Origin of the sequence: Gordonia sp. (in: high G+C Gram-positive bacteria), assembly GCF_049647785.1 — a bacterium.
Taxonomy (GTDB): Bacteria; Actinomycetota; Actinomycetes; order Mycobacteriales; family Mycobacteriaceae; genus Gordonia.
Window position 1 is genome coordinate 1 of record NZ_JBARYI010000006.1, and the last position, 47,697, is coordinate 47,697.

The window sequence follows — 47,697 nt, forward strand, 5'->3', positions numbered from 1 at the left end:
AAGAAACAAGAACGCGCTCAAGCGCAGGATTGCTACTCTATCCGACACCCACCAGCCGGTGCAAACCCGCTAGCCTCGAAGGAATTTCGCTGGCCGGAACGACTCGCTCCGACCTGGAATAAGTTACACACCCTTTGAGCGGAGTACCAAATCGCCAGGTCAGAGCGAGATCGACCGGATATCCCTGCGGTTTAGGACCCGATCTTCGCGCCGGCGAAGGTCTTCTTGCCCCTTCGGAGTACCAGCCACTTGCCGAACAACAGGTCGGTGTCGGCCGGCTGCCACTCGGGATCGGTCACCTTCACGTTGTTGACGTAAGCACCACCCTCGTCGATCGATCGGCGTGCCGCCTTGTTGCCAGTCGCAAGACCGGACGCCACAAGCAGGTCGACGATCGTCGGTGTGGTGCCGGCCTCGAATTCGGCGACGCCGGTTTCCGACAGCGCCGCGGCCAACGTGCCCTCATCGAGTCCCGCCAGTTCCGCGCGACCGAACAATGCCTGTGCGGCCAGTTCGGCAGCCGCAGTCTGGTCAGCTCCGTGAATCAGCGTGGTGAGTTCGGCAGCCAACCGCTTCTGCGCGGTCCGAAGGTGAGGCTTCTCCTCGGTGAGCTGTTCGAGTTCGTCGATCTCTTCACGCGAGAGGAAGGTGAACCACTTCAGGAACTTCACGACATCGGCGTCGGCCGTGTTCACGAAGTACTGGTACCAGGCGTAGGGACTGGTGAGCTCGGGATCGAGCCAGACACTGCCACCACCGGTCGACTTACCGAACTTTTTGCCGTCGGCTGAGGTGACGAGCGGGACGGTGAGCGCATGCGCGCTCCCCGACTCGACCTTGCGGATGAGGTCAACGCCGCCGAGGATGTTGCCCCACTGATCAGACCCACCGATCTGCAGAACGCATCCGTACTTGCGGAACAACTGCAGGTAGTCATTGGACTGCAACAGGAGGTAGCTGAACTCGGTGTAACTGATGCCGTCGGACTCGAGGCGACGCTTCACCGTTTCGCGAGCGAGCATCACGTTGACCGAGAAGTGCTTGCCCACATCGCGCAAGAACTCGATTGCCGTCATCGGCCCGGTCCACTCGTTGTTGTTGACGAGGACGGCTCCATTGGCCGAATCGTCGATGGTGACGAAGCGTTCCAATTGCCCAACGATCTTGTCCGCCCACTCCGAGACGGTATCGGTGGAATTCATGGTGCGCTCACCGACATCGCGGGGGTCACCGATGAGCCCGGTCGCTCCACCCGACAAGACCACCGGACGGTGACCTGCCTGCTGGAAGCGACGCAGGGTCAACAACGGAACCAGATGACCGGCGTGCAGGCTCGACGCCGTCGGATCGAATCCGGCGTACAGCGAAATTGGCGATTCCAGCGCTTCCCGGAGCGAGGCTTCGTCAGTGGTCTGGCCGATGAGGCCGCGCCAAGCCAGTTCATCGATGATGTTGTTTTCCAACTCCGACTCACGCGTCCTTTGCCGTAAAGCGCGCGTGCTCGTCGTCGGAGACTGCACGCGCATCGTCGATCAGCATGTTTGGGATGCCATGCTCGTCGATGGCATAGGCGACTCGGAGCCGCGGGTTGTAGAGCTCATCGCCCGCATTGATCAATTCGCCCAGATCCTGGGGGCACACCAGTCGGTCTCGGACCACCGGATCGATGCCCTCGGCACGTGTTGCCATCAGCTCCCACTTCGTTGTCTCGGTCGGGCCGCGCTCGCCCGCAGGAGGAATTGCCTGGCGAGGGGACGCGGCGATTAACGGATCTAAGGCTACTCGGCGATCACATCAAGGTCGTCGCGAGCAACGTCCCCGTCGGCAACGTCCTCATCTGTGGTGCCCCCGCCGATGGCATTCGGGATCTGGTGAAGATCGACTGACGATGCTGCCGTCGCGGTGAACCGGCGGTACCGACCGTCGGGGTCGCGGTACCAGATTTTGGCACCCGGCTTCGGCATCCCCTTCGCCGCGAACGACCGCGTGAGCGGCCGGAACGATTCGGAAAGCGGGATCTCGTCAACAATTCGGACCAGGTGCGGACGCTGTTCGGCGGGAAGTTCGCCAAGGGCAACGCGAATCTGGGTCGGAGTCAGCGAGGTGAATCCATGCGACAGCTGCACTACTGCCACTGCGAGTTGCTGTCCCGACTCCCCCACCGAATAGACGCCGACAGCCTTGACGCCGTTGATCTGCGACAGTGCCTGCTGCATCGGGACGGTGAAGACCGGGCCGGCAGCGCTCTGTACAACGCCTTGCGCTGAACCGACATACCAAAGGTCCCCCTCGCTGTCGGCGTGGAACAGGCTCCCGGCAACTTCCCATCGGTCGCGCGGGCGGAAGACGTCTCGGAGGACCAGGCCCGAGGCTTCGAACCGCTGGCCAGCATGCGCGACCATCATGCCGATTTCGCCAGGACCGGTCTCCCTGATGTACCCGGTTTCGCGGTCGATCTCCAGTCGTTCGGTGACCGGGTCGTAAGCGGCGATCCGCACCGGATTGGTTTCCGGGAGAGCGACGCCCATCGATCCAATCTTGTTGTCTTCGACGTTGGCGAGAATCGCTGAACCATCGGCGGTGGCGAAGAATTCGAGAACGCGAGCCTTCGGGAGTTGTTCCCGAATGCGCTTCCACAACCCCGTGGTCAGGCCCGAACCCATGAAGAGCCGGACGGAACCGAGCTGGCTGGCGTCGAACTTCGGGTCGTCGAGGATGTCGCTCAACATATTCCAGGTGTACGAAACCACGGTGACGCCATAGCGTCGCACCTCACGGCTGAACCGTTCCGGATCGACTCCTGTCGAAAGGGCAATGCGTGAGCGGCCGGCGGCGGTGGCACCGAGGGTGGTCAGCAGGCCCGATGCGTGGTGGAGTGGCGGAAGGCAGTAGACCGTGTCGCGGCTGGACAGACCCGCTGCCGCAGCGGCACCGAAGGCCGACATGGCGAATCGGTGGTTCGTGATCGACCACCGGTTCACGCGACCCTGGGTTTCGGTGAAGAGAATGAAAGCGAGGTCGCCGGCGAGGCCTGGATCGGGCCGATACCACGACGGCATGCGGACGCGTTCGGGGTCGATCTTCTCCATATCGACGATGCGTTCGCCGTCGGCGCGTTCGATAGCGCGGGCATCACTGCTGCCACCGCCGAGGACCAAGACTCGATCGCACGCGGTTGCGGCACGATCCAAGTGCACCGGGTCGGTGACGATGACTTTTGTCTCGGCGAGCGCGAGGAGCTCGGGAAGTTCATCCCACGACGGCAGAAGCACTGCGACCGCACCGAGTCGTGACAGCGCCGCGACGGTCACGAGGGCCGACGGCCGGGGATCCATCATCATCCCGACATGGACGCCCGGACGAATACCGCATTCGATGAGGCCGGCCACCACATTGTTGATCCGAGTATTGACCTGGGCGTGGGTCAGGACTCGATCCTCAAAGAGAAAGGCTTCCTCGTTCGGTGTGCGCTTAGCGTTCTCGCTCATCAATTTGCCGAGAGAGACCCGCGTGGACGGTTCAATCTGCCCCAGGCGGAAAAGTCGTGGGACAGTACGGACCGATTCGGTCGCCACTGCCTTCGTTGTTCGCTGGAGCCCACTGACGGCACCGACAAGTTCCTTCGAGACGGTATTTCCCACCCCGGCCACCTGACCAACACCGTAGGTCAGACGATTGGCCCAGCTAATACCGGTTCCGCGCTCACTTGGTGCGGTGGGACGCATCCGATCGATGGCCGCAGGGCGGTCGCCGTTGCCTTCTTGCCATTGGATCCATTCGCCGACCGTCGGCCACGTGATCTGGCCGGCCTTCGAACCGACGACCAAGCCGAAGTGTCCGACGGGCAGATCTGACTCATAGACTTCGGCGTCGGGCGCCGCCCGCACGATGCCGCGCACGGCAAGCGGTTGACCGATGTCGTCAGTTTCGCCGACGAAGGCCAGGATCGGCGAGGTGATCTCCGTCATCGAGACAACGTCCCCGTCGATGACAAAACCGCCGGACATCATGCGGTTGTGGACGACGAACTGACGCAAGAGTTCAGCCACGGCCGGGCCCGACCAGGCCACCCAGCCTTCCTGCTCGATGAAGCGACGCTGGTCTTCTCTCGGGAGAAGAGCATCTCGGTCGTGAAGTTTGCGGAGAAAGTCGATGCGGCTTCGCACGGTCTTGACGGGGTCAACAAGCTGGAATCCCGCCCGCGCCAACCAGCTGGGAATCCAGAGACGGTTGAAAACATTGTCGGCGACAAATTCGGCTCCGGGAACGGCTAGTTGCGCCGGCAGGCCGAGTGGCAGTGCGGCGAGGATATCGACCGGACTGCCAAAGGTGATCACGCTGGCGATGCCCTTGGATCGCCGGTAGGCGGCCGTTTGGTAGGCGAACATGCCACCCTGCGAATATCCGCCGAGGTGGACGTCCTGTCCGGTGACGCGCCGGACGAGATCAATGACTCGACTGATGGCGACAACGTGGTCGGTGAGGGTGCGCTCCATGCCGCCCTCTTCGTGGTCCGGCGAGCCGAAGTCGACCACCCACGGAATCACCTTGTGCCGGTACAGCACGGATGCTGCGCCGTTCTCTGGCCCGACGTCGTAGACATTGGCCGACACCATCATCGGCGGGACCAGCACAACGTGGGCGTAACCCTCCCCGGTGTCGGCCGGGAAGTAGCGTCGCAGCCGGTACATTTTTTCGGTCTCGACAACCTGGTACGGCGTCGGTTCAGTCCCGGTATCCAGGCCACCCATCCGGATGACTTCCAGTCCGTTCTGTGCGGTCGCCACGATCCGACCAACGGTTCCACCCACATCTGGCAGAAGTCTCGCCACGGTTTTTCCCCTCACCACTTCCGGTTGCCCCGTTCGCCGAGATTCAGCGCTCGCGAGCACGCCGTGAGTTTACTAGTGACACAGTCGACATGTGCATGCGGACCGCATGTGCATCACCCGGCCAGCAGAGTTTGCTAGGTCAGTGCCGCACGCAGTTCGGCGATCTTGGCCGCAGCGACCGTAATCTGCCTTTCCACCTGTACTGATGCGGTGCCACCGAGGGCATTGCGGGATTCAATGGAACCGGTGACGGTCAGCACTTCCCGGACCGCTGGTGTCAGTGCTGGGTTGATCGCGGCCATGGTTTCGTCGTCGAGTTCATCGAGTCCGACCCCGCGCAGTTCGGCTTCGCGGACGCTGGCCCCGGCGACCTCGTGTGCCACTCGGAACGGAACCCCCTGTCGGACCAGCCACTCGGCAATATCGGTAGCCAGGGTGAAACCAGCGGGTGCGAGTTCGGCCATCCGTTCCGGGTGGAAGGTCAGGGTGGCGACGAGACCGGCCATGGCGGGGAGCAGCAGTTCCAGTTGGGCCACCGAATCGAAGACCGGTTCTTTGTCTTCCTGCAGATCGCGGTTGTACGCGAGCGGTTGCGCCTTCAGCGTGGCAAGCAGCCCGGTCAGGTTACCGATGATCCGCCCGGCTTTTCCGCGCGCCAGTTCCGCGACATCGGGGTTCTTTTTCTGCGGCATGATCGAACTCCCCGTCGACCATGCATCAGCGAGGGTGACGTATCCGAACTCCGGGGTGCTCCACAGAATGACGTCCTCCCCGAGTCGGGACATGTCGACGGCGGTCATCGCGAAGACGAACGCGGCTTCGGCGGCAAAGTCGCGCGAGGAGGTGGCGTCAATGGAGTTGTCCGCGGCACTGTCGAATCCGAGGTCGGCGGCGATGGCTGCGGGGTCGAGGCCCAACGACGAACCAGCGAGCGCGCCGGAACCGTACGGCGAGACGGCGACGCGACGATCTGCGTCGACGAGTCGAGCGACGTCGCGGAGCAATGGCTGTGCGTGGGCGAGCAGGGTGTGGCCCAGTAGCACTGGTTGCGCGGCTTGCAGGTGCGTCTTGCCCGGCATCACGACGCCGGGATTTGCCGCAGCCTGGTTCACGAGGGCCTCGGCGAGATCGAGCACTCCGAGACCAACCCGGCTCATCGCATCGCGCAGCCACATGCGGAATAGCGTTGCGACCTGGTCGTTGCGCGAGCGGCCCGCACGGAGGCGGCCTCCGAGTTCGGCACCGACTCGCTCAATCAGGCCGCGTTCGAGCGCACCGTGGACGTCCTCGTCCGACTCTGCGGGACCAAAGGTGCCGTCGGCAACGTCGGCGGCGAGTTGATCCAATCCCACCTGCATCGCCGCGGCATCGGATTCGGTGAGCAAACCGGCTTTGGCAAGAACTCGGGCATGTGCCTTGGATGCCTGAACGTCGTAGGGTGCCAGCGCCCAGTCGAAGTGCGTCGACTTGCTCAACGCGGCCATCGCCGCAGCGGGACCGTCAGCGAATCGTCCGCCCCACAGTGCGCCCTCATTGGTGCCCTCGTGATCGTTTCCGGTCGCTGGTGCGTTGTTGTTCTCGGCAGTCGCCATGTCGGCACGTGCTCCTCATGAGTTCGCGGGTGGGGTCGGTAAGTTAACGCAGGGCCTGGGTTAGACCAGTCCTTCAATTCTGGCAGCAAGGTCGGCACCGGACAGCGGTCGCCTCGCCAAGACGAAGATGGTGTCGTCGCCTGCGATTGTGCCAACGACCCCGGGCAGTCGTGCCCGATCCAGGGCGCTGGCGAGGTATCCGGCGGCCCCGGGCGGGGTGCGCAGAACGGCGACGTCGCCCGAAGAGTCCGTTGATACGAGCAGTTCGGACACGAGGCGTGCCACTCGGTCGGTGCCGCCTGACACGCCAAGCATGGGGCTGCCGTCTTCCGGCACCACGTACACGCCTACCCCACCGTCGGCGGCGCGTAACTTCACGGCACCGAGTTCTTCGAGGTCTCGCGAGATCGTGGCCTGGGTGGCGTCGATACCGATCTGCGCCAGCCGTTGCTGCAGTTCTACCTGGCTCCGAATGGTTTCGGCGGCCAGGATTTCGACGATGCGCGAATGCCTACCCGCACGCGTTGCCGCGAGGCGTTCGGGTTCGCGTTCCGAGTTGGGAGCGGTCACGGTCGGTCCATGAGCCACGCAAGCAGCGCCTTTTGCGCGTGCAACCGGTTTTCCGCTTCGTCAAAGACGACGCTTGCCGGACCATCGATCACCTCATCGGTAATTTCCTCACCCCGGTGGGCGGGGAGGCAGTGCAGCACAATCGCATCGTCGGCAGCGTGGGCGAGGAGTTCGGTGTTGATCTGGTACGGCCGGAACGGTCCGACCCGGTCGAGTCCGTCTTCCTCCTGGCCCATCGACACCCAGGTGTCGGTGACGAGGACGTCAGCGCCCGTCGCGGCAGCGATCGGGTCAGTGATGAGTTCGACGCTGCCACCGGTTTCTGCGGCGCGACGGTTACTTGCCTCGACCACGGCCGGATCCGGTTGGAAGTCGCTGGGACCGCTGACCCGAACGTGCATACCCGCGGTAACGCCACCGAGCATCAGCGAGTGCGCCATATTGTTAGCGGCATCGCCGAAGTACGTCATGGTGAGGCCTGCGGCACTCCCCTTGCGTTCGATGATGGTCTGCAGATCAGCCAGGATCTGGCAGGGGTGGAAGGTGTCCGACAACGCGTTGACCACGGGAACGGTCGCGTATTCGGCGACAGCTTCCAATCGGTCTTGGCCGAATGTGCGCCACACGATGGCATCGACAAACCGCGACAGCACGCGGCCAGTGTCGGCAAACGATTCGTCGCGACCCATCTGAGTGTTGGCACCGTCGACCACGACTGCGTGGCCACCGAGTTGGCTGATGCCGACCTCAAACGAGAAGCGAGTGCGCGTCGAGTTCTTGTCGAAGATGACGCCGACGGCGCGCGGGCCCTCCAGGGGACGGAACGCGAACCGATCACGCTTCATCTCGGCGGCGAGCGCGAGGACCTCGGCCTGCTCGGCGGGGGTCAGGTCATCGTCGCGCAGAAAGTGCCGAACGGTGCCAGCGGTAGGTGCAGTCATGATTCAGGCCTTTCCGGTCTGTTCGTCGGTGGCCGCATCCAGGATGGCGGGCAGGTCGGCGACAAATTGCGCGCCTTGTTCTTCGGTCAGGATCAGCGGCGGCGCAATCCGGAGCACGTTGGGTGCGGGTGCATTAATTAGGTAGCCGGCAGTGCGGGCGGCCTTCTCTGCAGCACCGGAGATATCGGAGTTCAGCACGATGCCCAGCAGCAGGCCCTCGCCTCGGACCCCTGCGACCTGCGGATGCCCGAGCGCTTCGATACCGTCGGCGATCGTTTTACCCACCTGATCGACGTGTGCCAGCAGATCCTGCTCGTCGATGTACTTCAGGACAGCGAGGGCGGCGGCCGCACACGCGGGGTTGCCGCCGAATGTGGTGCCGTGATCGCCGGGTCCAAACAGGTCTGCGGCCGGACCGGTGGCGATGCACGCCCCGATCGGCATGCCACCGCCGAGTCCCTTGGCGAGGGTCATGACATCAGGCACGATCCCAGCCCGCTGGTGCGCGAACATCCAACCGGTGCGGCCGATACCGGTCTGCACCTCGTCGAGGATCAGTAACGCACCGTGCTCCGCGGTAATTCGACGTGCCTCGGCCAGGTATTCCGGCGGTGGAACGACGACGCCCCGCTCCCCTTGAATGGGTTCGAGGATAACGGCGGCCGTCTGCCCGGTGACGGCGGCCTCGAGGGCAGCGATGTCGCCGAAGGGAACAAAGTCGACTCCGGCGGGCATCGGCTCAAATGGCGCACGCTTGCCCGGTTGCCCAGTCATCGCAAGCGATCCCATGGTGCGACCGTGGAATCCGCCTTCGGTCGCAATGATCTGTGGCCGACCGGTCCGGCGGGCGAGCTTGAACGCCGCCTCGTTGGCTTCGGTGCCCGAGTTGCACAAAAAGACGCGACCGTCGTGCCCGAAGGCGGCGAGAAGACGCTCGGCCAGTTCCACGACGGGCGGCGAAATGTACAGGTTCGAGACATGCCCGAGGGTCGACAACTGCGCCGTGACGGCCTCAACGATGGCCGGGTTGGCGTGGCCGAGAGCATTGACCGCGATCCCCCCGAGCAGGTCTAGGTATTCGCGCCCGTCAGCGTCGTAGACCATTGCGCCGTTACCGCGAACCAGCGCAATTCCGGGGGTTCCATAGTTGTTCATGAGTGCAGCGGACCACCGCTGCTGCAAGGGTGCAGTCATGACTGCCTTCCCGATGATTGGTGAACTGAGTGATGAACTTCTGCTTGCTGACCTTCTGCGCCGCCGGGTTCGTCATCGACGACGGTCGTACCGGACGTGGATGCGGTGAGCAGCGCGGCGAGCACCGAGTGCGGGACTCGACCGTCGATCACATGAGCGGCACCGACACCGTCGCGGACCGCACGCATGCACGCTTCCATCTTCGGCACCATCCCCGCGTCGAGGCTCGGGAGCAGTGCTTCGGTCTCGTTGGCGGTGATGGTTGAAACCAGTGAGCTTCGATCGGGCCAGTCGGTGTAGAGACCTTCGACATCGGTGAGCATCACCAGGTGTTCAGCACCGAGTGCTCCGGCGACAGCGCCGGCCGCAGTGTCGGCATTGATGTTGTGAACTTGGCCCGCCACGTCGGGTGCAATGGTCGAAACGACGGGGATTCGGCCAGCGGCGATGAGATCGTCGATGGCCGAGGTGTTGACCTCGGAAATGTCGCCAACCAGACCGATGTCGGTGGGCTGCCCATCGACGAGGACGGTCCGCCGGGTGGCGGTCAGCAAGTGGGCGTCTTCGCCGGTGATACCGACCGCGTAGGGCCCGTGCGCGTTAATCAGGCCGACGAGTTCTCGTCCCACCTGACCGAACAGCACCATGCGGACCACGTCCATAACTTCGGGCGTGGTCACGCGGAAACCGCCGCGGAACTCCCCCTCCAGGCCCAACTTGCCGAGCATCGCCGAAATCTGGGGTCCGCCCCCATGGACGACCACCGGATGGATGCCACAGGCACGCAGGAGTGCCATGTCGGCGGCGAAGGCCTTCTTGAGTTCGTCGTCGACCATGGCGTTGCCGCCGTACTTGATGACGACTCGTTTGCCGTGCAAAGCCTGCAGGGCGGGCAGCGATTCGGCGATGATTCCCGCTTTTTCCAGCGGATTCAGGTCGGTCATGACGAGTACGCCGAGTTCTCTTCGACGTAGGCGTGCGACAGGTCGGTGGTCCGGATGGTGGCCTGTGCTTCCCCGAGACCAAGGTCGGCAACGACCTCGATGCGATCGCCCGACAGGTCCACGTCGCGCGCCCCGGGGACACCGGTGCCGTTCTTGGCGATCGGCGATCCGTTGAACGACACGGTGATCAAGTCCGGATTGATCCGGACGCGCGAGGCACCGATAGCGGCGAGGACTCGGCCCCAGTTGGGGTCGGATCCGAACAGTGCCGTCTTGACCAGGGAGTCCCGGCCGACGCCCCGCGCGATCTCCAGCGCATCGTCTTCGGTCACCGCCCCGGTAATGGTGATCTCGATTCGCTTGGTGACGCCTTCGGCGTCGCTCTGCAATTGCCCAGCGAGATCGTCACAGACAGCAAACACCGCGGCGTCGAGCTCTTCCTGCGGTACCTCAATCTGGCTGGCACCTGACGACATGAGCAATACGGTGTCGTTAGTTGAGATGGACCCATCGATGTCGAGGCGGTCGAAGGTACGTGCGGTCGCACGACGCAGCGCGGTATCGAGCGCTTCCGCGCTCACTTTGGCGTCGGTGGTGAGCACCACCAGCATCGTCGCGAGCGACGGTGCCATCATGCCTGCACCCTTGGCCATCCCGCCGACGTTCCAGCCGCCCGTATGGTGCAACGCCACCTGCTTGGGGATGGTGTCGGTGGTCATGATCGCGTAGGCCGCGTCGGTGCCACCTTCAATTCCGCCAGCCATCTCGTGGACGATCTCAGTGACGCCGGCCCGCACCTTGTCCATCGGTAGGCGTTCACCAATCAGGCCGGTGGAGCAGACAGCAACCTCGACGGCGCCGGTTTCGGTACCCCAATTCGACAGGTCTGTCGCGACCGCCTCGGCGGTGGCGTGCGAATCCTGGAAGCCTTCCGGACCGGTGCACGCATTCGCGCCGCCCGAATTGAGGATCACCGCGCGCAGGGCCCGACTTTGGATGACCTGTTGCGTCCAAAGGACAGGCGCGGCTTTGACCTGATTGCGGGTGAATACCCCCGCGGCACCCAGGTCGGGGCCTTCGTTGAAGACCAAGGCGAGGTCGGGGTTGCCATTAGCTTTGATACCCGCAGCCAGTCCGGCCGCCCGGAAGCCGAGGGGCGCGGTTACTCCCTGCTTGCGTGTCATGCGCGAACCAATCAGCCGCTCGAGGTCGTCGCCCTGATGGTTGGTGGGAACAGATTCGGTCACGGTTGTCTGGTCCTTTGCGATGAGGTCCGAAGGCTTACTACTGGTTGGGTCGGTACTTGCTGGGTCACGTGTCACGGGGCCACGCCCACCATCGGCAGGCCTTCAAGTTCGCCCCAACCGAGGGCGAGGTTCATCGACTGAACGGCGGCGCCGCCGGTGCCCTTGGTGAGGTTGTCGACCACACCCACGGCCACAAAGGTGCCGGAGCGTTCGTCAACCGATATGCCGATGGACACCATGTTGGTGCCAATCACGGAACCGGTCTCTGGGAACTCTCCCAACGGGAGCAGGTTCACAAACGGTTCGTTCGCGTAGGCCTTTTCGTACACCGCCCGAATTTCGTCAATGGACGCGCTGGTCTTGGCCGAGCACGTTGCGAGGATGCCTCGAGTGGTCGGCACCAGGACCGGAGTAAAGGAGACGGTGACCGGCATAGCCGCCGCAGCGGAGAGCGCCTGGGTGATTTCCGGCGTATGCCGATGCATTCCGCCGACGCCGTAGGCCCGAACCGACCCAATCACTTCGGCGGCCAGCAGGTTGACCTTCGGGGAGCGGCCGGCACCGGAAGTGCCGGACATTGCGACCACGTTGACCGACGGTTCGACGAGGCCCGAAGCCAGTGCAGGCAGCAGGGTCAAGATCGAGACCGTTGGGTAGCAGCCGGGTACCGCGATTCGGCTGGCGCCTTCAAGCTTTTCCCGGTTCCCGGGGAGCTCGGGCATTCCGTAGGGCCAGGTACCGGCATGCGTACCTCCGTAGTACGCCGCCCATTCACTGGAGTCTTCGAGCCGGAAGTCAGCACCGCAGTCGACGATCAACGTGCTCGGCGACAGAGTATTCGCGATGGCGGCCGACTGCCCGTGCGGCAACCCGAGGAAGACCACGTCATGTCCGGCGAGGACTTCCGGTGTCGTCTCCTCAAGGATGCGATCGGCCAGCGGGAACAAATTCTTGTGATGCTCGATGAGTCGAGTGCCCGCGTTGCCGCCCGCGGTCAGTGCACCGATCTCCAGTTCACCGGACGTCAGGCGCGGATGACCGCACAGCAGTCGAAGGATCTCGCCGCCCGCGTAACCGCTCGCGCCGGCTACTGCCACCTTGATACTCATACGATTATTATGCACGATCGCGGAATTTAATGCAGCCAAATATTTACGGGGTTACGGCCGCAGGGTAAGGATCGTGATTTCCGGCGGCGCTAGAACGCGCACCGGTGGCCCCCAGGCCCCGGTCCCCCGGGTCACGTAGATCGGCACGCCATCAACATTGCCCCACCCGGCGGTTACCGGTTCTTCCAGCGCCACGATGTACGTGTTGGGCCACATCTGTCCATCATGGGTGTGCCCGGACAACTGCAGATCAGCACCGTACTTGGCGGCTTCGAATGCCTGGCTCGGCTGGTGCGCCACAAAGATCACCGGCCGGTCGGCGACGCGATCGCCCAAGGCCTTCCCGTAGTCCGGAGCCTGCGGTTCCGGAGCCGTCTTGTCGTACACGCCAGCCAGGTCGATAACCCCTCCGCCGCGGTGCAATTCCACCCGCTGGTTTCGGAGTGTCTTGATCCCGAGCGTCTCCCAGAAATCGAGCCACGACCCACCGTCGACGACGTAATACTCGTGATTGCCGCTCACGGCGTAGACACCCAACGGTGCCCGCAGCTCCTTGAGCGGCAACAAATCGGGCCCCACGTGCGCCACGGTGCCATCGGTGAGGTCGCCGCCAAGGATCACCAGGTCGGGGTTCTGCGCGTTCACCTTGTCGACAACCTGACGCACAAAGTCCGCGCCACGCGCCGGTCCCGCATGCACGTCGGTCACCAGGGCCACCTTCGCGCCGTCGAACCCGGCGGGCAGATTCTTGATTGTTGCCGTCTCCGTGACGATTCGCGGCGACGAGGCCTCGACAAGGCCGTATCCCACAGCGGCAAGAGATCCGACAACCACGACTGCCGTCGCGACCGCCGTCGTGCGGATGCCGACGTCGCGACCCGCGTTCTTCCCACGCAACCGAGCGATGCCCCGTGCGATCAATCGCGCCACGGCGATCAGCAGGGTGCCAAGCATCAGGTAATAGATGACGGCCGCCCAGGTGAAGCCAAGGAAGCCAAGCGGCCGAGCCCACGATGGGTCGAGCGGTCCGCCAACCGCGAATGCCGCCACGGTGGTCGCCGTCAGGGCCGCCAATATGACGTCGGCGGCGACCGCCCAACGACCCGTCAGTCCGGGCAGCCGGATTAATCGACGGTGCAGCCACGTAAAAACGAGGACGCCCGCGACCGCGGTAAAGAGAACGCGAATCAACGCAGTCGCGCCCCGACCGCCTCAGCAGCATGAGCCACGGCCGCCATCTTGGCCTCGGAGCCTTCGTCCTCGGTGAGCGTTCGATCGGCTGCGCGGAAGGTCAACGCGAAGGTCAACGATTTGTTTCCTTCGCCAACCTGTTCCCCGCTGAAAACGTCGAATAGCGCGATTGACTCGAGGAGGTCACCTGCGCCAGCCACCAGTGCGTCTTGCACGTCTTGCGCCGCAACAGTTTCCGCGACCACAACGTTCACGTCCTGAAGGACGGCCGGGAACGGCGAGACTCGCGGCGATGCCAGATTCTCTTGCAACGGCAACGCGTCGATGTTGATCTCGACCGCGCACAGTCGGGCAGGTAGTCCCATCCGTTCAAGCACTGCCGGATGCAGTTCGCCCGCGTAGCCAACCACGGTGCCGTCAACTTCGAGGCGTGCACAGCGGCCCGGATGCCACGGGAGGTGATCGTCGGACACCAGCGAAATCTCCACGTCGGCCGCACGCCCAATTTGGCGGGCCGCCTCGAACGCGTCGTAAGCGTCGGCCGGACGACCGGCACCTAGCGCACCAGCCGGTTCACGCAGGCCCGTCAACAGGACACCGACATGCAGCGGCTGATCCGGCAGCGAGGCATCGAGGGCCGCCAGTTCCTGCTGCGTAGGTCGACGCGTGACATCGAGTGCGGGCACCGTTGGCCCCTGGTTGCCGCCGAGTACCACCTGACCGATGGTGTACAACGCCAGGTCACGACGTCCGCGGGCAATGTTGCGCGCCGCCATCTCCATGATGCCGGGCAGAAGGGTCGTATTGAGCTGCGGGCGGTCGGACTCCAGCGGATTCAGCACCGACACAGCGTTGCGGCGCGGATCATTTGCCGGCAGCCCCCAGTCATCGAATACGCCAGCGGGCATAAACGGGTACGGGAGTACTTCCACGAATCCATCCGTCGCCAAGCCGATGCCAATTGCCCGGCGACGTCGCTGCGCGGCCGTGAGGCCGGTGCCGCCGGTCGCGCGCGGCACGATTGCCGGAATGTCCTCCAGGCCCTCCAAGCGGAGCACTTCTTCCACCAGATCAGCGCGCTGACGCAGGTCCGGTCGCCACGACGGCGGCGTCACCCGCAGAGGTGCGTCACCGACAACCGTGCAACCAACTTCCCGCAGTCGCGCGGCAGTGGTTCCCGCCGGGTATTCGACACCTGCGGTCTCGTCCGGAAGGTTGGGAGCGATCTCGATGACGGGCGCGGAATCACCCTCGACGCGCACGTCAGCCAACGGGCCTGCCACCGCTCCGCCCGCAATCTCGGCGATGAGCGCCGCGGCGCGGTCGGAGGCGACGGCGGTGATTTCGAGATCGACCATCCGCTCGAATCGCTTGGCGGCTTCCGACGACAACTTGTGCCGCTTGCCGGTGCGGAAAACCCGAACCTGGTCGAAATTGGCCGACTCCAGCAGCACGTTTGTGGTGGCGTCGGAAACCTCCGTCGATGCGCCACCCATCACGCCCGCCAGCGCGATCGGGCCCGAGTCATCGGCGATGACAATATCTTCGGGATCGAGCTTGCGGGTCACACCGTCGAGGGTCTCCAGAGTCTCCCCCGCCTGCGCCGCACGGACGCGGACGGTGCCCACAACCTTGTCGGCGTCGAAGGCGTGCAACGGTTGACCGAGCTCAATCATCACGTAGTTGGTGATGTCGACAATCGCTGAGATGGGACGGATCCCCGCGACCATGAGTCGTTTAGCCATCCACCACGGCGATGAGGCAGTCGCGTCGACCCCGGTCAGTAGGCGGGCGGTGTAGCGGGTTGCCTTGCTGTCGTCGTCGATGGCGACGGGCCAGGCGTCGCCCGGGGCGGTCGCGTCGAGCGGAGCGCTTGCCAGGCCGGTGTCGACGAACGGGGCCTCGAAGGCGCTGGCGAGCTCGCGGCCCAGGCCGCGCATCGAGAAGGCGTAACCGCGGTCGGGCGTCACATTGATGTCGATGGCGGTGTCGGCAAGGCCAAGGACCTCGTGGGCAGACGCGCCGGGCTCTGCGGTTCCCGGCGTCAGGACCAGGATCCCGGAGTGGTCGTTACCGACGCCCAGTTCGCTCACCGAGCAGATCATGCCGTCGGAAGTCCGCCCATAGGTCTTGCGCGTGGCGATTGCGAAGTCTCCCGGGAGCACCGCACCCGGCAGTGCCACCACCACAAGGTCGCCTTCACCGAAGTTGCGGGCGCCGCACACAATGTCGCGCGGCGCTTCTTCGCCGACGTCGACCTGGCAGAAACGAATGGGCTTCTTAAATTCGGTGAGTTCTTCGATTGTGGCCACGCGGCCAATCACCAGTGGCCCGGTGATCTCGGGGAATGGCTCGACATCTTCGATTTCGAACCCGACGCGGACGAATCCCGCGTCGATCTCTTCGGTCGACGCGGACCAGTCCGGAGTGCCTGCGCGCAGGACCTCGGTCAGCCAGGACTGTGGGAGACGCACTTGTTCACCAACTACTTTCGGAAGATTCTTGTGGGGCCGGGCTAGCGTTTAGAGCGCGGGCCCGAAGGGCAGGGTGAAGCGGATATCGCCTTCCACCATGTCGCGCATGTCAGGCAGGTCGTTGCGGAACTGCAGCGTCCGTTCCAATCCCATCCCGAAGGCAAATCCCGTGTAAACCTCGGGGTCAATGCCGCTGGATCGGAGCACATTCGGGTTGACCATGCCGCAGCCACCCCACTCCACCCAGCCCGCGCCACCCTTCTTACCGGGGAACCACACGTCGACCTCTGCCGACGGTTCGGTAAACGGGAAATAGCTGGCCCGCATACGGGTGGTCGTCTCGGGGCCAAACAAGGCCTTCGCGAGCACTTCGAGGGTGCCCCGGAGGTTGGCCATGGTGAGCCCCTTGTCGACAGCCAGGCCCTCGATCTGATGGAAAACCGGGGTGTGCGTGGCATCGAGTTCGTCGGTCCGGAAGGTCCGGCCGGGGCAAGCAACGTAAATCGGAACGTCCCGAGTGAGCATCGACCGCACCTGGACGGGCGAAGTATGGGTGCGGAGCACCTGGCGGGAGCCTTCGGGCGCAATGTAGAACGTGTCTTGCATCGACCGCGCGGGGTGGTCGGGCAAAAAGTTCAGGGCATCGAAGTTGTGGTGTTCGGTTTCGACCTCGGGGCCTTCGGCGATCTCCCAGCCCATCCCCACGAAGACATCGGCAACTTGGTCGCCGATCACCGTGATGGGATGGCGGGCACCGCGTCCACGGCGGCCAGACGGCAACGTGACATCGATGGACTCGGCGACCAGGACTGCGGCATCACGCTCGGCAGTGAGAATTTCGGTGCGTGCATCCAGCGCCGTCTGGACCTTGCCACGGACTTCATTGACGAGCTTGCCCGCGGCCGATCGTTCTTCCTTAGGCAAACTTCCGAGCGCGCGGCGGGCGAGGGCAATCGGCGAACGATCACCAAAGTAGGCGGTTTTCGCTGCGGCCAGCGACTCGAGGTCGGTGGCACCTTCGAAGGCGGCGATCGCGTCAGCGACAGCGGCATCCAATTCGGCGCTCGTCGGGAATTCGTTGGGAGCAGTGTCGTCAGCCACCGGGCTCGCATCTCCTATTTGCCGTGTTGGGCGGTGAAAAGAACTTGCTGTCAGATTAGTCGAATCGCATTGCTTCCCTGAAATTCTCCCCGGCCTCCACCCGGATCGCCGACGGCACACCACCCGGGCACGCGACCAGGTTTGCCGACCCGCGAGGCCGGTGATCGTCGCCTGAGAACACTGAGCCAACGTGTCGTTCGCATAAGTGACGAGCGTCAGAAAATACCTCGCCCAATGCGATAGCGTCATCGACAACATAATCCGACCGTCGTATTAGACGGCCACCCGGGAGGTCTAGGGATGTCTGCAACGCCAGGAAGCCAAATTGCTGGTTATCGAGTGGTAGAACTACTCGGTTCCGGTGGCATGGGCGATGTTTATGTCGTCGAGAACGAGCAGTTGCAAAGACGCGAAGCGATGAAAGTCATTTCGGTAAGCGGGGCGTCGAATCCGGATTTCCAGCAGCGCTTCAGCAATGAGGCCCGCACCGCGGCTTCGCTGGATCATCCGAGCATCATCACCGTGCACAGCTACGGCGTCGCCGACGGTTTGCCCTGGTTCACGATGAGTTACGTGCGCGGACCGGATTTGGCTTCTACCACTCTGTCGCCAGCCGATGCGGTGTTGGTGCTCGGGCAGGTTGCCGATGGCCTTGACTATGCGCACGCACGCACGGTGATTCATCGGGACATCAAACCGGCGAACATTGTCATCACCCGAAACGATGATGGGTCCATTGCGCGCGCCATCATGTTGGATTTTGGGATTGCGAAGTTGGCCGATTCTCCGCAGTTGACCGCCGTGAATTCCGTGGTCGGCACTGCCGCCTATACCGCACCCGAAATCATCAGCGGTCAACATGCGTCGGCGCTTTCGGATCAGTATTCCCTAGCCTGCACAGCGTACGAGTTGTTCGCTGGCGGTGCGCCCTTCAAAGCAGACACCACCACCGCGTTGATGATGGCGCACATCCAAACCCCACCGCCGATGTTGGGTCAGGCACGACCGGACCTTGCGCCTTTGGGGCCGGTTCTGGCCCGTGCGATGGCGAAGGATCCGGCGGCACGGTTCAGTAATTGTCAGGCATTCACCGACGAGTTGAAGCGCGCATTTGCCCAGACCCAACTCGGGACGGCCACTGCGGTGGCGGTACCGAAGCCGTCGTATCAGACTCCCGCCCCGCAGACTCCCGCCCCGCAGCCTTTTCACCCGCAGTCCGCGCCGACGCCGACACCGCCTCCGTATGGGCGGGGCACCATGACTCCGCCGCCTGTCTCGACACCGCCACCGAGCATGCAGCAACCGGCCATGCAGCAATCGAACCCGTCGCATCCGGGAATGGTTCAGCCGGGTTTCTCGCAACCAGGAATGTCCCAGCCGGGAATGGTCCCACCTGTCGGGGCGGGTATGTACGCGCCAGGCGGCGGGCATCCCCAACAGGGCCCGAGCAACTTCAGTGGCGCGGGTTCGCCTCCACCCGTCGCGGGTGTGGCAGGGCCAGCATGGGTCGGGGGCGCGGTGCCGCCGACTAAAAAGAGCAAGAAGGGTCTTTGGGTTGCCCTGTCTCTGGCCGCAATTGTGTTGCTCGCGGTCGCGGCGACAACTCCGCTCTGGTTGTTTAAGGGCGAATCGGCTCCCGCACCCCTCGCGTTTCCGGAATCCCTGCTCGCTGTGGAATCCGGAACCGCGTGTGCCGTGCAGAACGGGGATCTGTTCTGCTGGGGCGACAACGAGTTCAGCCAGATCGGCGACGGCGGTACCGGCACGCACAACACGCCGGTCAAAGTCCCGGGACTCACCAACGTGACTGCCGTTTCGATCGGCAACTACCGGTCCAAGAACGACGGCTATCCGACCACGGCGTGCGCAATTGCGGACGGCGATGTTTATTGCTGGGGGGCCAACCGCTACGGGCAGGTCGGCGATGGGTCCACGGAGGGGCGCCAGGCTCCGGTGAAAGTCCCGGGACTTGGTAAGTCGACGGCGATTCGTACCGCTGCCGGCACAACGTGCGCGGTCAGCGTCGACAAAGAGCTGTTCTGCTGGGGCAGTGGAGAAGCCGGCATGATCGGCACTGGCAATACGGCGGAGGTCGTGGCGACACCGCAAAAGGTAACGGCATTGAAGAACGTGTCGTACGTCGCTGGTGATGGATCGACCATGTGCGCCATCGCTGGCGACGACAACTCCGCATACTGCTGGGGAGGCAACGACGACGGCCAGATCGGCAATGGCACCACGACGCAAACGAGCACCCCGGTCAAAGTCCAGAACCTGAAGAACGTGACATCGATCTCGGTGGGTGGTTCGTACGACCGCGAGAAGGATCTTTACCACCGTTCCTCCTGCGCCGTCGCTGACGGCAAGGTGTACTGCTGGGGCAACGCTGTCGATGGCCCCGGGAATCGGACCGTCCCGGTGGAGGTTTCGGGGATCGAAGACCCCAAACAGGTTTCGGTGGATGTCCAGGGTGCGTGCGTCGTTGATGGTTCCGCAGCACAATGCTGGGGCAACAACACTTTCGGTCAGCTCGGCAACGGCAACACCGAGGACCAGATGAAGCCGACACCCGTTACCGGACTGACCAACGTCAAGGCCATCACAACCGGGCAAAGCTCCACGTGTGCGATGGACGAGAGCAACGAGGTGTACTGCTGGGGCGCATCGAGTCGCGGCAACATCGGCAATTCATCTGCCGACGCCGAGAAGCAGACAACGCCACTGAAAGTGACCTTCTGATAGCCGTAGTACCTCACGCTGCCGAAAAGTCGACACTGAGAAATCGAGGCGAATGCAGTACGCACCGGGAATGACAATCGGCGGGTATCGGATTATCGACTTGCTTGGATCCGGCGGCATGGGTGATGTCTACGTGGTCGAGAACGAGCACCTGCGCCGCCGCGAGGCGATGAAAGTCATCTCGTTTGCTGGCGCGTCGAATCCCGAGTTTCAGCAACGGTTCGCGATCGAGGCACGAACCTTGGCGGCGCTCGATCACCCGAGCATCATCACTATTCACAACAACGGGGTCGACAATGACCGGCCATGGTTCACCATGAACCTTATTGATGGGCCGAGCCTGGCCGCCGCAGTCCTGACTCCCGCCGAGGTGGTGAATGCGATTGGCCAGATCGCTGACGGTCTCGATTACGCCCACCAGCACGACGTTATCCACCGAGACGTTAAAGCGGCGAATATCACGTTGGCCGGGGAGGGATCCGATTTCCGGGCTGTCCTCCTCGACTTCGGACTAGCCAAACTCGCTGACTCTCCGCGCTTGACTGCCATGAACGCGGTTGTCGGCACCTCGGCATTTACCGCGCCCGAGGTCATCAGCGGGCTTCCCGCCACGGCGGCCTCCGACCAGTATTCACTGGCGTGCACCACGTACGAGGTCCTCACCGGGACAGTGCCATTCCCCGCCGACAACCCCGCGTCCATGATGTTGGCGCATGTGCACCAACCAGTGCCGAATCTCGGCTTCCTTCGTCCAGATTTGGCTGCCTTGGGTCCGGTCCTGGCACGGGCGATGGCGAAATACCCGGCGGACCGCTTCCCGAGTTGCCGGGCCTTCACCGACGAGTGTCAGCGCGCTCTCAACCTCGGTGCTGTCGCACCGGCGGCGCCGTCTCCCGGTATTGGTTGGGCACCACCCGGGCAACTTCCCCAGGTTCCAACACCTGCGCCGCCGACGTCGACGGCTACCACGCTGGGTTGGATCATGGTGTGGCTGGCGGTGTCAGTGATGGTGGTCGTCGCGGTGACGGCTCCGCTGTGGTGGCCCTAGCTTTTCAACCCCGGCTTCTCAACGCCAGCATTTTTTGACCGGCCTTGTCCCCCAACGATTTCTCGCGTGCTGCGCACCGGCCACGCCGCAACCAGTTGATTGACTGACTACAGGGCCCAGCCTTTCGCATCTGAAACCGCACGACCGTATTGTGTGATCCGAACATGTGAGCGTGATTGCCAGCGCAGCTGGCCGCAGCATGGTGACTCTGCTGCAATCGACCGAGGAGAAGCGTGGGAATGGCCAAAGCGCCGGGAACGAAGATTGCCGGGTACCGCGTCGTCGAATTGCTCGGGGCTGGCGGCATGGGCGAGGTCTATGTCGTGGAAAACGAGCAACTGCAGCGTCGCGAAGCGGTCAAACTCATTTCCGTGGGTGCCTCTGCCGAGAACCAAGACTTTCAGCAGCGCTTCAACAATGAGGCGCGCACGATGGCCGCCCTCGATCATCCAAGCATTATCACGATTCACAACTACGGCATCGAGGACGGGCAGCCGTGGTTCTCGATGAGCTACCTCGATGGACCTAACCTGGCCACCGCGCGCCTTACTCCATCCGAGGTTGTCACAGCGATCGGGCAGGTGGCCGACGCCCTCGACTACGCACACGCTTCTTCGGTGGTTCATCGCGACATCAAGCCAGCGAACATTGTGGTCACCCGCCATTCCGACGGTCGGCTCCGTCGAGCGGTGCTGCTCGATTTCGGAATCGCGAAGCTGGCTGATTCACCACAGCTGACCGCGGTCAATTCGATCATCAGCACCGTTACGTACACCGCACCCGAAGTGATCCAGGGGATCGCCGCTGGCCCTGCCTCGGACCAGTACTCCCTCGCGTGCACCGTGTTCGAATTGTTGGCCGGACAGACCCCCTTCAAGGCAGAGACGCCGACGTCTCTGATGATGGCGCACATCCAGGAGCAGCCGCCCGCGCTCGGCACGATTCGGCCCGACCTCAATATGTTGGGCCCGGTATTGACCAAGGCGATGGCCAAGGATCCGGCCGCCCGCTATCCCGATTGTCGGGCCTTTGCCGCCGCCCTCGATGTCGCCCTCAATCAACCGGCAGCGCACCAAACGGCGACGCAGCAGCCAGCGATACCGCCATCGGTCTATCCATCGGGTCCCCAGCCGACGCCGCCGCATACTCCGGGAACCGGCGCGCTCACCCAGTTCGGGGCCACGGTCGCCGCACCGTACCCGGCAACGCTCACTCCGGGGACCACGCCACAGCCTGCTCCCCAGATGCAGCTTCCAAATTCGCCCTTCGCGGGCCAGCAGTTTTCCGGTCAGCAGTACTCGGGTCAGCAGTTCGCCGGTCAGCAGTTCTCGGGTCAGCAGTTCGCTCCGGGGCCGCCGTCGTTCCCCGGCCAGCCGTTCGGTTTCACCGGTGGCCAGTTGACCGCCCGGAAGAAGAGCAAAACACCGTGGATCATTGCTGCCGTTGTCGCCGTGCTGGCGATTGCGGTGGCAGGTACCAGTCCCCTGTGGTGGCCGTCTAGTAGCGATACAGCCACCGTCGAAGCATTCTCAACGCCACAGACGGCCGGATCTTCCGGTAGCCAGTGCATGATCGACGAGGGTGAACTCTTTTGCTGGGGTGACAACTCCAACGGTCAACTCGGAATCGGTTCCACCGCCTCGACGAAGACACCGACCAAGGTTCCCGGTCTGACGAACGTCACCGCTGTCGCCATGGGTGCTTTCACCTCGAGTTCGTCGAACTCAGTGTCGGCCACAACCTGCGCGGTCGCCAATGAGGCGCTCTACTGCTGGGGCGAAAACCTGTTCAACCAGGCCGGCGACCCCAGTTCCACCAGCGACAAGACCAGCCCGTTCAAGGTACCCGGATTGGGAAAAGTCACCACGGTCGCAACGTCGTACTCATCGACGTGCGCCGTGTCTGACGGCGACTTGTACTGCTGGGGCTTCTACGCCGGCGCTCTCGGCCAGCCAAACGATTCAGAAAGCCTGTCCGCGCCTACCAAGGTGCCCGGTTTGTCGAACGTGACGGCCGTATCGTCTCGTTCCGGTTCAGTCTGTGCGATCGCTTCAGCTGAACTGTATTGCTGGGGCCGTAACTGGAACGGCCAACTCGGCGATGGCACCACCAACGAACACGCCACGCCGACCAAGGTCTCGTCGTTGAAGAACGTGACCTCGGTGTCGGTTGGTGGCGGAAACATTGACAAGTTGCAGTTCTGGAATACGTGCGCGGTCGCGGACCGTGAGGTCTACTGCTGGGGTAACAACCAGAACAAGCAGGTCAATAGCTCGTCGGACGAATCGATCAGCACACCACTCCGGATTCAGGGTCTCACCGGCGCGTCACAGGTGACGGTCGATATCGGCTCGTTCTGTGCGGTCGTCGACGGTAAGGCCAGTTGCTGGGGCAACAACACTTACGGTCAGCTTGGGCTCGGCAGCACTTCGCGTCAGTACACACCGACCGAGATCACGACGTTGAGCGACGTTCAGCAGATTGAGACGAACTCGAGCGTCACCTGCGCGCTCACCCTCGACGCCCGCTACTGCTGGGGGATCAACAAGCTCGGGCAGGGTGGAGATCCGGCCGTCACCTCAGACAAGTTGAGTGTTCCGCAGCAGATTAAGCTGGCCGATGCGTAAGCGGGTTGTGCTCAGGACCGGCGGCCGCGGCGCCCTATCGGCACCACCATCGGTGTGCCGCTGATCGGGTCCTGCACAATCTGCGACCCGAGCCCAAAGGCCTCCCGGAGCAACGTCGGATTCAGGACTTCCTCCGGGCTGCCCTCGGCGACGATCTGGCCGGACCGCATCACGATCAGCGAATCACTGTATCGCGCAGCCAAATTCAGATCGTGAAGAACCATGACCACGGTCTTGCCGTGCTCAGTCCGCAGTTCATCGACAAGGTCGAGAACGTCAACGGCATGAGCAAGATCCAAGTACGTGGTCGGTTCGTCAAGCAACAGCAGGTCGGTTTCTTGGGCAAGGGTCAACGCGATCCACACGCGCTGGCGCTGCCCTCCCGAAAGCGAGTCCACACGGCGGTTCGCGAGGGAGTCCGTCGCGGTCATCCTCATCGCCCGCACAACGGCAGCGTCGTCCCCCGACGACGCCTGCCGGTACCACGACTGGTGCGGGTGCCTGCCGCGAGAGATCAACTCGGCAACGGTCAAGCCCTCCGGTGCCGTCGGATTCTGCGGCAAAATGCCGAGCGTGCGCGCCACCTTTTTGGGCTTGAGCGTCGCGATGTCCTTACCGTCGAGGATCACCTGCCCAGCTTTCGGGTTCAGCAATCTCGACAGGGTGCGCAACAGGGTGGATTTGCCGCAGCCATTCGGTCCGACGATGGTCGTGACCTGCCCGGTGTGAATTTTGACGTTCAGTCCGTCAATCACGGTGACGCCGTCGTAGCCCACGGTGAGAGATTCGGCTCGGAGCCTCGCCGGTGTGGGCGCAGGGCTACTTGAGGCCACGCCAACCATAGATTCTGTCCGTCGCTGGAGTTGCGTCGAATTTGCCGCCATCACACTGCCCTTCACCGGGGCCTGCGACCCCACCGGACGATAGTAGCGTTACCTAACCTAACTTAGCGAGACTCGACGTCCGTGACGCCGATCGCATCGTCGGCCGCCAAATACACCCATGCGCGCAAGCCCGAAGCCAGGGTTACCTCCACGCGACGGTAGTCATCAACTTCGTAATCGTCGGCAGCTGCCAGTCCGGCATCGTCGAGTTGCAGCCGCGCACCCGGCACTGCCAAGGCGTCTGGATCCGGTCGAAGAATCAGGTGCGTTTTTATGCCGCTGAGAGCGATCACTTCCGGATCGGTGATCGTGAGCTTGTCGATGCGGAAACCCGGTAACGCGTCAGGCGTGGTCGGCATGGGCCTGCCGAAGACTCCGTCCTGCACGGCCGGATCCATCAGGGTGCCGTAACTGAAAAGCAGATGCGTCCGAGTGACCCGGTTAGCAGCGCTGGGGTTATCAGCGCTGGGGTTATGCGCTCTGGACACGGGCACTGGCATACAGGCAGACGGCGCTAGCTGCGGCGAGGTTCAGACTTTCGGCCCGACCCCGCAAGGGGATACGAATCCGTTCACTGGCATCAGCAATCACCTCGTCCGGTAGGCCATGCGCTTCGTTTCCAAACAGCCACGCATGCGGCGAAGCCAGGACAGCGTCGGCATCGTCGAGGCTGAGGTCACCATTCATCGTGGTAGCAAGCGTGGCGATGCCAGCATTGGCCACCGCGGCAAGTCCCCCGGCGACGTCAACGCTGCGGACCACGGGAACATGGAAGATGCTGCCTGCGCTTGCCCGGACACTCTTTCCGTTGTGCGGGTCCACGGAGTCCCCGAGCAACACCACCGCGTCAGCACCCATCGCGTCGGCACAGCGGACGAGGGTTCCAAGGTTGCCAGGTTCGCGCGGTTCCACCGCGATCACCAGCAGGGTCGGTTTCTTCGCCAACACCGGAGCCAATTCGACGGTTAACAGGTCGCAGACGGCGAAGATGCCGGGCGCAGTCTTGGTCTCCGAGAGCCTGTCGGCTGCGCGATCGGAGAGCCAGTACACCGGAATGTCGGCGTCGATCGCCCGGTCAATCAGATCGGCGTGCCGCTCGGAATCCTTGTCTCGGACCAGCAACTCCGTGGCGCGGCCAGTGTGCAGCGCCGCATCGACAGAATTGGCCCCCTCCGCCAGAAAACGACCTTCACTGCGGCGGACGGGCGCACGATGCAGTTTGGCCAAAGAGACGACCCGCGACGAACGTTCGCTCAGAACATCCGTCGCGGGTCGGGAAAAGCTCACCTGTGATCTCTGGGAGATTAGGCAGCCGGCGCGTTAACGTCGGCGGGCAGCGCCTTGCGCGCGACCTCAACCAGTGCGGTGAACGCAGCCGGGTCGGTGACGGCGATATCGGCGAGCACCTTGCGGTCAACCTCGATCTCCGCGAGCTTAAGGCCCTGGATAAAGCGGTTGTACGTGATGTCGTTCGCACGCGCTGCGGCGTTGATGCGGGTAATCCACAGCTTGCGGAAGTCACCCTTGCGCGCACGACGGTCACGGTACGCGTAGGTCATCGAGTGGAGCTGCTGCTCCTTGGCCTTGCGGTACAGGCGCGAGCGCTGTCCGCGGTAGCCCTTCGAGGCCTCAAGTACGGAGCGGCGCTTCTTCTGGGCGTTTACCGCCCTTTTTACACGTGCCATTAGTCTTTACGTCCTTCTAAAAGTCTTTAAGGGGAATCAGCGGTTCAGCAGGCGCTTGATACGCGGTGCGTCGTTGTCACTGACAACTGCGGTGCCGCTCAGGCGACGGGTGACGCGCGAGGACTTGTGCTCCAGGAGGTGGCGCTTGCCAGCCTTCTCGCGGACGATCTTGCCGCTGCCGGTCACCTTGAATCGCTTCGCGGTGCCCTTGTGCGTCTTGCTCTTCGGCATTGGTTTCCTTAATTCGGGCGAAGCCGTACTCCGCCCGGAAATATCCCGGCGGTGACTTCACGTCTACTTCAGTGTGTCTGGTCCTGCGGTTATTCGCAGACCGTGCGGTCTTAACTAGGAATCTTGCGAATCCTGCTGAGCCTTGGTGCGAGTCTTCGCGCCCTTGTGTGGGGCGAGAACCATCGTCATGTTGCGGCCGTCTTGCTTAGCGGAAGTCTCGACGAAGCCGTACTCGGCGACGTCGTTGCCCAACCGCTGCAACAGGCGGAATCCCAACTCTGGGCGGGACTGCTCGCGACCGCGGAACATAATCGTGACCTTGACCTTGGAGCCCGCTTCGAGGAAGCGAACAACGTGACCCTTTTTGGTCTCGTAGTCGTGGTCGTCGATCTTGGGACGGAGCTTCTGCTCCTTCACGACGGTCATCTGCTGATTACGGCGGGACTCGCGCTGCTTCTGCGCCGCCTCGTACTTGAACTTGCCGTAGTCCATGATCTTGCACACCGGTGGGCGCGCGTCGGGCGCGACCTCTACCAGGTCCAAGTCGGCTTCGTAAGCCAGGCGGAGCGCATCTTCAACACGCACAATGCCCACCTGCTCTCCACCGGGTCCGACAAGACGGACCTCCGGGACGCGGATGCGCTCGTTGATGCGGGTATCAGTGCTGATGTGGCCTCCTCGATCAATGTTTTCCTTGTGGCCGACCATAGGACTGGCAAGCGAGAGGAGGATTCGAGGCCGAAAACACCATTGTGCCCGCCGAGAACCAACTTTCGTTGTTTCATCGACTGGCGATGGTGTGACCGGAACCGTGAAACTACGCGTCTAAGACGGTGTCGCGCGGTGGGACTCGAAAGAATCCTCTTGCTACCCCGGCGTGAGCCAAGGCGGTCATGTTGTGACACTCTATCAGGCGTGAGCCCTAACTCCTATTCCCCAGACCAGTCCGATTCGGATGACAACGTTCACGTTGCCAACCAGCCGGTAGACGATGACAACGTCCGCGACCTCATCGACATTCCCGCGGTCGAGGTCATCACCCGCTCGGCGGTCATGCTGATGAGTTCGGCAGCCGAGAAATTGGCGCTCGCCGAAGGCGCCGATCCCGATTCGGTAGACCTGCCCGAAGCCCGTGCGTTGATCAGCGCCCTCGCCGGCCTGGTTGTCGCTGCACTCGGCGACTTGGGTATGCACCGCAAGCCGCTACAGGACGGTCTCCGCGCCCTGCAACTCGCCTTCCGCGAGGCGTCGGCCTACCCCGATGAGCCCGGCGAAGGGCCAGGCGAGCAGTTCACCGGACCTGTTAAGGGTTAGCTACCGCCGTGACGGAGTCGTACGGGGGTGGCGACAATCGGCTCGGCGACTACCGCCTAGATTCGATCCTTGGCCGCGGCGGGATGGGCGTGGTGTACCGGGCAACCGACACCCGCCGGGGGCGGGTCGTCGCGCTCAAGTTGCTGCCTGCACATCTAGCGAAAGACGCCTCGTATCGGTCCCGGTTCGAGCGCGAGTCACGGATCGCGGCGGCACTCGGCGATCCGCACATTGTTCCAATTCACGATTGGGGCGAGATCGACGGCACATTGTTCCTCGATATGCGACTCGTCGACGGTGAATCGTTGGGTGATCGCTTCCGTGAAGCGCTCAGAATTGGTAGCCCGCCGTCGTTGAACGAGACGGTGGCGGTCATCGAACAAATCGCGAGCGCTCTCGACCACGCGCACGCCGCGGGTCTGGTGCATCGAGATGTAAAGCCCGACAATATTTTGATCGACAGTTCAGGCTTTGCCTACCTGACCGACTTCGGAATCGCTCAGTCCCTGGGTGATCCGCGGCTGACCGCCACTGGCACCACAATTGGTTCTATCGCCTACATGGCACCGGAACGATTCAGCAATGTGCCCATCGACGGTGGCGTCGATGTCTATTCCCTGGCCTGCATCTTGTTCGAGGGAATCACAGGTCGACCACCATTCGGTACTGGCGACTACGCACTGACCATGCGGGGACACTTGTTCGACGCCATCCCAACGACCGCGACATCACTCGACGAAGTGATCTCGCGTGGCCTCGCAAAAGCACCGGGTGACCGCTACTCGACGGCTAGAGCGTTTGCGGCCGCAGCCCGCGCTGCGATTGATGGGCAGGCACCGGAATGGCAACCGACGCAGCAAGCTCCAGCCCACTATCGCGTATCGGAACGACCCCCGAAGTTCCCGCTCGCTCCTCCGCACCAACCGACCATCCCCGCGCCATCGCCGCCACCGCCGCCGATGATGATGAGTTCTGGATCATCTCGATCACGTCGCGGTGGCCGCTTCGGTGCCATCGTGGTCGCGGCGACCATTTTCGTTGTCGCTGCAGTCGCCGGGACGATACTTGCGCTTCGGTCGAGTTACGGCCCAACCGCGGAAGACGCGCCGCTGCCGATCGCGGACGAGTCAACGTCTCCTAATTCGCCAATGGCCTCGTGTAGGTTCACGCCGGCACCGCCGACGGGGAGGTCCGTGCCCGCACCGCAGCCTGATCAGCCGACAACCGATCTCGGATCGTTGACCTTTGTGACCTCTGGCGGCAACTTGCGCGTCCAATTGAACGAGGGCGCCCCGTGCAACGCTGCGGCGCTTACCACCCTCGCAAAATCCGGATTCTTCGATGGTTCAGCTTGCAGTCGCGTCAGTAGCTACATCTTGATGTGCGGGGCTGCCCCAGCAACCCCAGGCAGCACCGACATTCAGTCCAACGTTGGAAGTCCCGGATGGACGTCCCCGGATGAATTCCCAACCGCGTTGTCTCCGGTCCCCGGGAAAGTCGATGGGATCGGTAGGCAACAGGTTGTTTACCCCGTTGGGACGGTCGCCATGGCTAACCCCAACGCTGCCGATTCGTCATCCGGCGACGGCGGTTCGGCGGCGTTCTTTATCACCGTGAAACCAGTGATTAGCGCACCCGTCTACAGCGTCGTCGGCACGATAGACGCGGACGGCCTACGCCTCGCGGAGAGTGTGTCGGACGCAGGCTTCATTCCGACCGCACCGGGTTCGTACTTCGGTCTACCCAAGCGGCTCCTAACAATTTCACAGGTCAACGTCGGTTAGGGAGCCCAGACCCCCACTAGGCTGGAGCCATGACCTCCAACAACGTTCCCGATTCGCCCAGCGAAGAGCCGCTCGATGCCGAGATTGTGCCTGCACCGGACTTCACACCGACCGTGCAAGCGCCCTCGTTTGAGGATGTCACCGGGTACACCGAGTCGGGCGTCCCGACGTTCGACCACATCCGCGACAAGATCGAAAAGCGTGCCGCCACCGCGATTGGCAGTGAAGAGCTCGCTGCGGCCACGCCAGCGGCTACCCAGATCGATGAAGCGATGGCCAAGCGCGACGAAGCTGCGAAGAAAAAACTCGACGAGATCCGAAAATCAATGCGCAACAAGTAGTTCCGCGAGGAACTTGCCGGTGTGACTACTCGACTCGGACGCCACGTGCTCGGGTGTGCCCTGTGTGACAACAGTGCCGCCGCCGTTGCCACCCTCTGGCCCCATGTCGATAACCCAATCGGCCGTCTTGATGACATCGAGGTTGTGTTCGATCACGATCACGGTGTTGCCCTTGTCGACGAGACCGTTGATGACGAGCAACAGCTTGCGAATGTCCTCGAAATGCAGGCCGGTAGTCGGCTCATCGAGAATATAGACGGTCCGACCAGTCGACCGCTTCTGCAGTTCCGCGGCCAGTTTGACGCGCTGCGCCTCACCACCGGAGAGCGTCGGTGCGGGCTGCCCGAGACGCACGTAACCGAGACCCACGTCAACCAAGGTCTTCAGGTACCGGTGGATTGAAGTAACCGGTTCAAAGAATTCGGCAGCCTCGTCGATCGGCATGTCGAGGACTTCGGAGATCGTCTTGCCCTTGTAGTGCACCTCAAGTGTTTCGCGGTTGTATCGCGCACCGTGGCACACCTCGCAGGGCACGTACACGTCGGGCAAAAAGTTCATCTCGATCTTGATGGTGCCTTCGCCCATGCACGATTCGCAGCGACCACCCTTGACGTTGAACGAGAAACGCCCCGGCTGATAGCCGCGAACCTTGGCTTCGGTAGTCGCGGCAAACAAGGTGCGAATCTTGTCGAACACTCCGGTGTAGGTAGCCGGATTAGAGCGCGGCGTCCGCCCGATCGGCGACTGATCGACCTGCACCAATTTGTCGAGATGCTCGAGTCCTTTGACGCGCTTGTGGTGACCCGGAACCTGACGCGCACCGTTGAGTTTGTTCGCCAGGACCGTGGCGAGGATGTCGTTTACGAGCGTCGACTTGCCCGACCCTGACACACCGGTGACAGCAGTCAACACACCTAGCGGGAACGACACGTCGATGTTCTTCAGATTGTTCTCGGTGGCACCGACAACGCTCACCTGTCGCTTCTTGTCAACGGGACGGCGAATCTCCGGGACCGGCAATACCTCGCGACCCGACAGATAAGCGCCGGTAATAGATTCGGAGTTCTCCAGTAGCCCCTCGTAGCTTCCACTGTGCACCACACGACCACCGTGTTCACCGGCTCGAGGGCCAATGTCGACGATCCAGTCGGCCGCCCGAATGGTGTCTTCGTCATGTTCGACGACAATCAGGGTGTTCCCGAGGTCGCGGAGACGGACAAGGGTATCGATCAGGCGGCGATTATCGCGCTGATGCAGGCCGATGGATGGCTCGTCGAGGACGTACAGGACCCCCGCCAGTCCGGCACCGATCTGCGTCGCGAGGCGGATACGTTGAGCCTCACCACCCGACAGCGAACCCGCCGCCCTCGACAGGGACAGGTACTCCAGTCCGACGTCGAGCAGAAACGTGATCCGGGCCTGCACTTCTTTCAACACGCGGCCAGCGATCGCAGCCTCGCGCTCCCCCAGCACCAAGCCGTCGAGATACTCGGCGCATTCGGCAACCGACAGCGACGTGACGTCAGCAATCGACTTGGGTCCGTGGATCGGGTGGTCGAGGGTGACCGACAAAATCTCCGGCCGCAGGCGCGCACCGTTGCACGCCGGGCACGGAACGTCGCGCATGTAGCCCTCGTACCGGTCCTTCATCTGCTCGGATTCGGTCGCATCGGCGCGACGTGACAGGAAGGCCATCACGCCCTCAAACTCGGTGTAGTACGACCGTGTACGGCCGTATCGATTGCGGAACCGGACATGAACTTGGTGTTCGGAACCCGTCAACAATGCCTTGCGGGCTTCGCGGGGGAGGTCTTCCCACGGTGTGTCGACATCGAAGCCCATCTGCTCACCGAGGCCCTCGATCAGCCGCAGGAAGTAGTCGGCGTTGTGGCCGGTCGACCACGGTGCGATGGCACCGTCACGCAGGGTGCGGTCGGGATCCGGAACAACGAGCGTCTCGTCGACTTCCTTTCGCACGCCGAGGCCGTCGCACTCCGGGCAAGCACCAAAAGGCGAATTGAACGAGAACGACCGTGGTTCCAGATCATCGATGGCGATCGGATGATTATTGGGGCAAGACATTTTTTCGGAGAACCGCCGCTGGCGGCCGGGATCGGACTCGTTGACATCAACGAAGTCGAGCACGACGATCCCGTCGGCCAGTCGCAGCGCCGTTTCGATCGAGTCGGTCAGGCGTTGACGCGCCGAAGCCTTCACGACGAGACGGTCGACCACCACGTCGATGTCGTGCTTCTCTTGCTTCTTCAGCTTGGGCGGGTCGGCGAGTTGGTGCACTTCGCCATCGACGCGGGCGCGCGCGAAACCCTGTACTTGCAGGTCGGCGAACAGATCGACGAACTCCCCCTTTCGGCTGCGGACTACGGGTGCCAGCACTTGAAAGCGCACGCCTTCGTCCATCAGGAGGACTTGGTCGACGATCTGTTGCGGGGTCTGTCGTTCGATCTTCTCGCCGCACACCGGGCAGTGAGCGGTACCTGCGCGGGCATAGAGGAGGCGGAGGTAGTCGTAGACCTCGGTGATGGTGCCGACCGTCGACCGCGGGTTCCGATTGGTCGACTTTTGGTCGATCGACACGGCGGGCGACAGTCCCTCAATGAAATCGACGTCGGGCTTGTCCATCTGCCCGAGAAACTGACGCGCGTACGCCGACAGCGACTCCACGTAGCGGCGTTGCCCCTCGGCGAAGATGGTGTCGAACGCCAACGAGGACTTACCCGAACCTGACAGTCCGGTAAAGACAATCAGTGAATCGCGCGGTAGGTCCACATCGACGCCACGCAAATTATGCTCGCGCGCGCCCCGAACGATCAGGCGATCAACCACAGACAATTCCTCACGTTTTCATCACCGAACACATCGCCGAACCATCTCGGCAAACAAATACCCGGCGTATCACAGAAATACCCGGCCATCAGCGTACGCGGACCCTCTGACAAAACCGTCTCGGTGCTGACCCGACAGCTAATCTGGAAGCTATGAGCAACCAGGTAATCCTGACCGACGACTACACCGGTGTCCTCTCGTCCGACCCGGATCATCACGGCGCCAACGCGCAACGCCGCGTGCTCGACAACGCCACCATCATCAAGATGTCCGTCGGCCCGATGGACAACAACGTGTACGTCGTCACTGATTCGGCCACCGGTACGAGCCTACTGATTGACGCGGCCAACGATGCCGAGACAATTCTGGCACTCATCGACCAGCTTCCCGGGACCGTCACCCAGATCCTCACCACCCACGGGCACTTCGACCACTGGCAGGCACTAGAGGAAGTGCACCGCGTGTTGCAGGTACCGACGCTCGTCGGCGCCGCTGACGCCGACGAACTCCCCTTGGACCCCGACCACACCTTGACCGACGGCGACACCGTGGCGGTCGGGGATCTCACGCTCGACGTGATTGGCATCCGCGGACACACCGAAGGTTCGGTGATGCTTGCGCTGACTGAATCGTCCGGACGGGTCCACCTGTTTTCCGGCGACTCCCTCTTTCCCGGCGGAGTTGGCAAAACCTGGCAGCCCGGTGATTTCGAGATCCTTCTCGACGGCGTCACCGCGAAGGTTTTCGACCGCTTCGGCGACGACACCGTGGTCTACCCCGGTCACGGCAAGGACACCGAACTCGGCATCGAGCGACCACATCTGGGCGAATGGCGCGAGCGCGGCTGGTAGCTGGATTCCGCTGGCGGCACAACGTCTCATTCGCCGGTAACATGGAACGACTGTGACCGTGCCAGACCCCGTTTCTTCGTCAGCGACCCCCGATTCCGACGCTCGAATCGTCGAGGAGCAAACCCAACTCGACGCTATCTATGCCCGACTGGATCGCATGCGCGCCAATACCCGGCGCCGTCTCGGCGAGACCTTGCGCGACTACGTCGATACCCCGCAGGCACTATCCGAGCGGGAATCGTACGAGCGGATGTACACCGAGGACCTCGCAAAGTTCGACGCCGCCGAACACAATTTGTACTTCGGCCGACTCGACCTATCCGACGAAGCTTCTAAACAGTTGCCGGATGCCGCCGATGAGGCTCCCCCGACCGACAATGCGATGTGGGACGAAGGTCTGGTTCGTCGAATCGGACGCATTGGAATCTTGAACGACGACGACCGCGACACCACGTTGCTCCTAGACTGGCGTGCACCGCTGGCCCGGCCCTTCTATCTCGCCACGCCCACCGCGCCGGAAGGTGTCGAACGTCGCAGGCATCTCCGCACCCGCTCACGCTCCGTCCGCAGCGTCTCGGACGAATATCTCCAGTCCGGACATGTCGACGGCGGATTTATCGACGGCGATCGCGCCGATATGAACGTGGTTAACGAGTCTGCGCTGGTCGACGCGCTCAACACAGCGCGCACCGGCGAAATGATCGACATCGTCGAAACCATCCAGCGCGAGCAGGACGAGATCATCCGGTCCACCCATCGCGGCGTGCTGGTGGTGCAGGGCGGTCCGGGCACCGGAAAGACGGCGGTGGCTTTGCACCGCGCCGCGTACCTGCTGTACACCCACCGTGAGGTCCTTTCTCGCAGTGGCGTTCTCATCATCGGACCGAACGATGACTTTTTGCGGTACATCGGGCAGGTTCTGCCGTCCCTCGGCGAGACCGGAGTTCTGCTCTCCACCATCGGTGACCTCTTTCCCGACGTCCACGCGGCTGGCACCGATACCCGGGCGGCAGCGGCCATCAAGGGCGATCAGCAGCGGATGCTGAACGTGCTGCGCGCCGCGGTGCGTAACCGACAGTCGCTACCCGGTGCCGAAGTGACCGTGCCGTTCGACGGCTACGAACTGCCCATCACCACCGAAGTGATTAAGGCCGCCCGCGCTGCGGCCCGCTCCACGCGAAAGGCCCACAATCTGGCCCAACGCGCATTTGTGCGGGCCGGGATCGATGAACTGGCCATCGCCCACGCTCGACACATCGGATCCAGCGACCTCGACGGTTCCCAATTGTTGACCCAAGCCGACATGGAAGACATCCGTCACGAGCTCGAAATCGACGACGCCGTAGTCCAGAGCATCAGCGCCTATTGGCCTCAGTTGACGCCGCAGCAGGTACTGCGCGACCTCTACAGCGATGCCACTTACCTGCGGAAGTCGACGCGCGGCTGGACGGATGCCGACCGCGCCGAACTCTATCGGCCAGCCAACCCCCTCCCCGACGATGCCGACTTGTCCCCCGCCGACGTGCCGTTGCTCGACGAACTCGCCGAACTACTTGGCTATCGCACCGACGAAGCAGATCGTGCCGAACGGGCTCGGTGGCGGCAGCAACTTTCGGAAGCGCAGGATGCTCTCGACATTCTGACCGGGTCGGCACCGCAAGATCTAGAAGACGATCTGGACCCGGAAATCTTGATGGCTTACGACCTCATCGACGCCGAGCAATTGGCCCAACGCCAGGAGCACACCCAGTACCGCACCACCGCTGAACGCGCCTACACCGACCGGACATGGACCTTCGGTCATGTGATTGTCGATGAGGCGCAAGAGCTTTCGTCGATGGCGTGGCGAATGGTGATGCGCCGCATCCCGAATCGGTGGATGACGATCATCGGTGACACTGCCCAGACCGGAGATGCGGCAGGCAGCACGTCGTGGGCCGATGTATTTACCCCGTACGTAGCGAATCGTTGGCGCCTAGCCGAACTGACGGTTAACTATCGGACGCCGTCGGAAATTACCGCCTACGCGAACCGACTCTTGGAGCACATTAGTCCCGACCAACAGGCCCCGACCTCGTTGCGCAGCAACGGAATCGAGCCGTATGCGGTTCGAGCAGAGGAGGGTGAGGGAGCGGCAGTGGCGGCCCGCTTAGCGCATGCCGCCGACTGGGCAGGCCTCACTACGATCATCGTTGCGGATGCGAACGCTGCGTCCGCAGCGCAAGCGGCGTCCGACGTCGATCCGCTGCTGTCCGTGCACGCGGTTACCGCGTCGAAAGGCTTAGAGTTCGACAACGTGATCGTCTTGGAACCAGCCGACCTCATCGACGGATCACCGCGGGGACTGTCGGACCTGTACGTGGCGATGACTCGCGCGACTCAGCGTGTGGTGGTCGTGCACGAAAAAGACCTGCCGGCTGATCTCGACGATCTTCCGGCAGGTCCGTGACGCGTAGCTGTCTACGTGGTGTGCACGATCAGGACGTCCGACGCAGCGCGGCGGGCGACATCGGCCGGAACCGAACCGAGAAGTCGACCGGCAATGGAGTTGAGTCCCCGGTTGCCAACGACCAGCAGGTCAGCCTGAACGTCGACGACGAGCTGCAGGAGTGCATCCACGGGAGCCCCCTGCACTGCACGGAGAACGACCTTCGTCGCACCGGCAGCCATCGCACGTTCCTTACCCTGACGCAGAATTTCTTCGGTCGGCGAGGAACCCATCACCTGGTATGCCTCGTCGCGGAGGGCATCCGATGCTGCGCTGGCCGACTTGCCGTCGTTCGGGAAGTAGGCGCAAGCGATCACGACCGTGCCGTCATTGGCGATTGCCCCGGCACGCTCGACTGCCTTCATCGACGACTCCGAGCCGTCCGTACCGACCACAACTGTGGTGTAAGCGCTCATGCCTGTGTTTCCTCCAGAGGTCAAATTGGTCTTTCTCGGGAATTACTTCCGTCTGATCATGTCCTAATCGAGCCCGAAAGTAAGCCCCCGTCCGAAAAGAACATACCTTGACACCGCGCGGGGCGACGCTACTTGATACCTGCGGCGTCCATCCCTCGCAATTCCTTCTTCAGATCGGCGATCTCGTCGCGTAGTCGACCGGCGAGTTCAAACTGCAGATCACGGGCCGCATTCATCATCTGGTCGGTCAACCGTTGAACGAGGTCAGCCAATTCGGCACGGGGCATGCCCGATGTGTCGCGGTTCTCGATAACCCCCGATGATGCGACCTTTGACACTTCGCCCTGCGCACGACGTCCGCGACTGGCATTGCGGCCCGACCCGCCAATCTCGACAGTGTCATCGGCTTCGGCATAGACCTGGTCGAGAATGTCGGCGATCTTTTTCCGCAGCGGCTGTGGATCGACGCCCATCTTCTCGTTGTAGGCGATCTGTTTGGCGCGTCGTCGATCGGTTTCCTCAATTGCATTGGCCATCGAGTCAGTGATCTTGTCGGCATACATGTGCACTTCACCGGAAACGTTTCGGGCGGCGCGCCCAATTGTCTGGATCAACGAGGTGGTGCTTCGGAGGAAGCCTTCCTTGTCGGCGTCAAGAATGGCGACCAACGAAACTTCCGGCAGGTCGAGTCCTTCGCGCAGCAGGTTGATGCCCACGAGGACGTCGTATTCGCCCGACCGCAATTGCCGCAGCAGTTCTACGCGGCGGAGGGTGTCGACTTCCGAATGCAGGTACCGCACCCGGATCCCCAATTCGAGCAGATAGTCGGTGAGATCTTCGGACATCTTCTTCGTCAACGTCGTCACGAGGACGCGCTCGTCTCGTTCGGTGCGTTCCCGGATTTCGTGAATGAGATCGTCAATCTGCCCTTTGGTAGGTTTGACGACAATCTTCGGGTCCAGGAGACCTGTCGGTCGGATGACCTGCTCGACAAATTCGCCGCCGGATTGACCGAGCTCGTACTTACCCGGCGTCGCCGATAGGTAGATGGTCTGGCCGACGCGGTCGACGAACTCGTCCCAGGTCAGGGGGCGGTTATCGACGGCGGACGGTAGTCGGAACCCGAACTCGACGAGGTTACGCTTGCGCGACATGTCGCCTTCGTACATGGCACCAATTTGCGGGACAGTGACATGCGATTCGTCGATGACGAGGAGGAAGTCGTCCGGGAAATAGTCGAGCAGGGTGGCCGGCGCGGTACCGGGGCCACGACCGTCGATGTGTCGCGAGTAGTTCTCGATGCCGGAACAGAAGCCAACCTGCCGCATCATTTCAAGGTCGTACGAGGTGCGCATCCGCAGGCGCTGCGCTTCGAGGAGCTTTCCTTTGGCTTCCAGATCGGCGAGGCGTTCTTCGAGTTCTTTCTCGATCCCTTCCATCGCTTTGGCCATGCGTTCGGGCCCTGCCACGTAGTGGGTGGCCGGGAAGATACGCAGGGTGTCGACCTTGCGGACCACGTCGCCGGTCAATGGATGCAGGTAATAGAGTGCGTCAACTTCGTCGCCGAAGAACTCGATGCGGACGGCGAGTTCTTCGTACGACGGGATGATCTCAACGGTGTCCCCTCGGACGCGGAAGCTCCCGCGGGTGAAGGCCATGTCGTTGCGGGTGTATTGCACGTCGACAAGCAGTCGCAGCAGCGCGTCACGGTCGATGGTTTCCCCGACGGACAGTTCAACGGACCGGTCCATGTACGACTGCGGCGTACCCAGACCGTAGATGCACGAAACCGAAGCCACCACCACGACGTCGCGGCGCGAGAGGAGGCTTGAGGTCGCCGAGTGCCGCAGTCGTTCAACGTCGTCGTTGACGGAGCTGTCTTTCTCGATGTAGGTATCGGTCTGCGCGATGTACGCCTCGGGTTGGTAGTAGTCGTAGTACGACACGAAGTATTCGACGGCGTTGTGCGGCAGCATTTCCCGAAGTTCGTTGGCGAGCTGCGCCGCGAGAGTTTTGTTGGGTGCCATCACGAGGGTGGGGCGCTGGACCTTTTCGATCAGCCACGCGGTCGTTGCCGACTTGCCGGTACCCGTGGCACCGAGGAGCACGATGTCGCGTTCGCCGCGGCCGAGTCGCTTCTCAAGATCGGCGATCGCTGTCGGTTGGTCGCCGGCAGGGGTGTATTCGCTGACGACCTCGAACTTGGCCTCGGTGCGTTCGATCTCTCCGATCGGCCGGAACTCCGAGTGCGCGATCACCGGTTTCTCCGCTGGAAATGCCATGCCCCCAGGGTAGCTGCGGGGTACGACAGTCGCGGTTAGCCTTTATCCATGACCGACCATCTTCCCATCACCGCGATCACTCTCGGGGTCCGCGACGTCGCCGCTTCTACTGATTTCTATGCCAATGGCCTGGGTTTTCGTGTGATCAGTTCGGTGGCAGACGAGATCACCTTCGTTCAGGCTGGGCACGGACTCATGCTGGCACTGTGGAATGTCGTTTCCATGCCTAGCGAGTACGGGGCCGTCGGCCACGGCGAGCTGGCACCACCGATGTCGCTGGGCCACAACGTTGCCGACCCTGAAACGGTGTCGCGCATGTTCGAGGAAGCACTTGCCGCCGGTGCGACCGCAGTTAATCCGCCAACCAAACAGGTCTGGGGTGGCACCAGTGCCTGTATTGCCGACCCCGACGGGTTCCGGTGGGATTTCGTGTTCAATCCGGCATTTCAGGTCGACGCCGCCGGAACCATCTTAGGGGTCTGACGCACAAGGCGTTCTACGGTCATGATGGAGATTCAACCCCGACCCAAGCGGCACCACCGCTTGCCTGACTCCCCCGAAGGGCTACGCGCATGACTTCCCACTCTGAAATTGCTGCATCGTCGGCATCGAAATCGGCCAAGCCGGTCTCCCGCCGCACATTTGTCGCTGGCGCGGGCGTCGTCGTCGGCGCGGCGGTCGTGGGTGCCACCGCGACCGCGTGTGGCACCACCGCACCGCCCGCACCTGCGCTTTCGCCACCGTCGAATGCACCGAAGGGAGCGCTCGCAGCGACCGCCGATATTCCTGTCGGCGGCGGCGGGATTGCCGACGGTGTGGTCATCACGCAGCCGGTCGCGGGCACATTCGAGGGCTTTACCGCAACGTGCACACATGCCGGGTGTGCCCTGTCGGGCGTTCGCAACGGGCTCATCGAATGCCCATGCCACGGAAGCAAGTTCCGTCTCGACGGAACGGTCGAGGCCGGGCCCGCCGAAAAGCCTCTGAAAAAAGTGCCCGTTCGGGTCGACGGCGACTCGATCGTGCGCGGCTAGCCCGACGTTGCCGCGCTCGGTTACGGACCCACACATTGTGCTCGGAGCACAGCGGCGGTCGGGAAGTCTGGTTCCGCGGGCCGTAGCCGCCCACAGAAACCCCTCCTAGTGTTGTAACTCACAGCCACTAGGAAAGGTGATTCAGTGCCCACTAACCCGTCGTACTTCCCATGGGATAACGCCGACCGAGGGAATGCGCCCTGTATCCGCGACGACGCGAGTTCATACTCGTATGCCGAGTTCGCGGTCCGGGTAGAGGCTTGCGCTGAGCAATTGGCTGCGGCGGGGATTGCACCGGGCAATGTCGTCGCAACATTCTTGCCCAACCGCGCGGAACTCATTCTGGTGATGGCAGCGGCTTGGCGACTCGGCGCCATTGCGACACCGGTGAACCCCGCATTCACCGACGACGAGGCTGGCTACCAGTTCGCCGATGCAGAAGCACGGGTCATTGTGGCCGACCGCCAACTCGGCACCGATCACCTACCATCCGGTCACACCGTGATCGATGTATCTGAACTTGCTGCTGAACCTTCTGAAACGTGGGCCGGGGCAACCGGTCCCGCAGGCGCCGACGTCGCATTGTTGGTCTATACGTCCGGATCCACCGGCCGCCCCAAAGGCGTCCAACTGACCCACGACAACCTGCGGTTCATGGCCTCGTCGATGGTCGAGGCGTTGGAACTCACACCGGACGATCATGCCCTTCTCATCCTGCCGCTATTCCACGTCAATGCGATCTGCATCAGTGTGCTGGCACCGTTCACCGCGGGGGGTCAGGTCAGCGTCACCGGCAAGTTCTCGGTGAGTCGCTTCTTCGACGACGTCGCAAACCTCCGTCCGACCTATTTCTCGGGCGTCCCCACGATCTACGCCCTCTTGGTCTCCTCGCCCCTCGCCGAAGGCGCCGACCTCTCGTCGCTTCGAGCGGCCATTTGCGGTGCCGCACCCATCTCGCGCGAGCTGCTGACGCTCGCCCAGCAGCGCTTCCCGTTTCCTATTCTCGAGGGCTACGGCCTCACCGAGGGCACCTGCGCCTCGGCGTGCAACCCGCTGCGTGGCGAACGAAAGATCGGGACGGTCGGACCAGCCCTCCCCGGCCAAACCATCACCATCGTCGGCGCTGACGGTCGAGAACTTCCACCCGGCGAACCCGGCGAAGTCGTTATCGGTGGCCCCACCGTAATGCTCGGTTACCTGGGGCGGGACGACGAAACGACGAAAACCATCGTCGACGGTCAACTCCACACCGGCGACGTGGGACAACTCGACGCTGACGGTTACCTCACGCTCGTCGACCGAATCAAGGACATGATCATCCGCGGTGGCGAGAATATTTACCCCAAGGAAATCGAGAGCGCACTCGCCAGCCATCCCGCCGTCCTCGAGTGTGCAGTCGTCGGAGCCCCCGACGAACTCTACGGTGAGGTGCCCGTCGCCTATGTGGTCCGGCACCCCGGTGCCACTGCCGACGAAACCGAACTCACCGAACACCTCCGGACTCGACTCGCCAAAGTGAAACTGCCGCAGGCCGTCCACATCCTTGACGGTCTCCCCCGCAACCCCGTCGGAAAAATTGACAAACCCGCCCTCCGTCGCGGTCGTGTAACCGGCTAACCGGCCGATTCGTCAACGCTGAAACCCACCGCACAACGCGACCTATCTGTGTGGGTACCCCCATCCCAAAAACAGGCACGGCCTCCAGGCACTGCCACCCAAAGATCGGACTCTCATCATGGGACTGACACAACCGGACTTTCCGCCGGTCGACCCAGCAACCTTCACTCAACAACCCTTCTTGGACCGCATGCGCGTCCTCGGCGCGCACTGGGCCGAGTACGGCTTTGGCACGCAGAAGATGGTGCACATCATCTACCTGCTCAAAGTGCTGGTCTTGTACATCGGTGTGGGGGTCACCATCGCCACCCTGACCACCGGTTACGGCGTCTTCGACGTCTCCGCGTGGTGGAACCAGCCGGTGATCTATCAAAAGCTGGTCCTCTGGACCCTCCTCATTGAGATCGTCGGCGTCGGCGGTTCGTGGGGCCCACTCGCCGGCCACTTCAAGCCGATGACCGGCGGTGCCCTCTTCTGGCTCCGACCGAAGACCATTCGCCTGCCACCGTGGCCCGATCAAGTGCCGTTCACCAGGGGCGATTCCCGCACCCTGTTCGACGTCGGCCTGTACGCCGCGGTGCTCATCAACCTCGTCGTCGCACTGTTTGCGCCGACGGTTCACACCGCGTCCCTGGACGCCTTGGTCCCCAACAACCACGGCCTGGTAAACCCCGCGGTGCTGTACTCATTCCTGGCGCTGATGCTGGTCCTAGGCTTACGCGACAAAGTCCCGTTCCTAGCAGCCCGCTCGGAACAGTATCTCCCAGCCATCGTCTTCTTCACGTTCCTGCCGTTCCTCGACATGATCCTGGCATTGAAGCTCATGATCGTCATCGTGTGGGTTGGTGCTGGTATCTCCAAGTTCGGCAGGCACTTCACAATGGTGATCGCGCCAATGATCTCGAATACTCCGTGGCTGGCATCCAAATGGGCCAAACGACTCAACTACCGGTCGTTCCCGAACGACATGCGCCCATCAAAGACCGCTAGCTTCCTCGGCCATGCACTCGGCACCCTCGTTGAGGTCGTGACACCGCTAATCCTGTTGTTCTCGACCAACAAAACGCTGACGGTACTGGCCGTGATCTTGATGGTGTGCTTCCACCTGTTCATCTTCTCGACCTTCCCCCTCGCCGTGCCGTTGGAGTGGAATATCCTGTTCGCCTACGCCGCAGTGTTCCTATTCCTCGGTTTCCCCGCCTGGGACGGATATGCCGTCACCGACACGACTCATCCGTGGTTGATGGTGCTGATCGTCGCCGCATTGCTGTTCTTTCCAGTTCTCGGCAATCTGCGACCCGATCTGGTCTCATTCCTGCCGTCGATGCGTCAGTATGCGGGCAACTGGGCGTCTGCCACTTGGGCCTTTGCTCCCGGTGCCGAGGAGAAGCTCAACCAGCATGTGGTTCGCGCTTCGCTGAACACGAAGACTCAGCTGATGGCGAACTTCCCCGAAGAGGTCGCGAACGTCGTCATGCATCAGATGCTGGCATGGCGGTCCATGCACAGTCAGGGACGCGGCTTGTTCTCGGTGATGCAGCGTCACCTTGGTGACGACCGGTTGAACTCCTACACGCTGCGCGAGGCCGAGTTCTCCTGTAACTCACTCATCGCGTTTAACTTCGGTGATGGCCACCTCCACAACCCGAAGATGATCGCTGCACTGCAGCGTCGCTGCAATTTTGCGCCGGGCGAGTTCACCGTCGTATGGGTCGAGTCGCAGCCCATCCACAAGGCCACACAAGAGTATCTGGTTCTCGATGCCGCACTCGGCGTGGTGGAACGCGGCACGTGGCGGGTGTTCGACGCGGTGGAAGAGCAGCCGTGGCTACCGAACGGACCGATTCCAGTCCATGTGACGTGGCGTCGCGAATTCGGTGGCTCCGAGACGGGCATTGACGCCTACACCTCGGTGGACCAGGCTGGCCCTGTGAGCAATTCCCGTGCAGCCCAGCCGAAGAAGCGTATCTCCACCGATCCCCAGGAGTCAGTCGGGAGCGCCGGATGACGACGGCCGTCATCGTCGGTGGCGGGCCCAACGGGCTCGCCGCTGGCCTCCATCTCGCCCGCAACGGTGTTGATGTTCAGGTTCTGGAAGCCGCCGACGTCGTCGGTGGCGGGGCCCGTTCCGCCGAACTGTTAGTTCCGGGTGTGGTGCACGACTTGTGCTCGGCATTCCATCCGATGGGCGTCGGTTCACCGTTCTGGAGCGACGTCGACCTAGCACAGTACGGGTTGACCTGGCGCTGGCCGGAGATCGACTGCGCTCATCCGCTCGACTCCGGTGAAACCGCACTGTTGTACCAGTCGATTGATGAGACGGTCGCCGGTTTGGGAGTCGACGGTCGTCGCTGGCGCGCGGCATTCGGCGACATTGCCCGCAACTTCGACGACTTGGGCCACGACCTTTTGCGCCCCATCGTCAATTTGCCGGCGCACCCGATAAAGCTCGCAGCCTTCGGACCCCGCGCATTGCTGCCAGTCAGCTTGATGGCCAAGGCTTTTCGCACTGACGCTGGCCGCGCCCTATACGGCGGAATCGCGGCGCACGTGTACACATCATTCGATAAGCCGCTCACCGCGTCGCTCGGACTAATGATCGCCGCAAGCGGTCACCGATACGGGTGGCCGGTTGCCGAAGGCGGTTCCGGAGCCATCACCGGCGCTGTTGCCGCCGCACTGATTGCACACGGCGGGCGCATCGAGACGGGCGTCCCGATCACCTCACGCAGTCAGATCCCCGATGCCGACATCGTCATGCTCGATCTGTCTCCCGCTCAAGCCGAGCACCTCTACGGCGACCTCATGCCGTCACGCATCCGTCGCGCATACCAGAAGTACCGAGTGGGATCGGCGGCATTTAAGGTCGACTTCGCCATTCGCGGCGATATCCCGTGGCGTGATCCGGACTGCGCGAAGGCTGGCACCGTACATTTGGGCGGCACCTTCGACGAGATCCGGCATACCGAGAATCTCCGCGCTCGCGGGGTAATGGCGGACAAACCGTTCGTCCTGGTCGGCCAGCAGTACGTCGCTGACCCGTCACGCAGTTCCGGTGGAATCAATCCGATCTGGTCGTATGCCCATGTCCCGGCCGGGTACACCGGAGACGCGACCGAAGCGGTGATCGCGCAGATTGAACGGTTTGCACCAGGCTTCCGCGACACCATCGTCGAAATGAAGACGACCACGGTGCCGCAGATGGCCGAGTACAACCTGAACTATGCTGCGGGCGACATCATGGGCGGCGCCAACGACGGCCTGCAGTTGCTCTTTCGCCCTCGCACCGCAATCGATCCGTATGCCACCGGGGTCAACGGCGTGTACCTTTGCTCGCAGTCCGCACCGCCGGGGCCCGGCATCCACGGACTGTGCGGATTCAATGCGGCGCAGTCGGCGTTGAGGCGGGACCGCCGATGACCGATGCCCTGTCGGAGCGGGTGGCAACGGTCGGACGCCAGTTGCGAACCACGCAACAGCAGTTGTCCGACGATGTCACCGCGGCACTAATGCGCGGTATTGAGCCGCTCGACAGCGACCCTGTGCTGGTCGCGATGTTGGAAGCGAGCGTGAACGCCAATGTGACGAATATCGTCGACGTGCTCGCCAACGACATCCCGCTCGCACATCTGCAGCCGCCGACTGCGGCGGTCGAATATGCACTGCGCCTGGCGCAGCGCGGAATCCCATCGAATGCGCTTGTCAGGGCCTATCACATGGGTCAGAACGTGGCACTTCGACGCTGCTACGAGATCATCGGCGAGCAAGGTCTCGCGACTCCCGAGACCGTCGCACTCACCGCCGAGGTTTCGGCGGTCCTCTACCGGTATATCGATTCGGTGACCGCAGAAGTGTTTGCCGCATACGAGGAGGAACGCGCTCGATGGATCGGCGCGCAAGGTTCGGCGTTGTCATCGACGGTGCACAATCTGCTGGCGGCACCCTCTTCCAGTGCACACCGATTTGAGCGGGAGACCGGCTACCAACTCGATCGCGATCACCGGGCGATGATCTTGTGGCTCACTGATGACACTCGGGCGAGCCTGGCCGATCTTGATCGGATTGCCCGGGATGCGGTGAACCGTACCGGTGCTGCCGGTCCGCCGCTGATCGCGCCCATGGACGGTTCTTCACTGTGGGTATGGATTCCGTCGGCCCGTCATCCGCGCGGTTCCACACCGGCCGACGTCATGCGCGAGGTATCGCTACCCGGAGGGGTACGGGTGGCCTTTGGTCTCGTGGGTTCCGGGGTTGAGGGCTTCTGCCGCAGCCACGAGCAGGCCCGGGCAGCATTCGCTGTCGCGAGTATCCCCGCTAGCCCAACCACGTCGGTGGTCAGCTACGACGACCGCGGGATCGCCGTAGCGTCGATGCTGGCGAAAGATGTTGATGTCACCCGAGTTTGGGTTCACGAGGTGCTTCGGGAACTCGCCGCCGACACACCCGGTGCCAGCCCGCTCCGCGAAACCCTGAACCGGTACTTCGCCACGGGCGAAAGTCATTTGCGGACCGCGGAACAGCTCCAGCTGCATCGAAACACTGTCAAGTATCGGATCGACAAAGCCCTGGCAGCGGTCCGCCCCGACACTGACCGACTAGATCTGGCTCTGGCACTGACCGCCTGCGAGTTTCTCGGACCACTGGTTTTGAGTACCCAGCGAGCGTAGGGAGTGCGCCTGCACTGTGGCATAGTGCCTTCGGTGGTGGGCCCTATACCGTCAAGGGTCCAGGTATATGACTTCTTTCTCGACCCGCCAAGCGACGCCCAATCCGTGTGACAAGCTTGCGGTATGGCCGCCGATCTTCACCCGCCCAAGCGGGAAATCTTTGACGTCCCCGCGATGACGAACACCGACAACAAGGGCTTTGTGCGGCCTGTTCTTGAGTATCGCCTCACCGAATACGGGTTGTACATGTCGCGGACCGCCGATCATCCCCGCTTCAATCATTTGGAGACGTGGTTGTTGCCTGCACTCGGGTTGCGCGCCAACATCTTCCATTTCGTCGATGGCTATCGCGATGGCCAACGGCTGTACGTCGATGTCGGGGAGTTCTCCGGCCCCGACGCCGACGGCCGGTGGCATGCCGTCGATTGGTACCTGGATCTCGTCGACCGTCCGGGTGAAGCGTTGGAACTCATCGACGTTGATGAACTCTTCCTCGCGCACGCTGCCGGTTTCCTCAGCCTCGCCGGTGCCGAAGATGCGGTCCGGATCGCTACGACCACCATGATTGGTGCCGCAAGCAGTGGAAACATCCAACTCTGGCTCAACGGACAGGTCGGTGAACCACTCACCTGGTTAGACGACAGCTAGCCGAAGCACCCGACACTCAACGAAGCAGAAACATACTGTCGGACCCGCTGGTTAATTGGCCGCGACGCGTGTGTCAGGATTCCTGAGAGTTTTCCTTACTGCGACCTCAGGAAGGTCCCCTCTGTGACCACGCCCCCGCCGAATCATTCCGGCAATGTTCCACCGAACCCACCGTTCCAGCCCGATCCGTTCCAGCCCGGTGCGGGTCAGCCGAACCCCGCCGCGGGACCTTACCCAAACTACGGTCAGCAGCCGCCCGCTGGCCCGTTTGGGCAGATCCCGAGTGGCTACCCGGCACCGGGTGGCCCGCTCCCCGGCAGCCCGATGGCCAGCCAACTCCCTCCTGGACCGCCGCCGAAGTCCGGGATGGGCAAGGGCGCTCGCATTGCCATCATCATCGGGGTAGTCCTGGCTATCCTCGTCGCTGCCACGCTTTTCACGATGGTAACTCGCAACAAGAACAGCGGTACGTCGGTCGAAACGAGCCCAGTCGGCTCGTGCATCACGATCTCGGAATCGGAGAAGTCGGTGCTCAATGTCGAGACCGCGGCCATCGATTGTTCGGACACCACCAAACTTTCGTTCATTGTCGGAGCCAAACTGTCGAGCGAAGACGCATGCAAGGGCGCCGATTACGAGTACTGGTACACCGAGACTGGAACGGGCGCGAGCGATCGGGCCCTCTGTCTGATTCCGAACCTGCAGGTTGGCGAGTGCTACTCGGAGTCAAGTCTTGCGCTGAGTGTGAACTTGAAGACCGTCGCCTGCACTGAAACCTCCGGCTTTTCGACGATCGCCTTTAAGGTCACCGAGCGCGTCGATTCCAAGGACGTCCCGAACTGCACCGACCCCGACAAGCAGAAGGTCCTCGCTTACGACATCGAAAAGGGGAACGCCGAGATCGGCTTCTGCGCCGAAATCCTCGGCAACTACACCTGGAAGTAGCTCCTCCCTGCAACAACTGCAACGCTGGCCGCGTTCTCGCATGATGCGTTGATTCCC

At 62.7% G+C, this 47,697-nt stretch carries 38 protein-coding genes; 16 read left to right on the plus strand and 22 right to left on the minus strand.

The genetic code is table 11. The features are described 5' to 3' along the window. Nucleotides 1-191: 191 nt before the first annotated feature. The 13 genes from tyrS to pheS all read right to left on the minus strand — a co-directional run bounded on the left by tyrS (nt 192) and on the right by pheS (nt 17,195). Nucleotides 192-1,463, minus strand: a complete 1,272-nt coding sequence (gene tyrS / locus WBA38_RS00420) for a tyrosine--tRNA ligase (RefSeq protein WP_424296902.1) — start codon at nt 1,461-1,463, stop codon at nt 192-194. A gap of 7 nt (nt 1,464-1,470) precedes the next feature. After that, on the minus strand, nt 1,471-1,689 hold the full coding sequence (locus tag WBA38_RS00425) for a Trm112 family protein (RefSeq protein WP_424296900.1): 219 nt from the start codon (nt 1,687-1,689) through the stop codon (nt 1,471-1,473). A gap of 89 nt (nt 1,690-1,778) precedes the next feature. Further along, nucleotides 1,779-4,832, minus strand: coding sequence for an AMP-binding protein (locus WBA38_RS00430; protein WP_424321792.1), 3,054 nt, complete (start codon nt 4,830-4,832; stop codon nt 1,779-1,781). Between the two features lie 134 nt (nt 4,833-4,966). Beyond that, the gene (argH, locus tag WBA38_RS00435; protein ID WP_424296897.1) at nt 4,967-6,424 is read right to left on the minus strand and encodes an argininosuccinate lyase; all 1,458 of its coding nucleotides are present in this window, start codon (nt 6,422-6,424) and stop codon (nt 4,967-4,969) included. Between the two features lie 60 nt (nt 6,425-6,484). Next, nucleotides 6,485-6,994 (minus strand): arginine repressor, encoded by a 510-nt coding sequence (locus WBA38_RS00440; protein WP_424321793.1) that lies wholly within the window; start codon nt 6,992-6,994, stop codon nt 6,485-6,487. Then, nucleotides 6,991-7,935 (minus strand): ornithine carbamoyltransferase, encoded by a 945-nt coding sequence (gene argF / locus WBA38_RS00445; RefSeq protein WP_424296894.1) that lies wholly within the window; start codon nt 7,933-7,935, stop codon nt 6,991-6,993. Before argF ends, WBA38_RS00440 begins: the two co-directional genes overlap by 4 nt. 3 nt (nt 7,936-7,938) lie before the next feature. Then, nucleotides 7,939-9,129, minus strand: coding sequence for an acetylornithine transaminase (locus WBA38_RS00450; RefSeq protein WP_424296892.1), 1,191 nt, complete (start codon nt 9,127-9,129; stop codon nt 7,939-7,941). Next, nucleotides 9,126-10,073 carry an acetylglutamate kinase gene (gene argB / locus WBA38_RS00455; protein ID WP_424296890.1) on the minus strand — a complete coding sequence of 316 codons (948 nt, stop codon included), beginning with the start codon at nt 10,071-10,073 and terminating at the stop codon, nt 9,126-9,128. The genes WBA38_RS00450 and argB overlap by 4 nt, the downstream gene beginning before the upstream one ends. Beyond that, the gene (gene argJ / locus WBA38_RS00460) at nt 10,070-11,272 is read right to left on the minus strand and encodes a bifunctional glutamate N-acetyltransferase/amino-acid acetyltransferase ArgJ (protein WP_424296907.1); all 1,203 of its coding nucleotides are present in this window, start codon (nt 11,270-11,272) and stop codon (nt 10,070-10,072) included. The genes argB and argJ overlap by 4 nt, the downstream gene beginning before the upstream one ends. Nucleotides 11,273-11,391: 119 nt before the next feature. Next, on the minus strand, nt 11,392-12,429 hold the full coding sequence (gene argC, locus WBA38_RS00465; RefSeq protein WP_424321794.1) for an N-acetyl-gamma-glutamyl-phosphate reductase: 1,038 nt from the start codon (nt 12,427-12,429) through the stop codon (nt 11,392-11,394). A gap of 51 nt (nt 12,430-12,480) precedes the next feature. Next, nucleotides 12,481-13,620 (minus strand): metallophosphoesterase, encoded by a 1,140-nt coding sequence (locus WBA38_RS00470; RefSeq protein WP_424321795.1) that lies wholly within the window; start codon nt 13,618-13,620, stop codon nt 12,481-12,483. Beyond that, nucleotides 13,617-16,094, minus strand: coding sequence for a phenylalanine--tRNA ligase subunit beta (gene pheT, locus WBA38_RS00475; RefSeq protein WP_424321796.1), 2,478 nt, complete (start codon nt 16,092-16,094; stop codon nt 13,617-13,619). Before pheT ends, WBA38_RS00470 begins: the two co-directional genes overlap by 4 nt. A gap of 48 nt (nt 16,095-16,142) precedes the next feature. Further along, nucleotides 16,143-17,195 (minus strand): phenylalanine--tRNA ligase subunit alpha, encoded by a 1,053-nt coding sequence (gene pheS / locus WBA38_RS00480; RefSeq protein ID WP_424296882.1) that lies wholly within the window; start codon nt 17,193-17,195, stop codon nt 16,143-16,145. Nucleotides 17,196-17,495: 300 nt separating this feature from the next. Here pheS and WBA38_RS00485 point away from each other — a divergent pair, with 300 nt between their 5' ends. The 3 genes from WBA38_RS00485 (at nt 17,496) to WBA38_RS00495 (ending at nt 23,609) form a co-directional block, all read left to right on the plus strand. Beyond that, the gene (locus tag WBA38_RS00485) at nt 17,496-19,934 is read left to right on the plus strand and encodes a protein kinase domain-containing protein (protein ID WP_424321797.1); all 2,439 of its coding nucleotides are present in this window, start codon (nt 17,496-17,498) and stop codon (nt 19,932-19,934) included. A 70-nt stretch (nt 19,935-20,004) separates the two neighbouring features. Beyond that, entirely contained in the window at nt 20,005-20,982 is a 978-nt protein-coding gene (locus WBA38_RS00490; protein WP_424296878.1) for a serine/threonine-protein kinase, read from the plus strand. 239 nt (nt 20,983-21,221) lie between these two features. Beyond that, a complete protein-coding gene (locus tag WBA38_RS00495) occupies nt 21,222-23,609 on the plus strand; it encodes a protein kinase domain-containing protein (protein ID WP_424321798.1) in 2,388 nt (795 codons plus the stop codon). 11 nt (nt 23,610-23,620) lie between these two features. Here the strand turns inward: WBA38_RS00495 and WBA38_RS00500 are convergent, their stop codons facing one another. The 6 genes from WBA38_RS00500 to infC form a co-directional block, all read right to left on the minus strand. Continuing rightward, the gene (locus WBA38_RS00500) at nt 23,621-24,451 is read right to left on the minus strand and encodes an ABC transporter ATP-binding protein (protein ID WP_424296906.1); all 831 of its coding nucleotides are present in this window, start codon (nt 24,449-24,451) and stop codon (nt 23,621-23,623) included. Between the two features lie 104 nt (nt 24,452-24,555). Beyond that, nucleotides 24,556-24,981, minus strand: a complete 426-nt coding sequence (locus WBA38_RS00505; RefSeq protein WP_424321799.1) for a gamma-glutamylcyclotransferase family protein — start codon at nt 24,979-24,981, stop codon at nt 24,556-24,558. After that, the gene (locus tag WBA38_RS00510) at nt 24,965-25,780 is read right to left on the minus strand and encodes a TrmH family RNA methyltransferase (RefSeq protein ID WP_424321800.1); all 816 of its coding nucleotides are present in this window, start codon (nt 25,778-25,780) and stop codon (nt 24,965-24,967) included. The genes WBA38_RS00505 and WBA38_RS00510 overlap by 17 nt, the downstream gene beginning before the upstream one ends. A gap of 17 nt (nt 25,781-25,797) precedes the next feature. Next, nucleotides 25,798-26,178 carry a 50S ribosomal protein L20 gene (gene rplT, locus WBA38_RS00515; RefSeq protein ID WP_424295202.1) on the minus strand — a complete coding sequence of 127 codons (381 nt, stop codon included), beginning with the start codon at nt 26,176-26,178 and terminating at the stop codon, nt 25,798-25,800. 36 nt (nt 26,179-26,214) lie between these two features. Then, nucleotides 26,215-26,409 (minus strand): 50S ribosomal protein L35, encoded by a 195-nt coding sequence (rpmI, locus tag WBA38_RS00520; RefSeq protein ID WP_424295204.1) that lies wholly within the window; start codon nt 26,407-26,409, stop codon nt 26,215-26,217. A gap of 114 nt (nt 26,410-26,523) precedes the next feature. Continuing rightward, nucleotides 26,524-27,117: a translation initiation factor IF-3 gene (infC, locus tag WBA38_RS00525; protein ID WP_424321801.1), complete on the minus strand. Its 594-nt coding sequence runs from the start codon at nt 27,115-27,117 to the stop codon at nt 26,524-26,526. 207 nt (nt 27,118-27,324) lie between these two features. Here infC and WBA38_RS00530 point away from each other — a divergent pair, with 207 nt between their 5' ends. From WBA38_RS00530 to WBA38_RS00540, 3 genes are read left to right on the plus strand one after another with little or no spacing between them, the layout of a single operon-like run. Further along, nucleotides 27,325-27,723, plus strand: a complete 399-nt coding sequence (locus WBA38_RS00530; protein WP_424295206.1) for a DUF1844 domain-containing protein — start codon at nt 27,325-27,327, stop codon at nt 27,721-27,723. A gap of 8 nt (nt 27,724-27,731) precedes the next feature. Next, complete coding sequence (locus WBA38_RS00535) at nt 27,732-29,507, plus strand: protein kinase domain-containing protein (protein WP_424295208.1); 1,776 nt, start codon at nt 27,732-27,734, stop codon at nt 29,505-29,507. 29 nt (nt 29,508-29,536) lie between these two features. Then, a complete protein-coding gene (locus tag WBA38_RS00540; protein WP_424295210.1) occupies nt 29,537-29,848 on the plus strand; it encodes a hypothetical protein in 312 nt (103 codons plus the stop codon). On the opposite strand, the gene uvrA is transcribed toward WBA38_RS00540, so the two are convergent. After that, complete coding sequence (gene uvrA, locus WBA38_RS00545) at nt 29,831-32,692, minus strand: excinuclease ABC subunit UvrA (protein WP_424295212.1); 2,862 nt, start codon at nt 32,690-32,692, stop codon at nt 29,831-29,833. The two genes, WBA38_RS00540 and uvrA, sit on opposite strands and share 18 nt — an antisense overlap. A 152-nt stretch (nt 32,693-32,844) precedes the next feature. Here uvrA and WBA38_RS00550 point away from each other — a divergent pair, with 152 nt between their 5' ends. Together WBA38_RS00550 and WBA38_RS00555 are read left to right on the plus strand one after the other, a co-directional pair. Continuing rightward, nucleotides 32,845-33,543: an MBL fold metallo-hydrolase gene (locus WBA38_RS00550; protein ID WP_424295214.1), complete on the plus strand. Its 699-nt coding sequence runs from the start codon at nt 32,845-32,847 to the stop codon at nt 33,541-33,543. Nucleotides 33,544-33,595: 52 nt separating this feature from the next. Then, nucleotides 33,596-35,992, plus strand: a complete 2,397-nt coding sequence (locus tag WBA38_RS00555; RefSeq protein ID WP_424295216.1) for a HelD family protein — start codon at nt 33,596-33,598, stop codon at nt 35,990-35,992. Between the two features lie 11 nt (nt 35,993-36,003). On the opposite strand, the gene WBA38_RS00560 is transcribed toward WBA38_RS00555, so the two are convergent. Continuing rightward, nucleotides 36,004-36,447: a universal stress protein gene (locus WBA38_RS00560; RefSeq protein WP_424295218.1), complete on the minus strand. Its 444-nt coding sequence runs from the start codon at nt 36,445-36,447 to the stop codon at nt 36,004-36,006. 128 nt (nt 36,448-36,575) lie between these two features. Next, the gene (gene uvrB, locus WBA38_RS00565; protein WP_424295220.1) at nt 36,576-38,729 is read right to left on the minus strand and encodes an excinuclease ABC subunit UvrB; all 2,154 of its coding nucleotides are present in this window, start codon (nt 38,727-38,729) and stop codon (nt 36,576-36,578) included. Nucleotides 38,730-38,777: 48 nt separating this feature from the next. Here uvrB and WBA38_RS00570 point away from each other — a divergent pair, with 48 nt between their 5' ends. The 8 genes from WBA38_RS00570 (at nt 38,778) to WBA38_RS00605 (ending at nt 47,640) form a co-directional block, all read left to right on the plus strand. Continuing rightward, nucleotides 38,778-39,212: a VOC family protein gene (locus WBA38_RS00570; protein WP_424295221.1), complete on the plus strand. Its 435-nt coding sequence runs from the start codon at nt 38,778-38,780 to the stop codon at nt 39,210-39,212. An 89-nt stretch (nt 39,213-39,301) separates the two neighbouring features. Then, nucleotides 39,302-39,763, plus strand: coding sequence for a ubiquinol-cytochrome c reductase iron-sulfur subunit (locus WBA38_RS00575; protein ID WP_424321802.1), 462 nt, complete (start codon nt 39,302-39,304; stop codon nt 39,761-39,763). Between the two features lie 144 nt (nt 39,764-39,907). Then, complete coding sequence (locus WBA38_RS00580; protein ID WP_424321803.1) at nt 39,908-41,380, plus strand: class I adenylate-forming enzyme family protein; 1,473 nt, start codon at nt 39,908-39,910, stop codon at nt 41,378-41,380. Nucleotides 41,381-41,498: 118 nt separating this feature from the next. After that, the gene (locus WBA38_RS00585) at nt 41,499-43,388 is read left to right on the plus strand and encodes a DUF3556 domain-containing protein (RefSeq protein WP_424321804.1); all 1,890 of its coding nucleotides are present in this window, start codon (nt 41,499-41,501) and stop codon (nt 43,386-43,388) included. Beyond that, nucleotides 43,385-44,800, plus strand: a complete 1,416-nt coding sequence (locus WBA38_RS00590; RefSeq protein WP_424321805.1) for a phytoene desaturase family protein — start codon at nt 43,385-43,387, stop codon at nt 44,798-44,800. The genes WBA38_RS00585 and WBA38_RS00590 overlap by 4 nt, the downstream gene beginning before the upstream one ends. Beyond that, on the plus strand, nt 44,797-46,047 hold the full coding sequence (locus tag WBA38_RS00595; protein WP_424321806.1) for a PucR family transcriptional regulator: 1,251 nt from the start codon (nt 44,797-44,799) through the stop codon (nt 46,045-46,047). Before WBA38_RS00590 ends, WBA38_RS00595 begins: the two co-directional genes overlap by 4 nt. Before the next feature lie 123 nt (nt 46,048-46,170). Next, entirely contained in the window at nt 46,171-46,695 is a 525-nt protein-coding gene (locus WBA38_RS00600; RefSeq protein ID WP_424321807.1) for a DUF402 domain-containing protein, read from the plus strand. A 123-nt stretch (nt 46,696-46,818) separates the two neighbouring features. Beyond that, nucleotides 46,819-47,640 (plus strand): LppU/SCO3897 family protein, encoded by an 822-nt coding sequence (locus WBA38_RS00605; RefSeq protein ID WP_424295231.1) that lies wholly within the window; start codon nt 46,819-46,821, stop codon nt 47,638-47,640. Nucleotides 47,641-47,697: the final 57 nt, after the last annotated feature.

What these genes read in the sequence shown, in the direction of transcription:
- rpmI (WP_424295204.1), bottom strand. Translation starts at nt 26,409, where the DNA reads ATGCCGAAGAGCAAGACGCACAAGGGCACCGCGAAGCGATTCAAGGTG.
- WBA38_RS00490 (WP_424296878.1), top strand. Translation starts at nt 20,005, where the DNA reads ATGACAATCGGCGGGTATCGGATTATCGACTTGCTTGGATCCGGCGGC.
- WBA38_RS00500 (WP_424296906.1), bottom strand. Translation starts at nt 24,451, where the DNA reads ATGGTTGGCGTGGCCTCAAGTAGCCCTGCGCCCACACCGGCGAGGCTC.
- WBA38_RS00540 (WP_424295210.1), top strand. Translation starts at nt 29,537, where the DNA reads ATGACCTCCAACAACGTTCCCGATTCGCCCAGCGAAGAGCCGCTCGAT.
- WBA38_RS00550 (WP_424295214.1), top strand. Translation starts at nt 32,845, where the DNA reads ATGAGCAACCAGGTAATCCTGACCGACGACTACACCGGTGTCCTCTCG.
- WBA38_RS00575 (WP_424321802.1), top strand. Translation starts at nt 39,302, where the DNA reads ATGACTTCCCACTCTGAAATTGCTGCATCGTCGGCATCGAAATCGGCC.
- argF (WP_424296894.1), bottom strand. Translation starts at nt 7,935, where the DNA reads ATGACTGCACCTACCGCTGGCACCGTTCGGCACTTTCTGCGCGACGAT.
- WBA38_RS00450 (WP_424296892.1), bottom strand. Translation starts at nt 9,129, where the DNA reads ATGACTGCACCCTTGCAGCAGCGGTGGTCCGCTGCACTCATGAACAAC.
- uvrB (WP_424295220.1), bottom strand. Translation starts at nt 38,729, where the DNA reads ATGGCATTTCCAGCGGAGAAACCGGTGATCGCGCACTCGGAGTTCCGG.
- WBA38_RS00595 (WP_424321806.1), top strand. Translation starts at nt 44,797, where the DNA reads ATGACCGATGCCCTGTCGGAGCGGGTGGCAACGGTCGGACGCCAGTTG.
- argH (WP_424296897.1), bottom strand. Translation starts at nt 6,424, where the DNA reads ATGGCGACTGCCGAGAACAACAACGCACCAGCGACCGGAAACGATCAC.
- argB (WP_424296890.1), bottom strand. Translation starts at nt 10,073, where the DNA reads ATGACCGACCTGAATCCGCTGGAAAAAGCGGGAATCATCGCCGAATCG.
- WBA38_RS00590 (WP_424321805.1), top strand. Translation starts at nt 43,385, where the DNA reads ATGACGACGGCCGTCATCGTCGGTGGCGGGCCCAACGGGCTCGCCGCT.
- WBA38_RS00425 (WP_424296900.1), bottom strand. Translation starts at nt 1,689, where the DNA reads ATGGCAACACGTGCCGAGGGCATCGATCCGGTGGTCCGAGACCGACTG.
- WBA38_RS00485 (WP_424321797.1), top strand. Translation starts at nt 17,496, where the DNA reads ATGTCTGCAACGCCAGGAAGCCAAATTGCTGGTTATCGAGTGGTAGAA.
- argC (WP_424321794.1), bottom strand. Translation starts at nt 12,429, where the DNA reads ATGAGTATCAAGGTGGCAGTAGCCGGCGCGAGCGGTTACGCGGGCGGC.
- WBA38_RS00570 (WP_424295221.1), top strand. Translation starts at nt 38,778, where the DNA reads ATGACCGACCATCTTCCCATCACCGCGATCACTCTCGGGGTCCGCGAC.
- infC (WP_424321801.1), bottom strand. Translation starts at nt 27,117, where the DNA reads ATGGTCGGCCACAAGGAAAACATTGATCGAGGAGGCCACATCAGCACT.
- WBA38_RS00495 (WP_424321798.1), top strand. Translation starts at nt 21,222, where the DNA reads ATGGCCAAAGCGCCGGGAACGAAGATTGCCGGGTACCGCGTCGTCGAA.
- rplT (WP_424295202.1), bottom strand. Translation starts at nt 26,178, where the DNA reads ATGGCACGTGTAAAAAGGGCGGTAAACGCCCAGAAGAAGCGCCGCTCC.
- WBA38_RS00585 (WP_424321804.1), top strand. Translation starts at nt 41,499, where the DNA reads ATGGGACTGACACAACCGGACTTTCCGCCGGTCGACCCAGCAACCTTC.
- WBA38_RS00600 (WP_424321807.1), top strand. Translation starts at nt 46,171, where the DNA reads ATGGCCGCCGATCTTCACCCGCCCAAGCGGGAAATCTTTGACGTCCCC.
- WBA38_RS00560 (WP_424295218.1), bottom strand. Translation starts at nt 36,447, where the DNA reads ATGAGCGCTTACACCACAGTTGTGGTCGGTACGGACGGCTCGGAGTCG.